55 protein-coding genes, 1 tRNA gene and 2 pseudogenes (2 of these 58 only partly in view) are annotated in these 55837 nt (G+C 72.5%); 28 read left to right on the plus strand and 30 right to left on the minus strand.

Features of this window, described 5'->3' with window-relative positions:
* The 5 genes from fabF to fasR all read right to left on the minus strand — a co-directional run.
* Positions 1-802, minus strand: the 5' portion of a protein-coding gene (gene fabF, locus ABEB07_RS16240) for a beta-ketoacyl-ACP synthase II (protein ID WP_176148808.1). Its footprint begins 470 nt before the window's first position; only the first 802 of its 1272 coding nucleotides appear in the window; its start codon is at positions 800-802; its stop codon lies beyond the left edge, outside the window.
* Between the two features lie 87 nt (positions 803-889).
* Positions 890-1138: an acyl carrier protein gene (locus ABEB07_RS16245; protein WP_164582519.1), complete on the minus strand. Its 249-nt coding sequence runs from the start codon at positions 1136-1138 to the stop codon at positions 890-892.
* Positions 1139-1215: 77 nt separating this feature from the next.
* Positions 1216-2247, minus strand: coding sequence for a ketoacyl-ACP synthase III (locus tag ABEB07_RS16250; RefSeq protein ID WP_176148807.1), 1032 nt, complete (start codon positions 2245-2247; stop codon positions 1216-1218).
* 22 nt (positions 2248-2269) lie between these two features.
* Positions 2270-3187: an ACP S-malonyltransferase gene (locus ABEB07_RS16255; RefSeq protein ID WP_164582515.1), complete on the minus strand. Its 918-nt coding sequence runs from the start codon at positions 3185-3187 to the stop codon at positions 2270-2272.
* A gap of 89 nt (positions 3188-3276) precedes the next feature.
* A complete protein-coding gene (gene fasR, locus ABEB07_RS16260) occupies positions 3277-4482 on the minus strand; it encodes a fatty acid biosynthesis transcriptional regulator FasR (protein WP_164582513.1) in 1206 nt (401 codons plus the stop codon).
* A gap of 244 nt (positions 4483-4726) precedes the next feature.
* On the opposite strand from fasR, the gene ABEB07_RS16265 reads away from it, so the two are divergent.
* On the plus strand, positions 4727-5386 hold the full coding sequence (locus ABEB07_RS16265) for a pirin family protein (RefSeq protein ID WP_345669032.1): 660 nt from the start codon (positions 4727-4729) through the stop codon (positions 5384-5386).
* Positions 5387-5390: 4 nt separating this feature from the next.
* Here the strand turns inward: ABEB07_RS16265 and ABEB07_RS16270 are convergent, their stop codons facing one another.
* A complete protein-coding gene (locus ABEB07_RS16270) occupies positions 5391-6218 on the minus strand; it encodes a serine hydrolase domain-containing protein (protein WP_345668990.1) in 828 nt (275 codons plus the stop codon).
* 18 nt (positions 6219-6236) lie between these two features.
* Positions 6237-6707 (minus strand): GNAT family N-acetyltransferase, encoded by a 471-nt coding sequence (locus ABEB07_RS16275; RefSeq protein WP_345668991.1) that lies wholly within the window; start codon positions 6705-6707, stop codon positions 6237-6239.
* 103 nt (positions 6708-6810) lie between these two features.
* On the opposite strand from ABEB07_RS16275, the gene ABEB07_RS16280 reads away from it, so the two are divergent.
* Positions 6811-7287, plus strand: coding sequence for a MerR family transcriptional regulator (locus ABEB07_RS16280; RefSeq protein WP_345668993.1), 477 nt, complete (start codon positions 6811-6813; stop codon positions 7285-7287).
* A gap of 47 nt (positions 7288-7334) precedes the next feature.
* Here ABEB07_RS16280 and ABEB07_RS16285 read toward each other — a convergent pair whose 3' ends face one another.
* From ABEB07_RS16285 to ABEB07_RS16295, 3 genes are all read right to left on the minus strand, one after another.
* The gene (locus ABEB07_RS16285) at positions 7335-8192 is read right to left on the minus strand and encodes a DUF4429 domain-containing protein (RefSeq protein ID WP_345668994.1); all 858 of its coding nucleotides are present in this window, start codon (positions 8190-8192) and stop codon (positions 7335-7337) included.
* 66 nt (positions 8193-8258) lie between these two features.
* A complete protein-coding gene (locus tag ABEB07_RS16290) occupies positions 8259-9476 on the minus strand; it encodes an alpha/beta hydrolase (RefSeq protein WP_176148802.1) in 1218 nt (405 codons plus the stop codon).
* A 138-nt stretch (positions 9477-9614) separates the two neighbouring features.
* On the minus strand, positions 9615-10325 hold the full coding sequence (locus tag ABEB07_RS16295) for a TetR family transcriptional regulator (protein ID WP_345668995.1): 711 nt from the start codon (positions 10323-10325) through the stop codon (positions 9615-9617).
* A gap of 133 nt (positions 10326-10458) precedes the next feature.
* Between ABEB07_RS16295 and ABEB07_RS16300 the strand changes: the two genes are divergently transcribed.
* Both ABEB07_RS16300 and ABEB07_RS16305 read left to right on the plus strand, forming a co-directional pair.
* Positions 10459-12078: an MFS transporter gene (locus ABEB07_RS16300; protein ID WP_345668996.1), complete on the plus strand. Its 1620-nt coding sequence runs from the start codon at positions 10459-10461 to the stop codon at positions 12076-12078.
* Positions 12079-12238: 160 nt separating this feature from the next.
* Positions 12239-12550: a small hydrophobic protein gene (locus ABEB07_RS16305; RefSeq protein ID WP_176148799.1), complete on the plus strand. Its 312-nt coding sequence runs from the start codon at positions 12239-12241 to the stop codon at positions 12548-12550.
* A 96-nt stretch (positions 12551-12646) separates the two neighbouring features.
* Here the strand turns inward: ABEB07_RS16305 and aceE are convergent, their stop codons facing one another.
* Positions 12647-15394 carry a pyruvate dehydrogenase (acetyl-transferring), homodimeric type gene (gene aceE, locus ABEB07_RS16310; protein WP_345668997.1) on the minus strand — a complete coding sequence of 916 codons (2748 nt, stop codon included), beginning with the start codon at positions 15392-15394 and terminating at the stop codon, positions 12647-12649.
* Between the two features lie 404 nt (positions 15395-15798).
* Here aceE and ABEB07_RS16315 point away from each other — a divergent pair, with 404 nt between their 5' ends.
* The 6 genes from ABEB07_RS16315 (at position 15799) to ABEB07_RS16340 (ending at position 20317) form a co-directional block, all read left to right on the plus strand.
* Entirely contained in the window at positions 15799-16236 is a 438-nt protein-coding gene (locus ABEB07_RS16315) for a DUF3052 domain-containing protein (RefSeq protein WP_217711070.1), read from the plus strand.
* Positions 16237-16362: 126 nt separating this feature from the next.
* Positions 16363-16821, plus strand: coding sequence for a peroxiredoxin (locus ABEB07_RS16320; protein WP_345668998.1), 459 nt, complete (start codon positions 16363-16365; stop codon positions 16819-16821).
* 127 nt (positions 16822-16948) lie between these two features.
* Positions 16949-17524, plus strand: coding sequence for a TerD family protein (locus tag ABEB07_RS16325; RefSeq protein WP_176148797.1), 576 nt, complete (start codon positions 16949-16951; stop codon positions 17522-17524).
* Positions 17525-17653: 129 nt separating this feature from the next.
* A complete protein-coding gene (locus tag ABEB07_RS16330; RefSeq protein ID WP_164588472.1) occupies positions 17654-18232 on the plus strand; it encodes a TerD family protein in 579 nt (192 codons plus the stop codon).
* A 76-nt stretch (positions 18233-18308) separates the two neighbouring features.
* Complete coding sequence (locus tag ABEB07_RS16335; RefSeq protein WP_345668999.1) at positions 18309-19448, plus strand: DUF475 domain-containing protein; 1140 nt, start codon at positions 18309-18311, stop codon at positions 19446-19448.
* Positions 19449-19582: 134 nt separating this feature from the next.
* Complete coding sequence (locus tag ABEB07_RS16340) at positions 19583-20317, plus strand: TerD family protein (protein ID WP_345669001.1); 735 nt, start codon at positions 19583-19585, stop codon at positions 20315-20317.
* A 97-nt stretch (positions 20318-20414) separates the two neighbouring features.
* On the opposite strand, the gene ABEB07_RS16345 is transcribed toward ABEB07_RS16340, so the two are convergent.
* Entirely contained in the window at positions 20415-21188 is a 774-nt protein-coding gene (locus ABEB07_RS16345; RefSeq protein WP_345669002.1) for a TerD family protein, read from the minus strand.
* A gap of 172 nt (positions 21189-21360) precedes the next feature.
* Between ABEB07_RS16345 and ABEB07_RS16350 the strand changes: the two genes are divergently transcribed.
* The 3 genes from ABEB07_RS16350 (at position 21361) to ABEB07_RS16360 (ending at position 25842) form a co-directional block, all read left to right on the plus strand.
* Complete coding sequence (locus tag ABEB07_RS16350; RefSeq protein WP_345669003.1) at positions 21361-22527, plus strand: HpcH/HpaI aldolase/citrate lyase family protein; 1167 nt, start codon at positions 21361-21363, stop codon at positions 22525-22527.
* Positions 22528-22588: 61 nt separating this feature from the next.
* Positions 22589-25030: a phosphoribosyltransferase gene (locus ABEB07_RS16355; RefSeq protein WP_345669004.1), complete on the plus strand. Its 2442-nt coding sequence runs from the start codon at positions 22589-22591 to the stop codon at positions 25028-25030.
* Positions 25030-25842, plus strand: a complete 813-nt coding sequence (locus ABEB07_RS16360) for an HAD family hydrolase (RefSeq protein WP_176148791.1) — start codon at positions 25030-25032, stop codon at positions 25840-25842. The genes ABEB07_RS16355 and ABEB07_RS16360 overlap by 1 nt, the downstream gene beginning before the upstream one ends.
* Before the next feature lie 15 nt (positions 25843-25857).
* Here ABEB07_RS16360 and ABEB07_RS16365 read toward each other — a convergent pair whose 3' ends face one another.
* Positions 25858-26079 (minus strand): FmdB family zinc ribbon protein, encoded by a 222-nt coding sequence (locus ABEB07_RS16365; protein WP_164589459.1) that lies wholly within the window; start codon positions 26077-26079, stop codon positions 25858-25860.
* A gap of 333 nt (positions 26080-26412) precedes the next feature.
* Between ABEB07_RS16365 and ABEB07_RS16370 the strand changes: the two genes are divergently transcribed.
* The 3 genes from ABEB07_RS16370 to ABEB07_RS16380 all read left to right on the plus strand — a co-directional run bounded on the left by ABEB07_RS16370 (position 26413) and on the right by ABEB07_RS16380 (position 31523).
* Positions 26413-28875 carry a transglycosylase domain-containing protein gene (locus tag ABEB07_RS16370; RefSeq protein WP_425589014.1) on the plus strand — a complete coding sequence of 821 codons (2463 nt, stop codon included), beginning with the start codon at positions 26413-26415 and terminating at the stop codon, positions 28873-28875.
* 58 nt (positions 28876-28933) lie between these two features.
* Positions 28934-30220, plus strand: a complete 1287-nt coding sequence (locus ABEB07_RS16375) for a polysaccharide deacetylase family protein (protein ID WP_176148790.1) — start codon at positions 28934-28936, stop codon at positions 30218-30220.
* Between the two features lie 175 nt (positions 30221-30395).
* Positions 30396-31523, plus strand: a complete 1128-nt coding sequence (locus ABEB07_RS16380) for an amidase domain-containing protein (protein ID WP_345669033.1) — start codon at positions 30396-30398, stop codon at positions 31521-31523.
* Positions 31524-31555: 32 nt separating this feature from the next.
* Here the strand turns inward: ABEB07_RS16380 and ABEB07_RS16385 are convergent, their stop codons facing one another.
* The 4 genes from ABEB07_RS16385 to ABEB07_RS16400 all read right to left on the minus strand — a co-directional run bounded on the left by ABEB07_RS16385 (position 31556) and on the right by ABEB07_RS16400 (position 34100).
* Positions 31556-33031, minus strand: a complete 1476-nt coding sequence (locus tag ABEB07_RS16385; protein ID WP_345669006.1) for a hypothetical protein — start codon at positions 33029-33031, stop codon at positions 31556-31558.
* A gap of 240 nt (positions 33032-33271) precedes the next feature.
* Positions 33272-33343: transfer RNA gene (locus ABEB07_RS16390), tRNA-Val, on the minus strand.
* Positions 33334-33732: a DUF952 domain-containing protein gene (locus tag ABEB07_RS16395; RefSeq protein ID WP_176148789.1), complete on the minus strand. Its 399-nt coding sequence runs from the start codon at positions 33730-33732 to the stop codon at positions 33334-33336. Before ABEB07_RS16395 ends, ABEB07_RS16390 begins: the two co-directional genes overlap by 10 nt.
* Complete coding sequence (locus ABEB07_RS16400) at positions 33729-34100, minus strand: hypothetical protein (protein WP_345669007.1); 372 nt, start codon at positions 34098-34100, stop codon at positions 33729-33731. Before ABEB07_RS16400 ends, ABEB07_RS16395 begins: the two co-directional genes overlap by 4 nt.
* 182 nt (positions 34101-34282) lie before the next feature.
* On the opposite strand from ABEB07_RS16400, the gene ABEB07_RS16405 reads away from it, so the two are divergent.
* Positions 34283-34504 (plus strand): DUF2277 domain-containing protein, encoded by a 222-nt coding sequence (locus ABEB07_RS16405; protein ID WP_164588285.1) that lies wholly within the window; start codon positions 34283-34285, stop codon positions 34502-34504.
* 35 nt (positions 34505-34539) lie between these two features.
* Here ABEB07_RS16405 and ABEB07_RS16410 read toward each other — a convergent pair whose 3' ends face one another.
* The 3 genes from ABEB07_RS16410 to ABEB07_RS16420 all read right to left on the minus strand — a co-directional run bounded on the left by ABEB07_RS16410 (position 34540) and on the right by ABEB07_RS16420 (position 36950).
* The gene (locus tag ABEB07_RS16410; protein WP_176148787.1) at positions 34540-35175 is read right to left on the minus strand and encodes a DedA family protein; all 636 of its coding nucleotides are present in this window, start codon (positions 35173-35175) and stop codon (positions 34540-34542) included.
* A gap of 148 nt (positions 35176-35323) precedes the next feature.
* Complete coding sequence (locus tag ABEB07_RS16415) at positions 35324-35779, minus strand: DoxX family protein (protein ID WP_176151934.1); 456 nt, start codon at positions 35777-35779, stop codon at positions 35324-35326.
* A 517-nt stretch (positions 35780-36296) separates the two neighbouring features.
* Positions 36297-36950, minus strand: coding sequence for an HNH endonuclease family protein (locus tag ABEB07_RS16420; protein ID WP_345669008.1), 654 nt, complete (start codon positions 36948-36950; stop codon positions 36297-36299).
* A 382-nt stretch (positions 36951-37332) separates the two neighbouring features.
* Between ABEB07_RS16420 and ABEB07_RS16425 the strand changes: the two genes are divergently transcribed.
* Both ABEB07_RS16425 and ABEB07_RS16430 read left to right on the plus strand, forming a co-directional pair.
* Entirely contained in the window at positions 37333-37911 is a 579-nt protein-coding gene (locus tag ABEB07_RS16425) for a TMEM165/GDT1 family protein (protein WP_164588867.1), read from the plus strand.
* Between the two features lie 286 nt (positions 37912-38197).
* Positions 38198-38857, plus strand: coding sequence for an HAD-IA family hydrolase (locus ABEB07_RS16430; RefSeq protein ID WP_345669009.1), 660 nt, complete (start codon positions 38198-38200; stop codon positions 38855-38857).
* A gap of 29 nt (positions 38858-38886) precedes the next feature.
* Here the strand turns inward: ABEB07_RS16430 and ABEB07_RS16435 are convergent, their stop codons facing one another.
* Positions 38887-39915 (minus strand): peptidoglycan-binding domain-containing protein, encoded by a 1029-nt coding sequence (locus ABEB07_RS16435; RefSeq protein ID WP_345669010.1) that lies wholly within the window; start codon positions 39913-39915, stop codon positions 38887-38889.
* Positions 39916-40095: 180 nt separating this feature from the next.
* Between ABEB07_RS16435 and ABEB07_RS16440 the strand changes: the two genes are divergently transcribed.
* A complete protein-coding gene (locus ABEB07_RS16440; RefSeq protein ID WP_345669011.1) occupies positions 40096-42267 on the plus strand; it encodes an MDR family MFS transporter in 2172 nt (723 codons plus the stop codon).
* 6 nt (positions 42268-42273) lie between these two features.
* Here ABEB07_RS16440 and ABEB07_RS16445 read toward each other — a convergent pair whose 3' ends face one another.
* The gene (locus ABEB07_RS16445) at positions 42274-42810 is read right to left on the minus strand and encodes a GNAT family N-acetyltransferase (RefSeq protein ID WP_345669012.1); all 537 of its coding nucleotides are present in this window, start codon (positions 42808-42810) and stop codon (positions 42274-42276) included.
* Positions 42811-43013: 203 nt separating this feature from the next.
* On the opposite strand from ABEB07_RS16445, the gene ABEB07_RS16450 reads away from it, so the two are divergent.
* Positions 43014-43688: a hypothetical protein gene (locus tag ABEB07_RS16450; RefSeq protein ID WP_164582092.1), complete on the plus strand. Its 675-nt coding sequence runs from the start codon at positions 43014-43016 to the stop codon at positions 43686-43688.
* Positions 43689-43733: 45 nt separating this feature from the next.
* Here ABEB07_RS16450 and ABEB07_RS16455 read toward each other — a convergent pair whose 3' ends face one another.
* Positions 43734-44150 (minus strand): DnaJ family domain-containing protein, encoded by a 417-nt coding sequence (locus ABEB07_RS16455; RefSeq protein ID WP_345669013.1) that lies wholly within the window; start codon positions 44148-44150, stop codon positions 43734-43736.
* Between the two features lie 149 nt (positions 44151-44299).
* Between ABEB07_RS16455 and ABEB07_RS16460 the strand changes: the two genes are divergently transcribed.
* Together ABEB07_RS16460 and ABEB07_RS16465 are read left to right on the plus strand one after the other, a co-directional pair.
* Positions 44300-44698, plus strand: a complete 399-nt coding sequence (locus tag ABEB07_RS16460; RefSeq protein ID WP_345669014.1) for an FHA domain-containing protein — start codon at positions 44300-44302, stop codon at positions 44696-44698.
* Positions 44699-44785: 87 nt separating this feature from the next.
* Positions 44786-45514, plus strand: coding sequence for an SDR family oxidoreductase (locus tag ABEB07_RS16465; protein WP_345669015.1), 729 nt, complete (start codon positions 44786-44788; stop codon positions 45512-45514).
* Positions 45515-45521: 7 nt separating this feature from the next.
* Here ABEB07_RS16465 and ABEB07_RS16470 read toward each other — a convergent pair whose 3' ends face one another.
* Both ABEB07_RS16470 and proP read right to left on the minus strand, forming a co-directional pair.
* A complete protein-coding gene (locus ABEB07_RS16470) occupies positions 45522-46193 on the minus strand; it encodes an O-methyltransferase (protein WP_164587268.1) in 672 nt (223 codons plus the stop codon).
* 186 nt (positions 46194-46379) lie between these two features.
* Positions 46380-47747 carry a glycine betaine/L-proline transporter ProP gene (gene proP / locus ABEB07_RS16475; RefSeq protein WP_425589011.1) on the minus strand — a complete coding sequence of 456 codons (1368 nt, stop codon included), beginning with the start codon at positions 47745-47747 and terminating at the stop codon, positions 46380-46382.
* A 482-nt stretch (positions 47748-48229) separates the two neighbouring features.
* Between proP and ABEB07_RS16480 the strand changes: the two genes are divergently transcribed.
* A complete protein-coding gene (locus tag ABEB07_RS16480; RefSeq protein ID WP_345669018.1) occupies positions 48230-50251 on the plus strand; it encodes a bifunctional glycosyltransferase 87/phosphatase PAP2 family protein in 2022 nt (673 codons plus the stop codon).
* Between the two features lie 52 nt (positions 50252-50303).
* On the opposite strand, the gene ABEB07_RS16485 is transcribed toward ABEB07_RS16480, so the two are convergent.
* The 4 genes from ABEB07_RS16485 to ABEB07_RS16500 form a co-directional block, all read right to left on the minus strand.
* Entirely contained in the window at positions 50304-51833 is a 1530-nt protein-coding gene (locus ABEB07_RS16485) for a hypothetical protein (protein ID WP_345669019.1), read from the minus strand.
* A 141-nt stretch (positions 51834-51974) separates the two neighbouring features.
* Complete coding sequence (locus ABEB07_RS16490; protein ID WP_345669020.1) at positions 51975-52370, minus strand: hypothetical protein; 396 nt, start codon at positions 52368-52370, stop codon at positions 51975-51977.
* Between the two features lie 61 nt (positions 52371-52431).
* Positions 52432-52890 (minus strand): hypothetical protein, encoded by a 459-nt coding sequence (locus ABEB07_RS16495; RefSeq protein ID WP_345669021.1) that lies wholly within the window; start codon positions 52888-52890, stop codon positions 52432-52434.
* Positions 52887-53318, minus strand: coding sequence for an ATP-binding protein (locus ABEB07_RS16500; RefSeq protein ID WP_345669022.1), 432 nt, complete (start codon positions 53316-53318; stop codon positions 52887-52889). Before ABEB07_RS16500 ends, ABEB07_RS16495 begins: the two co-directional genes overlap by 4 nt.
* Positions 53319-53409: 91 nt before the next feature.
* Between ABEB07_RS16500 and ABEB07_RS16505 the strand changes: the two genes are divergently transcribed.
* From ABEB07_RS16505 to ABEB07_RS16515, 4 genes and pseudogenes are all read left to right on the plus strand, one after another.
* The gene (locus ABEB07_RS16505; RefSeq protein WP_345669023.1) at positions 53410-54258 is read left to right on the plus strand and encodes a helix-turn-helix domain-containing protein; all 849 of its coding nucleotides are present in this window, start codon (positions 53410-53412) and stop codon (positions 54256-54258) included.
* Positions 54218-54454, plus strand: a pseudogene (locus ABEB07_RS39200) (DUF397 domain-containing protein); the annotation flags it as partial. The gene ABEB07_RS16505 and the pseudogene ABEB07_RS39200, both read left to right, overlap by 41 nt.
* A gap of 15 nt (positions 54455-54469) precedes the next feature.
* Positions 54470-54706: pseudogene (locus ABEB07_RS39205) on the plus strand (DUF397 domain-containing protein); the annotation flags it as partial.
* Between the two features lie 39 nt (positions 54707-54745).
* Positions 54746-55312 (plus strand): isochorismatase family protein, encoded by a 567-nt coding sequence (locus ABEB07_RS16515; RefSeq protein ID WP_345669025.1) that lies wholly within the window; start codon positions 54746-54748, stop codon positions 55310-55312.
* Positions 55313-55319: 7 nt separating this feature from the next.
* Here ABEB07_RS16515 and ABEB07_RS16520 read toward each other — a convergent pair whose 3' ends face one another.
* On the minus strand, positions 55320-55837 hold the 3' portion of the coding sequence (locus ABEB07_RS16520; protein WP_345669026.1) for a YoaK family protein. 208 nt of this gene lie beyond the right edge of the window; the window shows 518 of its 726 coding nt (coding positions 209-726); its start codon lies off the right edge, out of view — the gene reads right to left on this strand; its stop codon occupies positions 55320-55322.

Genomic DNA, 55837 nt, shown 5'->3' on the forward strand with positions numbered 1-55837 from the left:
CCTGGCCGACCGCCTCCGCGTAGACGCGGGCGCCGCGCGCGGCGGCGTGCTCGGCGGACTCCAGCACGAGGACGCCGGCGCCCTCGCCGAGGACGAAGCCGTCCCGGGCGACGTCGTAGGGGCGGGAGGCGCCCTCGGGGTCCTCGTTGTTCTTGGACATCGCCATCATGTTGCCGAACGCGGCGATCGGCAGCGGGTGGATCGCCGCCTCCGTGCCGCCGGCGACGACCACGTCGGCGCGGCCGGTGCGGATCATCTCGATGGCGTAGCCGATGGCCTCGGCGCCCGACGCGCAGGCGGAGACCGGGGTGTGCACGCCCGCGCGGGCGCCCACGAGGAGGCCCACGTTGGCCGAGGGGCCGTTCGGCATCAGCATGGGCACGGTGTGCGGGGAGACACGGCGTACGCCCTTCTCCTTCAGCACGTCGTACTGGTCGAGGAGGGTGGTCACGCCGCCGATGCCGGAGGCGATGACCGCGCCGAGCCGGTCGGGGTCGACGGCGCCGTCCTCGCCGGCCTTGCCGGTGAAGCCGGCGTCCTGCCACGCCTCCTGGGCGGCGATCAGCGCGAACTGCGCCGAGCGGTCCAGACGGCGGGCCTGCGGCCGGGGGATGGTCTCGGTCGGCTCAACGGCGACCGGGGCCGCGATACGGACGGCCTGCTCGGCCGCCCACTCCTGGGTCAGCGGCTTGACGCCGGACCTGCCGGCGACCAGACCCTCCCAGGTGGAGGCCACGTCGCCACCCAGCGGTGTGGTTGCGCCGATACCGGTGACGACCACGGTGCGATTGGTCGAGCTCACGGGAATTCTTTCTCCAACGGATGCGAGGATTCAAACGGCGCCACCGCCGGGTGGCGGGGCAGTCAGCCCATGGCGATGATCGGTTGATCAGGCCTGGTGCTTGAGGATGTAGTCGGTCGCGTCGCCGACCGTCTTGAGGTTCTTGACGTCCTCGTCGGGGATCTTCACGTCGAAGCGCTCCTCGGCGGCGACGACGACCTCGACCATGGACAGCGAGTCGACGTCCAGGTCGTCGGTGAAGGACTTGTCCAGCTTGACGTCCTCGACCGGGATCCCGGCGATCTCGTTCACGATGTCGGCGAGACCGGCGACGATCTCTTCCTGAGTGGCGGCCATGTCGGCGCTCCTTCGTAGTGTTTCAGAGGGTGGTGGCAGTGCTGCCCGCACCGGACGCATGATCCGGCACGGAGTGCCTAGGGGAGGGTAACGACCGTCGCGGCGTAGACGAGACCCGCCCCGAAGCCGATGACGAGCGCGGTGTCGCCGCTCTTCGCCTCGCCGGTCGCCAGGAGCCGCTCCATCGCGAGCGGGATCGAGGCGGCCGAGGTGTTGCCGGTGGTGCGGATGTCACGGGCGACCGTGACGTGCTCCGGCAGTTTCAGCGTCTTCACCATCGAGTCGATGATCCGCACGTTGGCCTGGTGCGGGATGAAGACGTCCAGGTCGTCCGCGGTGATCCCGGCCGCGTCCAGCGCCTGCTGGGCGACCTTCGCCATCTCGAACACGGCCCAGCGGAACACCGCCTGGCCCTCCTGCGTGATCGCAGGGAACTTGATGGTGCCGTCGGCGGCCACCGGCAGCCCGGAGACGTCGCCGCTCCGGAAGCGGTCCCAGGAGACGGTCTGCTTGATCGTCTGGGACTTGTCGCCCTCCGAGCCCCACACCGTCGGGCCGATCGCCGGCTCCTTGGCGGGGCCGACCACGACCGCGCCGGCGCCGTCGCCGAACAGGAAGGCCGTCGCCCGGTCCTCCAGGTCGGTCAGGTCGCTCAGCCGCTCCACGCCGATGACCAGCACGTACTCGGCGCTGCCCTCGACCACCATGCCCTTGGCGAGGGTCAGTCCGTAGCCGAAGCCGGCGCAGCCCGCCGAGATGTCGAAGGCGGCGGCCTTGTCCGTGCCGAGCCGGTCGGCGATCTCGGTGGCGATGGCGGGGGTCTGGCTGAAGTGCGAGACGGTCGAGACGACCACCGCGCCGATCTGCGCGGCCTCGATGCCGGCGTCCGCGATCGCCTTGCCGGACGCCTCGACGGACATGGCCGCGACGGTCTCCTCCGGCGACGCCCAGTGCCGGGTCTCGATGCCGGAGCGCGAACGGATCCACTCGTCGGACGAGTCGATCGTCTCGAGGATCACCTCGTTCGGCACCACCCGGGTGGGCCGGTAGCCGCCGACCCCGAGGATGCGGGCGTACGGGGCGCCCTTGCTGGGCTTGATCTTCGCCATGTTCGATCGGCTCCTTAGGGCGTCAGGCGTTCGCGTGCTCGGCGATGAGCTCGCGGGCCGCGCCGAGGTCGTCGGGGGTCTTCAGGGCCAGCGTCCTGACGCCGGGCAGGGCGCGCTTGGCCAGCCCGGTGAGCGTGCCGCCGGGGCACACCTCGACCAGGGCGGTGACGCCGAGTTCCTTGAACGTCTCCATGCACAGGTCCCAGCGGACCGGGTTGGCGACCTGGCCGACCAGCCGCTCGACGACCTCGGCGCCGCTGGTGACCGACCGGCCGTCCTTGTTGGAGACGTAGGCGACCTTCGGATCGGCCGGCGAGAGCGCCTTGGCGGCCTCGGCCAGCTTCTCGACGGCGGGCGCCATGTGGAGAGTGTGGAAGGCGCCGGCCACCTTCAGCGCCACGACCTTGCGCACGCCCTCGGGCTTGTCCTCGGCGAGCGCCGCCAGCTGCTCCATGGTGCCGGCGGCCACGATCTGGCCCGCGCCGTTGACGTTGGCCGGGGTCAGGCCCAGCTTCTCCAGGTGCGCGATCGAGACCTCCGGGTCGCCGCCGAGCAGCGCCGACATGCCCGTCTCGGTGACGGCGGCGGCCTCGGCCATCGCCAGACCGCGCTTGCGCACCAGGGTGAGGGCGGCGGTGTCGTTGAGCACGCCGGCGAAGGCGGCGGCGGTGATCTCGCCGACGCTGTGACCCGCGACCGCGTCGGGGGCGATGTCACCGAGTGCCGCGGCCGACAGCAGCCCGGCGGCCACCAGCAGCGGCTGGGCCACCGCGGTGTCGCGGATCGCGTCCGCGTCGGCCTGCGTCCCGTAGTGGACGAGGTCGAGTCCGATGGCGTCCGACCAGGCGGCCACACGGTCGGCGGCGCCGGGCAGTTCGAGCCAGGGGGTCAGGAAGCCGGGCGTCTGGGCGCCCTGGCCGGGAGCGACGAGTACGAGCACTCTCACACTCTCTCTTGGGGACGGCCACGGCCGCCCGTGGGGACAGGGACGAAGAACACGGAGGGGTTTTGTGGACCCCCGACAAAACATCAGGGCTGGGGATCTCCATCGGCCAGCCGCCCCAGGATCAGCGCGATCCTCAGCGTGAACGCGGATCGTACATCGGACGGCGACCATCCGGTGACGTCAGTCACACGTCGAAGCCGGTAGCGCACGGTGTTCGGGTGAACGAAGAGCATCCGGGCCGCGCCCTCCAGACTGCTCGCCTGCTCCAGATAAACACTCAGCGTCTCCAGCAGCGCGGAACCGGCCTCCTCCAGCGGTCTGTAGATCTCCTCTACCAACTGCTCGCGGGCGCCCGGATCGCCCGCGATGGCGCGCTCCGGCAGCAGATCGTCCGCCAGCACCGGGCGCGGGGCGTCCTGCCAGGCGAAACACGCCTTCAGCCCGGCCGCGGCGGCCTGCGCGGAGCGGGTCGCGGCGAGCAGGTCCGGCACGATCGGGCCGGCCACCACCGGCCCGGCCGCGTACGGCCCGATCAGCGACTTCGCCACCGCGAGCGGGTTGTCATTGCCGCCGGCGATCACCACCAGCCGGTTGCCGAGCACCCCGGTGAGCACCTGGAGCTTGGCGTGCCGGGCGGCCCGCCGGATGGCCTCCACGGTCAGCTCCGAGTCCCCGTCGGGCGCGGTGCCGAGCACCACGCACACGTGCTCGGGCGAGTTCCAGCCGAGCGCGGCCGCCCGCGACACGGCGCCCTCGTCCGCCTCGCCGGACAGGACGGCGTTGACGACCAGCGACTCCAGCCGGGCGTCCCAGGCGCCGCGTGCCTCGGCGGCCTGGGCGTACACCTGGGCGGTGGCGAAGGCGATCTCCCGCGCGTACACGAGCAGCGCCTCGCGCAGCACGGACTCGTCGCCCGGGGCCGCCACCTCGTCGATGGCGGACTCCATGACCTCGATGGTGGTGCGCACCATCTCCACGGTCTGGCGCAGGGTGATCGCCCGGGTCAGCTCGCGGGGCGCGGTGCCGAACACGTCGGTGGAGATGGCCTGCGGCGCGTCGGGGCGGCGGAACCACTCGGTGAAGGCCGCGATGCCGGCCTGGGCCACCAGCCCGATCCAGGAACGGTTCTCCGGGGGCATGGCCCGGTACCACGGCAGCGTCTCGTCCATCCGCGCGATGGCCTGCGCGGCCAGCGAGCCGGAGGACTTCTCCAGCCGTCTCAGGGTCGCGGTGTGCGGATGGGCGGGGCGCGCTGCGGCTTCTGCGGGACGGGATTCGGGTTCGGGCACGGGGACAAGACTGCCTTATCCGGACGCACGTACGTGCCGCCGGGTCCTGACCGGCCGGTACGGGACCCCGCGGACCCGCTCTCCGAGGCCCCGCGGACGCGCTCCCGAGGCCCCGCGGACCTGTGCCCGAGGCCCCGCGGACCCGTGCCCGAGGCCCCGCGGACCCGTGCCCGAGGGCTCCGCCGGGCCGCCCCCGCCGGGGGCCGGGACGCGTGCCGGGCGGGGCTACGGTGTCCTGGTGACCATGGACGTGCGCCGCGCGGCAGAGCGCTACCAGGGCGGTGAGCAGGCGGCCGGCATCACCACCCGGCACGCCTTCTCCTTCGGCCCGCACTACGACCCCGACAACCTCCGCTTCGGCGCGCTGATCGCCTGCAACGAGGAGCGGCTGGCCCCCGGCGCGGGCTTCGCCGAGCACCCGCACAGCCACACCGAGATCGTCACCTGGGTCGTCGAGGGCGAGCTGACGCACCGCGACTCGGCGGGCCACGAGACCGTGATCCGCCCCGGCGGCGTGCAGCACCTGAGCGCGGCCGCGGGCGTGCGCCACGTGGAGCGCAACGACGCCGCCGTCCCCCTCGTCTTCGTCCAGATGTGGCTGGCCCCGGTGCGCACCGGCGGCGAGCCCCGCTACACGGCCGTACCCGCCCTGCCCGACACGACGCCGTACGCCGTCCCCGAGGCCGCCGCCGCCCTCCACGTACGGCGCCCGGCGGCGGGGGAGCGGACCCGGCTGCCGTCCGCCGCGCACTGCTACGTCCACGTCGTACGCGGCGAAGTCCGCCTGAACGGCGAGCGGTTGGGCCCCGGCGACGCGGCGCGGATCACCGGCGCCGAGGATCTGACGGCGCAGGCCGTGACGGACGCGGAGCTGCTGGTGTGGGAGATGGCCGACAGGGCCTAACCGGCTAGGCGGCGCCGCGCAGCTCCGCCAGCACCCCGTCCGTGAAGGGCGGCCACGCCTCGACGGCCCAGGGGCCGAAGGCGCGGTCGGTCAGGGCGACGCAGGCCGCGCCCGCGTCGGGATCGGTCCACAGGAACGTGCCGGACTGGCCGAAGTGGCCGAACGTGCGGGGCGAGGACGACGTGCCCGTCCAGTGCGGGGACTTGCCGTCGCGGATCTCGAAGCCGAGGCCCCAGTCGTTGGGGTTCTGGTGGCCGTAGCCCGGCAGGACGCCCTTCGTGCCCGGGTACTGCACCGTCATCGCCTCGGCGACGGTGCGCGGGTCCAGCAGGCGCGGGGCCTGGAGCTCGGCGGCGAAGCGGAGCAGGTCGTCCACGGTGGAGACGCCGTCCTTGGCGGGGGAGCCGGCCAGCGTCGTCGCGGTCATGCCCAGCGGCTCCAGGACCGCCTGGCGCAGGTACTCCGGGAACGGGATGTCCGTCGCCTTCGCCACGTGGTCGCCGAGCTGCTCGAAACCGGCGTTGGAGTACAGCCGCCGCTCGCCGGGCGGGGCCGTCACCCGGTGCTCGTCGAAGGCCAGGCCCGAGGTGTGGGCCAGCAGGTGGCGCACGGTCGCGCCGGGCGGTCCGGCCGGCTCGTCCAGCTCGACCGCGCCCTCCTCGTAGGCCACCAGCACCGCGTAGGCCGCCAGCGGCTTGGTGACCGAGGCCAGCGGGAAGCGGTGCCCGGTCGGGCCGTGCACGCCGGCGACCGTGCCGTCGGCGCGGACCACGCCCGCCGCGGCGGTGGAAACCGGCCAGTTCTCGATCGACGCCAGGCTCTTCAACGACATGGCGCCGAGCCTATGCGCTCACAGCCACAGCTCCAGCAACGGGTCGGGCTTGGGCCGGAAGCCCAGGTCGGCGTAGAGCGGGGCGGCCTCGGCGGAGGCGGTGAGCTGCACCCGGTCCGCGCCCCGCTCGCGGAACCACTCCAGCAGCGCGTCCATGCCGGCGCGCGCGTACCCGCGCCGACGGGCGCCGGGGTCGGTGGCGACGCTGAAGACGTAGCCGACCGTGCCGAGCGGGTTGCCGGCCCGGCCGATGCGGTACTCCAGCGTCCCGGCCACCAGCGCGGCCAGCGTTCCCGGCCGCTCCGGCCAGTCCACGACGAACGCGGCGAAGCCGCCGTCCGGCTCGGCGAGCCGCGCCGCCAGCACCGGCAGGCAGCCGTCGTGCCAGTCGGTCGACCGGTCCGCCCCGGCCATCGAGTCGATCATCACCTGGCGCAGCCGCAGCACTTCCCCCGCGTCGGCGGCCCCGGCACGTCGTACAAGACTCATGCCCGCACGCTAGCCAGCGCGCTCCGCCCGCGTCCTCCCGTTTTCCGTCCGCCCCCGGCCCCCGCTTGCTTCGAGTGCGCTCCAAGGTCCTAGCGTGGGGACCATGACGGTGACGCAGAACACGGCCGTGGCCATCGAGGCCGAGGAAGACCCCGCCCGCTCCGACTTCTGCTCCGCCGAGCCCCCGCGGCCCCCGCGCCCCGACGGGCGGGACGCCTACACGATCAGCGAGGTGGTCGCCTTCACCGGGCTGACGGCGCACACGCTGCGCTGGTACGAGCGGATCGGCCTGATGCCGCACGTGGACCGTTCGCACACCGGCCAGCGCCGCTACACCAACCGCGACCTGGAGTGGCTCGATCTCGTCGGCAAGCTGCGCCTGACCGGCATGCCGGTCGCCGACATGGTGCGCTACGCCGAGCTGGTGCGCGGCGGCGAGGAGACCTACGGCGAGCGCTACGAGCTGCTGGCGGCCACCCGCCGGGACGTGCTGGAGCGGATGGCCCAGCTCAGGGACACGCTCGCGGTGCTGGACCGCAAGATCGGCTTCTACGCGGACGCCGGACACCGCCCGGCCTGATCCGAGCCTGATCCGAACGAGAGGCCCCGGCGCCGGGCGGCGGCGCGCTACAGCTCCGCCAGCAGCTCGGCCTTCTTCACCGAAAACTCGTCGTCCGTCACCAGCCCCGCCCGGTGCAGCTCGCCCAGGTGCCGGATGCGCTCGGCGATGTCGGCCGGATCGCGGCGGCCGGCCGCGACCGCGGCCACCGGCGCGGGCGCGGCGGCCCGCACCGCGGCCAGCACCGCCGCCGCGAACGGCAGCGACTCGTGCACCGGCCCGTAGCCGCGCCCGAACACCACCGCCGCCGGGTCCTGGTCCGGCCGCGCGGACGGGTCCGGCGCGGCGCCCGCCTCCCGCGGCAGCAGCCGCAGATGCCCCTCGAAGACCTCCGGCGAGCGCCACTCCACCCCGCCCAGATCGCCGACCGCGAAGCTCTGGTCGCCGGCCTTCCACTTCTCCGTCGACGCCCCCGTCCACGACCAGCGGAACCGCACCGCCGTGCCGTCGAAGGCCGCCCTGCCGTCGTACGCCTTGAACCCGAGCGGCGCCTCGGGCGCGGCCACCAGATGGCGGTCGGCCGGACCGGTCTCGGTCAGCCGGTCGCGCAGCTCCTCGGCGCGGCGCTCGGCGAGGCCGGCCCGCTCGGCGGGCAGCACCAGCCGGTAGGGGTCGCTGCCCTCCTTCAACTGCCCGTCGGCCGCGTCCATCAGCGGATCGGCGCCGGGCCGCGGCTCGGCGCGCAGGACCACGCTCCCGCGCCGGCCGCCGGTCACCGTCACGTCCGCGAGCGCGGCCAGCGGCACACGGCGCTCGCCGAGCGCCTGGAACAGCCTCGGTGTCCGTATCCCCCGTTCGTAGCGGATGAGCACGGAATCGGACGCGAACTCCCAGGCAGCATGAAATCCGGTCAGTACGTCACCCATGCGGCTCATCGTAGGGGGGCGCGGGCCGCTTCGTCCCTCCCGCGCGGACCGCACTTCCTGCTGTCTCTACGCGCGTCCCGCGGTCGTGCCGCCGGGCAGACCCGCCCGGCACGCGTCGTCGTCCCGGGCGCAGCGCACCGATCCGTACGCGCCCACGCCGATCTCGGCGAAGTTGGTGAGGCTGTCGGTGCCCGGGTCGAAGTAGCCGGCGTGCCCCTTGGCGCCGTGCGCGGACAGCACCCGCGCCCCGAACGCCCGGGAGACCGGATCGGCGCCGTGGCCGAAACCGCCCAGCTCCATATAGGGGACGTCGCGGATCCAGTCGGTGGCGTTGCGCATCGCCCACACCCGGGCGGAGGTGCCCAGCCGGGCGGCGGTCTGGGCGTGCATGCCGGGGCTGGCCGCGACCGCGATGTCGGCGACCCGCCCGGGCAGCGCGCGCGCCGCCAGGCCGCACACCACCGAGCCGTAGCTGTGGCAGAACAGGGCGACGGGCGCGGCGCCGGGCAGGGCGCGCAGCAGTGCGTTCAGCCGGACGGCGCCGTCCTCGGCGCGCATCGAGGTGGCCGCGTCGACGCCGATGCCGCTGGGCGCGGTGTAGTCGGCCCAGGCGATCACGGCGGTGCGGGCGCCGGGGCGCGCGGTGCGCTCGGCGGTGTAGAGCGACTTCGCCATGCCGTACGCCGCCGTGTAGGGGCGGTAGGTCTTGCGGAAGGTGAACAGGTCGGTGTCGACGCCGGGGACGACGACGGAGACGCGTTCGGCGCGGTCCAGGTCGCCGAAGACCTCGGCGACGCGGCCGGAGCCCTCGGGGTCGAAGGCGAGGATCTGCCGGCCGGGGTCGGTGAGCGCGGCGAAGTGGTGCTCGCGGCGCCCGGCGTCCTGCTGGCCGGCCGGGGTGAGCCGGCTGTCGTGGGTGCGCTTCAGCTCCGCCGCCCGGGCCTGGCCGAGGGCGACGCGGTTGGCTTCGTAGCGCAGCCGGACCGGGGCGCCGTTCATGTTGCCGACGGCCAGCGGGTAGCGGTGGGCGAGCCGGTCGCGGTCGTGCGCGGTGAGCGCGGCGAAGAAGCGGGCGACCGGGCCGGAGCCCGCGGCCGGGTCCGGCAGCCGGTGGCCGTGCAGGCTGCCGTGCTGCCAGGCGGAGAGGGAGGACTCGAGGGCGGTGGACCCGCGGTGGCCGCGCGCGGCGGTCCAGCCGGAGGTCGTCAGCATCACGAAGACGACGGCCAGCGCGAGCAGGGCGCGCCAGACACTGAGCGGTGGGGAGGCGTCGAAGGAAGTCACTGGGAGGACACACTAGGAGAACGGGACGGTCTCGCGTTAACCGAGTGACGGGGATCACGTTTCGCGTCGCGTGACGGGAATCTCAGTCCGTACGCCTGTTCAAGATCGCCCCTCTGTACGGCAGTTCGAGCGCCTCGCTCAGGCGTTCGCGTCCGCCGTGCCGCCGGTGCGCCAGTCGCCGGTCAGGGCCGGGCCGATCTGGTCCAGATGGGCGGCGGTGAGCGCGCGCATCGCGGCCAGGCTGAAGTCGTCGCCGGTGCACCACTGACGGCCCGTCACCCGCATCACGCCGGTGAAGACGGCGACGGCGAGGCGCGGCCGCGGGTCCGCGTCCACGTCCAGCCCCTCGCGCGCGGCGAGCACCCGGGCGATCTCCTCCTCGGTCGCCACCGAACGGCGCAGATACGCGGCGAGCAGCGCGGGAGTGGACTCGGTCACCCAGAACATCCGCAGGTACAGCTCCACCGGCACGACGCTCTCGACGGCGTCATTGATCGTGTCCCAGCTGTCCAGCACCGCCCGGCGCAGCGCCTCCAGCGGGGTCTCCTCGGGCGGGCGGGCGCGCAGCGCCTGGACGAAGTGCGCCTCCGCGATGTCCTGCACGGCGAAGGCGGCCTCCTCCTTGCCGGGGAAGTAGCGGAAGAAGGTGCGCTGCGAGACGCCGACGGCCTCGGCGACGTCGTCGACCGTCGTCCGCTCGTAGCCCTGGGTGGTGAACAGCTCCAGCGCGGCCCGCAGCAGTGCGTCGCGGGTGCGCTGCTTCTTGCGCTCGCGCAGTCCCGGCCCCGGCCCCGGCTGCGGCGCCGCCTCGGCGGTCCCCGCCGTCTCCGCCGTCTCCGCCGTCTCCATGGTCTTCTCCGTGCTTCCCGTGACCCTCTGGTCTCCCTGTTTCCCCTGTTCAGCGTAAAGGAGGGTGATGTGTCAGTTACCGACTTGTGAATCGGTTTGTCAGTTGTCAGTGACTGACACTAGCCTCCAATGTATGACTAGTCAGACCACCATCGACGCAACGGGGCAGGGGGGCGACGCGTCCGGGGACCCGTCGCAGCCCGCGGCGGCCGAGGGGATGCGCGGGCACCCCTGGCTCACCCTGATCACCGTCGCCGTAGGGGTCATGATGGTGGCCCTGGACGGCACCATCGTGGCCATCGCCAACCCGGCCATCGGCAAGGACCTCCACGCCAGCTGGGCGCAGCTCCAGTGGATCACCAACGCCTACTTCCTGGCGCTCGCCGTCTCCCTGATCACCGCGGGCAAGCTCGGCGACCGCTTCGGTCACCGGCAGACCTTCCTGATCGGCGTGACCGGCTTCGCCGCCGCCTCCGGCGCCATCGGCCTGTCCGACACCATCGGCATGGTCGTCACCTTCCGCGTCTTCCAGGGCCTGTTCGGCGCGCTGCTGATGCCGGCCGCGCTCGGCCTGCTGCGGGCCACCTTCCCGGCCGAGAAGCTGAACATGGCCATCGGCATCTGGGGCATGGTCATCGGCGCCTCCACCGCCGGCGGCCCGATCCTCGGCGGCGTCCTCGTCGAGCACGTCAACTGGCAGTCGGTGTTCTTCATCAACGTGCCGGTCGGCGCCCTCGCCCTGATCCTGGGCGCGCTGATCCTGCTCGACCACCGCGCGCGGAACGCCCCGCGCTCCTTCGACATCCCCGGCATCGTGCTGCTGTCCGGCGCGATGTTCTGCCTGGTGTGGGCGCTCATCAAGGCGCCGGCCTGGGGCTGGGGCGACGGCAAGACCTGGGCCTTCCTCGGCGCGGCCGTCCTCGCCTTCGCCGCCTTCGCCTTCTGGGAGACGCGGGTCAAGGAGCCGCTGATCCCGCTCGGTCTTTTCCGCTCCATCCCGCTGTCGGCGGGCGTGGTGCTGATGGTGCTGATGGCCATCGCGTTCATGGGCGGCCTGTTCTTCGTCACCTTCTACCTCCAGAACGTGCACGGGATGAGCCCGATCGACGCGGGCCTGCACCTGCTGCCGCTCACCGGCATGATGATCGTCGGCTCGCCGCTGGCGGGCGCGATGATCACCAAGGTGGGGCCGCGCATCCCGCTGGCCGGCGGCATGGCCTGCACCGCGATCGCCATGTACGGCATGTCCACGCTCGACACGGGCACCGGCAGCGCCGTCATGTCGCTCTGGTTCGCCCTGCTCGGACTCGGCCTCGCCCCGGTCATGGTCGGCGCCACCGAGGTCATCGTCGGCAACGCGCCGATGGAGCTGTCCGGCGTGGCCGGCGGTCTCCAGCAGGCCGCCATGCAGATCGGCGGCAGCCTCGGCACCGCCGTGCTCGGCGCCGTGATGGCCTCCAAGGTCGACAACGACCTGGCCGGCAACTGGAAGGACGCCGGTCTGCCGCCGCTCACCGAGGCCCAGGCGGGCCAGGCGTCCCAGGCGGTGCAGCAGGGCATCGCGCCGGTGACCAAGGAGATGCCGGCGCAGATCGCCGCGAAGGTCACCGCCGTCGCCCACGACACGTTCATCTCCGGCATGAGCCTCGCCTCGCTGGTCGCCGCCGGCGTCGCGGCCGTGGCCATCCTGGTGGCGCTGCTCACCAAGCGCGGCGCGAACGCGGAGGCGGGCGCGGGCGTCGGCCACATCTGACGCCCCGTCCGCGGCGGAAAGCCCTGTCCCGCGGCGGATAAGCCCCGCCCCGCGGCGGAAAAGTCCCGTCCGCGGCGGGAAAAGGGATTGACAGACCGAACGGGGGTACCCGCACCCCGAACCCCAAGAACGCCAACTCGACCCGGGGTTCGAGGAGTTGATGATGGCGGGCTTCGGACAGGGAACGCGCGGACACCCCCGTTCACGCGGCCGTATGTGGTCGCGGACCGGGCCGGACAGCGCGACGCTCGGGATCATCGGAACCATCTGCGCGATCGCCGGATTCTTCGTGCTGCCCATCATCCTGGGCCCGGTGGCGGTCGTCTGCGGCTGGCTGGCGATGGGCCGCAGCTGGGCGGGCGCGAACCGCTCGCTGCCGGCGCTGATCGCCGTCGTACTGGGCGCCATCGACACCCTCCTGGCCGTCATCGCACTGGCCGGAGCGGCGACCTGGGGCAACGGACTGCTCTGACCCAGGCGCCCCCGCGGCGCACCGGAAACGGGACCGGGCCCCCGCCTCTCCACGAGGCGGGGGCCCGGCCCGTGCCCGGGTCGGGCGGTCAGGGCCCTACGCGTCGCCGCCCGCCGTGCCCGGGTCGGCCGCCGCCACGTCCAGCAGCCGGTAGCGGTCGATCGCCTGCTTCAGCACCGAGCGGTCCACCTTCCCCTCGCGCGCCAGCTCGGTCAGCACGCCCACCACGATCGACGGCGCGTCGATGTGGAAGAACCGCCGGGCCGCGCCGCGGGTGTCGGCGAAGCCGAAGCCGTCCGCGCCCAGCGACTGGTAGGTGCCCGGCACCCACCGCGCGATCTGGTCCGGCACCGCGCGCATCCAGTCCGAGACGGCCACGAACGGCCCCTGCGCCCCGCTCAGCTTCCGCGTCACCCACGGCACCCGCTGCTCCTCCTCCGGGTGCAGCAGGTTGTGCTCCTCGCAGGCCACGGCCTCGCGCCGCAGCTCGTTCCAGGACGTCGCCGACCACACGTCGGCCTTCACGTTCCAGTCCGCGGCCAGCATCCGCTGCGCCTCCAGGGCCCACGGCACCGCCACGCCGGAGGCGATGATCTGCGCCGGCAGCTCGCCGGCCGAGCCGGCCGAGATGCGGTGCACGCCCTTGAGGATGCCCTCCACGTCCACGTCCGCCGGCTCGGCCGGCTGCTGGATCGGCTCGTTGTAGACGGTGAGGTAGTAGAAGACGTCCTCGCCGTGCGGGTGCTCCGCGTCGGCGCCGTACATCCGGCGCAGGCCGTCCTGCACGATGTGCGCGATCTCGTAGCCGTAGGCCGGGTCGTAGGCCACGCACCCCGGGTTGGTCGAGGCCAGCAGCTGCGAGTGGCCGTCGGCGTGCTGGAGGCCCTCACCGGTCAGGGTGGTACGGCCGGCGGTCGCGCCCAGGACGAAACCGCGCGCCAGCTGGTCGGCCATCTGCCAGAACTGGTCGCCGGTGCGCTGGAAACCGAACATCGAGTAGAAGACGTAGACCGGGATCAGCGGCTCGCCGTGGGTGGCGTAGGCCGAGCCGGCCGCGATCGCGGAGGCCGTGCAGCCCGCCTCCGAGATGCCGTCGTGCAGCAGCTGCCCGGTCGGCGACTCCTTGTACGCGAGCAGCAGATCGCGGTCCACGGACTCGTACTGCTGACCGAGCGGGTTGTAGATCTTCGCGCTCGGGAAGAACGAGTCCATGCCGAAGGTGCGGTACTCGTCCGGCGCGATCAGCACGAACCGCCGGCCCAGCTCCTTGTCCCGCATGAGGTCCTTCAGCAGCCGCACGAACGCCATGGTGGTGGCGATGGCCTGCTGACCGGAGCCCTTCTTCACGGACGCGTACGTCTTGTCCGCCGGCAGCGGCAGCGGCTTCGCCCGCACGACCCGGGTCGGGACGTAGCCGCCGAGCTGCCGGCGCATGTCGTGCATGTACTGGATCTCGTCGCTGTCGCGGCCCGGGTGGTAGTACGGCGGCGCGCCGGACTCCAGCTCCTGGTCGGAGATCGGCAGGTGCAGCCGGTCCCGGAAGCGCTTGAGGTCGTCGACCGTCAGCTTCTTCATCTGGTGCGTGGCGTTGCGGCCCTCGAAGTTGGGACCCAGCGTCCAGCCCTTGACCGTCTTGGCCAGGATGACGGTCGGCTGGCCCTTGTGCTCCTTGGCCGCCTTGAACGCCGCGTAGATCTTGCGGTGGTCGTGGCCGCCGCGGCCCAGGTGCAGGATCTGGTCGTCGCTCATGTTCTCGACCATCGCGCGCAGCCGCTGGTCGTCGCCGAAGAAGTGGTCGCGGATGTAGCCGCCCGACTCCGTGGCGTAGGTCTGGAACTGGCCGTCCGGGGTGGTGTTCATCCGGTTGACCAGCAGGCCGTCGCGGTCCTGTGCCAGCAGCGGGTCCCAGGTGCGGTCCCAGATGAGCTTGATCACGTTCCAGCCGGCGCCCCGGAAGACCGACTCCAGCTCCTGGATGATCTTGCCGTTGCCGCGCACCGGGCCGTCCAGGCGCTGGAGGTTGCAGTTGACCACGAAGGTCAGGTTGTCCAGGCCCTCGCGGGCGGCGATGGACAGCTGGCCGAGCGACTCGGGCTCGTCCATCTCGCCGTCGCCGAGGAACGCCCACACGTGCGAGCCGGAGGTGTCGGCCAGCTCGCGCGCCTGCATGTAGCGGTTCATCCGGGCCTGGTAGATCGCCCCGATCGGGCCGAGGCCCATGGAGACGGTGGGGAACTCCCAGAAGTCCGGCATCGACCGCGGGTGCGGGTAGCTGGACAGGCCGTAGGGCGCCTTGGACTTCTCCTGGCGGAAGCCGTCCAGGTGCCGCTCGGTGAGCCGGTCCAGCAGGTACGCGCGGGCGTAGATGCCCGGCGAGGCGTGCCCCTGGAAGAAGACCTGGTCACCGCCCCTGCCGTCGTCCTTGCCGCGGAAGAAGTGGTTGAAGCCGACGTCGTAGAGCGAGGCGGAGGAGGCGAAGGTGGCGATGTGGCCGCCGACGCCGATGCCGGGGCGCTGGGCGCGGGAGACCATCACCGCGGCGTTCCAGCGGGTGGCGTTGAGGATCTTGCGCTCGATCTCCTCGTTGCCCGGGAAGAACGGCTCGCTCTTGGTGGGGATGGTGTTGACGTAGTCCGTGGAGCGCATCTCCGGGACGGCCACGCGCCGCTCCCGGGCGCGCTCGATCAGCCGGAGCATGAGGTAGCGGGCCCGCTCCCGGCCGCGCTCGTCCACGGCGGCGTCGAGCGAGTCGAGCCACTCCCGGGTCTCCTCGGGATCGAAGTCAGGAACCTGACTCGGAAGGCCGCCAATGATGATCGGGTTTCGATCGGATCCGGAAGCCACGCTGTTCCTTACCTGTCAGAGGGCGACATTTCTGATTTTTGTGCGGGTCGGGGACGGTGTCAGGTCGTGATCCTGCGCCTGGACCATTCCCCATCGTGTACCTCGCGACAGGCAAAGTCATCTCTGCCGGAAGGAAGACGACGGGGAGAACGCGCGCCGGGGACCATCGGCCCTCGCGTCCTGGGTTGCCGACCGGGCGAAACGGACACAATGGTGTGGTGTACGTCACCGCGGGCCGGGATACGGTGTCAGGAGTTGCGGCGAGACAGTCGGGAACGTCACCGTTTCGGCGGTCCGAACCGCCGGGTACTTGCGCGATCCGGTCCGCCCGTGTGGACTACGGCCAACGCTTCGCGCACGCGCGAGGCCGAAGACCCAATCGCAACATGATCAGGAGGCACCCCGTGAGCGCGACCGCGGACCACGCGGAGGAGCGGACCAACCCGGCCGGCAGGCTGGGTTTCCAGCCCGGGCAGGTGGTCCAGGAGATCGGCTACGACGACGACGTCGACCAGGAGCTCCGCGAGTCCATCGAGGAAGTCACCGGCACCGAGCTCGTCGACGAGGACTACGACGACGTTGCCGACGCCGTGGTGCTGTGGTTCCGCGACGAGGACGGCGACCTGACGGACGCGCTGGTCGACACGCTGAGCTTCCTCGACGAGGGCGGAGTGATCCTGCTCCTGACGCCGAAGACCGGCCGGGACGGATACGTCGAGCCCAGTGACATCGGAGACGCGGCGACGACCGCCGGCCTCTCGCAGACCAAGAGCGTCAGCGTGGGCAAGGACTGGAACGGCACGCGGCTGCTGACCCCCAAGGCGGCCAAGTCCAAGAAGTAGTCCCGGGCGTCCGGCACGCCCGGAGTCCCGGCGGACGGGCCGCGCTGTCGGCCCGTCCGCCGGCCCGTGGTGATCGCTGCGTAGGGTGGTCCCACCCGAACAGCCTCACCGAAGGGGAGCAGGACGATGGCGATCCAGGCCGGCGACAAGGCGCCCGATTTCGAGCTCAAGGACAACCACGGCCGCACCGTACGGCTGTCCGACTTCCGCGGCGAGAAGAACGTCGTGCTGCTCTTCTACCCGTTCGCCTTCACCGGCGTGTGCACCGGCGAGCTGTGCGCCCTGCGCGACAACCTGCCGGCGTTCGTCAACGACGACACCCAGCTGCTCGCCGTCTCCAACGACTCCATCCACACCCTGCGCGTCTTCGCCGAGCAGGAGAGCCTGGAGTACCCGCTGCTGAGCGACTTCTGGCCGCACGGCGCGGTTTCGCGCGCCTACGGCGTCTTCGACGAGGACAAGGGCTGCGCGGTGCGCGGCACCTTCATCGTCGACAAGGAGGGCGTGGTGCGCTGGACGGTCGTCAACGACCTGCCCGACGCCCGCGACCTGAACGAGTACGTGAAGGCCCTCGACACCCTCTGAGCGGCGCTCTCCACGCGTTCGGCCGCACGGCCTGCCGGGTGCGGGAACCCGTCACTAGGATCGAGACGTTGATCCCCTATCCGACGCACGACGGGGCTCCCCGCCCCCGGACACCAATGGAGGACTCGTGGGAGTCAGCCTCAGCAAGGGCGGCAACGTATCACTGACGAAGGAGGCGCCGGGCCTGACCGCGGTCCTCGTCGGCCTGGGCTGGGACGCCCGCACGACCACCGGCACCGACTTCGACCTGGACGCCAGCGCCCTGCTGCTGAACACGGCGGGCAAGGTCGGCAGCGACCAGAACTTCGTCTTCTTCAACAACCTCAAGAGCCCCGACGGCTCGGTCGAGCACACCGGCGACAACCTCACCGGTGAGGGCGAGGGCGACGACGAGGTGGTCAAGGTGAACCTCGCCGGCGTCCCGGCCGACGTGGAGAAGATCGTCTTCCCGGTCTCGATCTACGACGCCGAGAACCGCCAGCAGTCCTTCGGCCAGGTGCGCAACGCCTACATCCGCGTGGTCAACCAGGACGGCGGCGCCGAGATCGCCCGCTACGACCTCTCGGAGGACGCCTCCACCGAGACGGCGATGGTCTTCGGCGAGCTGTACCGCAACGGCGCGGAGTGGAAGTTCCGCGCCATCGGCCAGGGCTACGCCTCGGGCCTGCGCGGCATCGCCCAGGACTTCGGCGTCAACGTCTGAGCCGTCCGTCCGCCGCTCGGCGACCACCTGAGCGGCCGTACGCCCGACCGTCCGGCGCCGCGCGTTTCGTGCGGCGCCGGACGCGCGGGAACACCAAGAGAAGCACCATCCCCGGGGAGGACCAGCATCATGGGCGTCACACTCGCCAAGGGGGGCAACGTCTCCCTGTCCAAGGCCGCACCCAACCTGACCAACGTCCTGGTCGGTCTGGGCTGGGACGCGCGCTCCACCACCGGAGCCCCCTTCGACCTCGACGCCAGCGCGCTGCTGTGCTCCGCCGGCAACCGGGTCATGGGCGACGAGTGGTTCGTCTTCTACAACCAGCTCACCAGCCCGGACGGCTCGGTCGAGCACACCGGCGACAACCTCACCGGTGAGGGCGAGGGCGACGACGAGTCGATCCTGGTGGACCTCGGCAAGGTGCCGCCGCAGTGCGAGAAGATCGTCTTCCCGGTCTCGATCCACATGGCCGACGAGCGCGGCCAGACCTTCGGACAGGTCTCCAACGCCTTCATCCGCGTCGTCAACCAGGCCGACGGCCAGGAGCTGGCCCGCTACGACCTGAGCGAGGACGCCTCCACCGAGACGGCCATGATCTTCGGCGAGCTCTACCGCTACCAGGGCGAATGGAAGTTCCGCGCGGTCGGACAGGGGTACGCGTCCGGACTTCGCGGCATCGCTCTAGACTTCGGAGTCAACGTTTCGTAAAAAGCCGGGTACGGCGACGGGGGAGAGACCCGTGCGCAGGCGACGGGGAGACCCGTACATACGGATTGGGTAGCCAGTGCTTCTGAAAACCTTCGGCTGGTCGTTCGCGATCACCGTACTCGGCTTGATCGCCGCGGTGTTCTACGGGGGATGGACCGCGTTCGGCGTGGTGGCGATCCTCGCCGTCCTGGAGATCTCGCTGTCGTTCGACAACGCGGTGGTCAACGCCGGGGTCCTGAAGAAGATGAACGCCTTCTGGCAGAAGATCTTCCTCACCGTCGGCGTGCTCATCGCCGTCTTCGGCATGCGTCTGGTCTTCCCCGTCGTCATCGTCGCCATCACCGCGAAGATGGGTCCCGTCGAGGCCGTCAACCTGGCCTTCAACGACAAGGACCGCTACCAGCAGCTGGTCACCGACGCCCATCCGGCGATCGCCGCCTTCGGCGGCATGTTCCTGCTGATGATCTTCCTCGACTTCATCTTCGAGGACCGGGACATCCAGTGGCTGCGCTGGATCGAGCGGCCGCTGGCCAAGCTCGGCAAGGTCGACATGCTGTCGGTCTGCATCGCCCTGATCGTCCTGCTGATCACCTCCTTCACCTTCGCCACCCACGCCCACCAGCACGGCGGCGCGCACGTCGACAAGGCGCAGACGGTCCTGATCGCCGGCATCGCCGGTCTGATCACGTACCTGGTCGTCGGCGGTCTGTCCGGCTTCTTCGAGGACCGCCTGGAGGAGCAGGAGGAGCGCGAGCACGAGGAGGAGGAAGCCGCCGCCCGCAGCGGCAAGGACCGCTCGGCCGTCAAGCTGGCCGGCCAGGCCGCCTTCTTCATGTTCCTCTACCTGGAGGTCCTGGACGCCTCCTTCTCCTTCGACGGCGTGATCGGCGCCTTCGCCATCACCAACGACATCGTGATGATGGCCCTCGGCCTCGGCATCGGCGCCATGTACGTCCGGTCCCTCACCGTCTACCTGGTCCGCCAGGGCACCCTGGACGACTACGTCTACCTGGAGCACGGCGCGCACTACGCCATCGGCGCGCTGGCCGTGATCCTCATGGTCACCATCCAGTACCAGATCAACGAGGTGATCACCGGCCTGGTCGGCGTCGTCCTCATCGCCTGGTCCTTCTGGTCCTCGGTGCGCCGCAACCGCGCGCTGGCGGCCGCGGAGGGCGCGGCGGGCGAGCACACCGAGGCCCACAGCCGGGTGTGACAGCCCACCCCGCTGGGGAACGCTTCGAGCGGGGCGGCCGACGAGGACGACGGCGAGCGGTGCGAACCGTGTCCTCGGGGCCGCCCCGCAGGCGTGTGCGCGGAGCGGGAGCGTGGTGAAGGCAGGGGAGGACGATGGGTTTCCTGGACGGTCTGCTGGGCGGACGCGCGGCCGAGTTCGACTCGGGCAGCGCCGCGTCCAACGCGATAGAGCTGACCAAACGGCACCATCAGGTGTCGCTGACCAAGCAGGGCGCGGCCACCGGCAACCTGCGCGTCAACCTGACCTGGCGGATGCGCACCTCCGACTTCGGCGGCGCCACCCGGCAGAGCCTGCTGCGCCACCCGTTCCGGGCGCTCAAGCCGCCGGAGGTGATGGGGCACAGCCAGTCCATGGTCAACGTCGACCTCGACCTCGGCTGCATGTACGAGCTGGCCGACGGCACCAAGGGCGTGGTGCAGCCGCTGGGCGGCTTCCTGGGCGACGTGAACGCACCGCCGTACGTCAAGCTGAGCGGCGACGACCGGTTCGGCTCCGGCTCCGGTGAGACGATGTACGTCAACCTCGACCACCGCGACGACATCAGACGGCTGCTGGTCTTCGTCTACATCTACGACCAGACGCCGGCCTTCGACCGTACCCACGCCGTCGTCACGCTCTACCCGAGCAACGGCCCCCGCATCGAGATCGGCCTCGACGAGCGCCAGCCCCAGGCCCGCTCCTGCGCGGTCGTGATGATCGAGAACCTCAAGGGCGAACTGACGGTGCGCCGCGAGGTCAAGTTCGTCTACGGCTTCCAGTCCGAACTGGACCGCCTCTACGGCTGGGGCCTCCAATGGGGCAGAGGCTACAAGAACGCCGACCGGTGACATGTCGTAGCTGCGGGCAGTCGTGCCGCTGGGGCGGCACGGGTGGGCGCAGCGGCACCCGCACAGCGCGGCCGCGTCCCCCTGCCCCAGCCGCCCGTTACCGTCCGGCGAACTGCGGCCCCTGCGGCGGCAGCCGGAACTCGGGGTCGTACCCCGCCTGCGGATACCCGTACCCGGGCCCCGCCGTCGCCGGCACCGCCGCGGTCACCGCGGCGGCCGGAGCGACCCCCACCGCCTGCGGATACCCGTACGTGGGCGCCTCCGGCGGCAACGGCTGAGCGCCCCCCGCCCCGGCCCCCGCACCGGAGGAGTCCTCCTCGGCCTCCTCCGACTCGTCCACGGATATCCCGAAGTCGGTGGCCAGCCCCTTCAGCCCGTTGGAATAGCCCTCGCCCAGCGCCCGGAACTTCCACCCCTCCCCGCGCCGGTACAGCTCCCCGCAGATCAGCGCGGTCTCCCGCCCCGTCTCCGGCTTGATGTCGAAGCGGGCCAGCGGCTCCCCGTCCGGCGCGGCGGCGTCGTACAGCAGGATGCTCATCGCCCGCACCCGGTCGAAGGCGGCCCCGTCCGCCGAGGCGACCAGCAGGATGCGCCCGACCGCGGACTCGACCCCGGACAGCTCGGCCTGGACGGTGTCCGTCAGCCCGTCCGCGCCCCGCCGCTTGCCCAGCCGCCACACCTTCCCGGACGGATGCCGGGGCTGGTTGTAGAAGACGAAGTCCTCGTCGGAGCGCACGCGGCCGTCCGGCCCGAGGAGCAGCGCCGAGGCGTCGACGTCCGGCGTCCCCTGTCCCGCGGTCCACCGCACCACCGCCCGTACCGTGGTGGCGTCCAGCGGGATGTTCGACCCCTTCGACATGGCGTGCGTCATACCGTCATCCTGCCTTCTCGGTCCTGCGCACGACAACGCGGGTCGCGCGGCGGACATCTCGATGTGCGCCCCCGTTACCAGAAATTCACGCCCACCGGGAACTGAACTCCTGATTCGTACGTACTATTACCGGCCACCTTTTCTCACTTTGCCGGCACTACGGGGGAGCTATATGCGGCATTTCGGGCACCTCGCTCCTGAGGTGCGGCAGCGCCTCTTCCACCAGGAGCCCCGCGAGTTCACGGCCGACTCCCCGGCCCGGCTGCTCGCCGCGGCCCTGGGCGCCACCCTCTACAGCCCGGCCACCCGTCCGCGCCTGGCCGACGACATCCGCAAGCAGGCCGCCCAGGGCGTCGTCTCGATGGTGCTGTGCCTGGAGGACTCCATCGACGACGCCGACGTGGAGCACGGCGAGGAGAACCTCGTGCGCCACTTCGCCGACCTCGCCGCCCGGCCCGGCGCCCCCCTCCCGCTGCTGTTCATCCGGGTCCGCGCCCCCGGCCAGATCCCCGACCTGGTGCGCCGGCTCGGCCCGTCCGCGCGGCTGCTGTCCGGCTTCGTGCTGCCCAAGTTCACCGGCGACCGCGGCCTGCCGTTCCTGGAGGCCCTGGAGAGCGCCGAGAGCGCCGGCGGCCGCCGCCTGTTCGCCATGCCGGTGCTGGAGTCGCCCGAGCTGCTGTACCGGGAGTCGCGGGTGGAGACCCTGGAGGGGATCTTCCGCGCGGTCGACAAGCACCGCGACCGGGTGCTCGCGCTGCGCCTCGGCGTGACCGACTTCTGCTCCTCCTACGGCCTGCGCCGGGCCCCCGACATGACGGCCTACGACGTCCAGGTCGTCGCCTCCGTGATCGCCGACGTGGTGAACATGCTGGGCCGCGCCGACGGCACCGGATTCACGGTCACCGGCCCGGTATGGGAGTACTTCCGGGCACCGGAGCGCATGTTCAAGCCGCAGTTGCGGCAAAGCCCCTTCCTGGAAGTGCAGGCGGTCGAACTGCGCGAGAGACTGATCGAACACGCGATGGACGGGCTGCTGCGGGAGATCTCCCTGGACCAGGCGAACGGACTGCTGGGCAAGACCTGCATCCACCCCTCCCACGTCCTGCCGGTGCACGCGCTGTCCGTGGTCAGCCACGAGGAGTACAGCGACGCGGCGGACATCCTGCGCCCCGAGCGCGGCGGCGGGGGCGTCATGAGGTCGGCGTACACGAACAAGATGAACGAGGTGAAGCCGCACCGCGCCTGGGCCGAGCGCACCCTGCTGCGCGCCGAGGCGTTCGGCGTCGCCCGCGCGGACGTCGGCTTCGTGGACCTGCTCGCCGCCGGGATACCCGGCTGACCCGCACCGTGCCCACCGCACCGCGCACCGCGGCACCGTGCCCACCCACCACAAGGAACGCATGAACAAGGCAGTGAACGACGGGGTCTGGTCCGGCGCCTGGGTCGCCGAGCGGCTCGGCGTCGAACTCGTGGGCGGCCCGGAGCTGACCGGTCTGCTGGGGCTCGCGCTGCGCCGCAACCCCAAGCGGGCCCATCTGCTCGTCTCCCACGTGCTCGGCAAGCACGTGCCGCAGTCGCCCGCGGTGGTCCACGGCCACGGCCTGGAGCTGGGCCGCCGGGTGCGGGAGCTGCTGGGCGAGCGGGAGTCCGCCCGCGCGGTCGTCCTCGGCTACGCGGAGACCGCCACCGGCCTCGGCCACTCGGTCGCCGACGGCCTGGGCACGGCGCCCTGCCTGCACTCCACCCGCCGCCCGGTGGCCGGCGTCGCCCCGGCGGGCGGCTTCGAGGAGTCCCACTCGCACGCCACCTCCCACCTGCTGCTGCCCGAGGACCCGGCGCTGCTGGCCGGGGACGGCCCGCTGGTGCTGGTGGACGACGAGTTCTCCACCGGCAACACCGTCCTCAACACCATCCGCGACCTGCACGCCCGCCACCCGCGCGAGCGGTACGTCGTGGTCGCCCTGGTCGACACGCGCTCCCCGGCCGACACCGCCCGCCTGGACGCCTTCGCCGAGCGGATCGGCGCCCGCATCGACCTGATCGCCACCGCCTCCGGCGCCGTCCGCCTGCCCGACGACGTCCTGCGCAGGGGCCAGGAACTGGTCGCCCGGCACGAGCAGCCCCCCGCCCCCGAACCCGCCCCGTCCGGCACGGTCACCCGCGTCCCGCTCGACTGGCCCGCGGGCCTGCCCGACGGCGGCCGGCACGGCTTCACGCCCGCCCACCGGCAGCGGCTGGAGCGCGCGCTGCCCGCCCTGGCCGGCCGCCTGGCCGAGGCGCTGCCCGCCGGCGCCCGGCGGATCCTGGTGCTCGGCTCCGAGGAGCTGATGTACGCGCCGCTTCGGCTGGCCGAGGCGCTGGAGCGCACCACCGGCGCCGAGGTGCGCTTCTCCACCACCACCCGCTCGCCCGTGCTCGCCGTGGACGACCCCGGCTACGCCATCCGCACCCGGCTGGTCTTCCCCGCGCACGACGACCCGGCCGACGGCCCCGGCGAGCGCTACGCCTACAACGTGGCCGGCGCCGGCTTCGACGCGGTCGTCGCCGTCGTCGACTCGGTCGCCGACACCCCCGCGCTGCACGCGCCCGGGGGACTGCTCGCCCGGCTCGCCGCGCACACCCCGCACGTCCTGCTCGCGGTCGTGCCCTCCTACGCACCCGCCCGCACCCTGGAGAGACCTCCCATGCTGCCCGAGCCCCTGCGCGGCCCCGCCTTCTCCTCGTACGCGCCCGAGGAGGTCGGCTGGCTGCTCCAGGACCTCTCGGACGTCACGCTGGAGGCGCCCACGGAGGAGCGCGAGGAGGCGATCCAGAGCGGCGGCGCGCACTACGCCGAGTCGCTGCCGGTGGAGTACCAGCCCAGCGAGCAGTACCAGGAGCTGTTCCACGCCGCGCTGGAGACCTCCGCCGCCCGGCTCGCCCGCGCGGTCGGCACGGTCACCGAACTCGTCCTCGCCGAGCGCTCGCGGCGCCCCGTCCTGGTCTCGCTGGCCCGCGCCGGCACCCCCGTGGGCGTGCTGATGCGCCGCTGGGCCGCCTTCCGGCACGGCCTCGACCTGCCGCACTACGCCGTCTCCATCGTGCGCGGCCGGGGCATCGACGCCAACGCGCTGCGCTGGCTGGCCGCCCACCACGACCCCGCCGACGTCGTCTTCGTCGACGGCTGGACCGGCAAGGGCGCCATCACCCGCGAACTGGCCGAGGCCATCGAGAAGTTCGAGGCCGAGGGCGGCGCCCACGGGTTCGACCCGGAGATCGCGGTGCTGGCCGACCCGGGCGCGTGCGTGCGGACCTACGGCACCCGGGAGGACTTCCTCATACCCTCCGCCTGCCTCAACTCCACCGTCTCCGGGCTGATCTCGCGCACCGTGCTGCGCGCCGACCTGGTCGGCCCGGACGACTTCCACGGCGCGAAGTTCTACCGCGAACTGGCCGGCGCCGACGTATCGAACGCCTTCCTGGACGCCGTCTCGGCCCGCTTCCCGGAGAGCACCGACGCCGTGGGCGCCGCCGTCGAGGACCTGCTCGCGGGCGACCGCGCGCCCACCTGGGCGGGCTGGGCGGCCGTCGAGCGGATCAGCGAGGAGTACGGCATCCACGACGTGAACCTGGTCAAGCCCGGCGTCGGCGAGACCACACGGGTGCTGCTGCGCCGGGTGCCGTGGCGGATCCTCGCCCGCACCGGGGCCGGCGCCGACCTCGACCACGTGCGCCTGCTCGCCGAGCAGCGCGGGGTGCCCGTGACCGAGGTGGCCGACCTGCCGTACACCTGCGTGGGCCTGATCCACCCCCGCTACACGCGCGGGGCGACCGGCGCCGACGGCCGGGCGGTGAACGCGTGATGCCGGTGCTGGTGGCCAGTGATCTCGACCGTACGCTCATCTACTCGGCCGCGGCCCTCGCGCTGACCATGCCGGACGCCCGCGCGCCCCGGCTGCTGTGCGTGGAGGTGCACGAGAGCCGGCCGCTGTCCTACCTGACGGAGACCGCGGCCCGGCTGCTGTGCGACCTCGGCGACGAGGCGGTGTTCGTGCCCACCACGACCCGCACCCGCAAGCAGTACCTGCGCATCAACCTGCCGGGCCCGCAGCCGGCGTACGCGATCTGCGCCAACGGCGGCCACCTGCTGGTGGACGGGGTGTCGGACGCCGACTGGCACCGCAGGGTGACCGAACGGCTGGCGGGGGAGTGCGCGCCGCTGGCGGAGGTGCGCGAGCATCTGCTGCGCACCGCCGACCCGGTGTGGGTGCGCAAGCAGCGCGTCGCCGAGGACCTGTTCGCCTATCTCGTCGTGGAGCGCGAACTGCTGCCCGAGGAGTGGGTGAAGGAGCTGGCCGCGTGGGCGGAGGGGCGCGGCTGGACGGTCTCGCTCCAGGGCCGCAAGATCTACGCCGTGCCCAAGCCGCTCACCAAGAGCGCCGCCGTGCGCGAGGTGGCCCGCCGCACCGGCGCGGACCTCGTGCTGGGGGCGGGGGACTCGCTGCTGGACGCGGATCTGCTGCTCGCCGTGGACCGCGGCTGGCGCCCGGGCCACGGCGAACTGGCCGAGACGGACTGGTCGGCGCCCGGCATCACGGCGCTGCCCGAACGCGGGGTGCTGGCCGGGGAACGGATCGTGCGGGAGTTCCTGAGAACGGCCCGGGCGCCGCGCTAGGGTCCGTCGTCCGGATCAGCCGCAGCAGCCGCCACCGCAGCAGCCGCCCCCTCCGCCGCCGCCGGCGGGCCGGGGCGCGGAGGCGCTCGACGAGCCGCCCACCGCGACCGTGGACAGCAGTTTGACCGTGTCGTCGTGGCCGGCGGGGCAGCTCGCCGGAGCGGCGGACTCCGCCATCGGACGGCTCAGTTCGAAGGTGTCGCCGCAGCTCCGGCAGCGGTACTCGTAGCGAGGCATACGCCCAGATTAACGGGCCCGACCAGACCGACGGAGCTCTGCGTTTCCTGTGTGTTCGTTTCTGTCCCGTTCTCATGCGGAGAAATTGAAAAGACGGCTGATAATTTTGTATGGCCGCGAGAGCCGTGAGACGGCTGGGAGTGAGGGAGCGGGCGGCCGCGTTCGCGGTGGCTGTGTCGACCGACGCGAGCAACATGGAGTGCGGAGGGAGACGCAGTCGTGACCGAGGCAGGGCAGGGGGAGGACCTTCCGGAGGAAGGCGGCCGGCCCCGTGAGCGCCGCGCCGAGCCGAGGCGTTCGCCGGACGGGCGACCGCCGCGCGCCGACGAGACGATGCAGCTGAACGTGGACGCCCTGCGGGGACGGGACAAGCCGGGCGCGCCGCGCCCCGACGGCGTCCCGCCCCGGCCGGACGAGACCATGGCGCTGCGGGTCGACGCCCTGCGCGAGCAGCAGCGCGGCACACCGCCCCGCCCGAAGGCCGAACGCCCCGACGACGGACGCGGCGACGACGGACGCCCCGACGACGGACGCCCGCACCGTGAACCACCGGGCGGCGGACAACCCGAACCCGAACAACCCGAACAACCAGAACAACCCGAACGCGAACGGCCGGAACAGCCCGAACGCGAACAACGGGTCCCCAAGCAGCCGCAGCCGCACGAGACCATGCAGTTGCGCGTCTTCCGCCCCAAACCCGCCGCCGGCCCGCGGGGCCAGCGCGCCGACCGCCGCAAGGCGCAGAAGAAGCAGCGCCGCCGCGGCCTCACCCGGCCCGCGGCCCTCGCCGCCCCGCTCACCCGCCGCCTCGCCCCGCTCACCCGCCGCCTGGCACCCCTCCTCGCCGTGCTCGCGCCGTACGCGCGCAAGCTGAAACCCGTCTACCCCCGTCGCGGCCGTTCAGGCTGGCGACGCTGGATGCCGTCCTGGCGGCAGTGGGTGGGCCTGGTCTTCTCCGGCCTCGGCCTCACCAGCCTGCTGCTGGTGGTCGCCTACGCCGCCACCGACATACCGGACAACCTCAACAGCTACGCCACCCAGCAGGACAACGTCTACTTCTGGTCCGACGGCACCCCGATGGCCCGCACCGGCTGGGTGCAGCGCCAGGCGATGCCGCTGAAGGACATACCCGAGGACGTGCGCTGGGCGGTGCTCGCCGCCGAGAACGAGAGCTTCTACAGCGACCCCGGCATCTCCTTCAAGGGCATCAGCCGCGCCCTGTGGCGCACCGTCGGCGAGGGCGACACCGAGGGCGGCTCGACCATCACCCAGCAGTACGTCAAGAACGTCTACCTGAGCCAGAACCAGACGGTGAGCCGCAAGTTCACCGAGGCGATGATCGCCCTCAAGCTCGACAACAAAATGAGCAAGGACAAGATCCTGGAGGGCTATCTGAACACCAGCTGGTTCGGCCGCGGCACCTACGGCATCCAGCGCGCCGCCCAGGCCTACTACGGCAAGGACGTCAGCCAGCTCAACGTCAGCCAGGCCGCCTTCCTCGCCTCCCTGCTCAAGGGCGCCGGCCTGTACGACCCGACGCTGAACCCGAAGAACCACGCCCGCGCCGTGGAGCGCTGGAACTGGATCCTCGACCGCATGGTCAAGATCGGCAAACTGTCGCCGGACCAGCGCGCCCAGTACAAGACGTTCCCCGAGCCGCTCAAGAGCAACCCGCTCGCCGACACCGGCCGGCAGAGCGACTACCTGGTCGAACTGGCCACCCAGTACGCCAAGAAGTCCGCGCACATCTCCGACAAGGACTTCGACCTCGGCGGCTACCAGATCTACACGACCTTCGACCGCAAGCGGGAGGACGCGCTCACCGACGTCGTCACCAAGGCCCGCAAGAAGGCCAAGGAGAGCGACCCGGCGGCCGCGAAGACCGCCCACTACGGCGCCGCCTCGGTGGCCACCGACGGCCGGATCGTCGCCGTCTACGGCGGCCCCGACCACCGTACGCAGGGCTACAACGAGTCCAACTCCTCGACCGTCCCGGCCGGTTCGGCCTTCCAGCCGTTCGTGTACGCGGCCGGCCTCCAGAACGGCGCCGTCAAGCGGCGCGACGCGCCCCGCGAGCCGATCACCCCGGACAGCGTCTACGACGGCGACGACGCGGTGCCCGTCACCACCCCCGAGGGGCCCTACTGGGACCGCAGCGGGCGCAAGGTGGCCGCGCACAACGACGGCAAGAAGTCCTACGGGCGCATCACCCTGCGCGAGGCGCTCGCCCGGTCGGTCAACACCCCGTTCATGCAACTGGGCATGGACACCGGCCTCGACAAGGTGAAGCAGACCGCCGTGGCGGCCGGACTGCTGCCCTCCAGCATGGGCCCGCAGGTGCCCGACCTGTCGCTGGGCAGCTCCACCCCGAGCGCGATCCGGATGGCCGGCGGCTACGCGACCTTCGCCGACGCGGGGATGAGCACCGAGCCGTTCTCGGTGGCCCGGGTCACCCGCAACGGCGCCAAGGTGCCGCTGGACCGCCCGGCCGCCCGGCGCGCGGTCGGCGCCGCCGTCGCTCAGCAGGTCGACGACGCGCTCGGCGACGCCTTCCGCACCGCCCACCCCGCCGACGCGCCCGCGGGCGCCAAGGTGACGGGCAAGGCCGGGACCACCGACAAGGACACCGCGGCGTGGTACGTGGGCACCGCGCAGTCGGTGTCCACGGCGGTCGTCGTCTACCGCATGGATCTGGCCAAGAGTCTGGAACCCCTGCCCTTGAAGGGGCTCGCGGGAACATCCGCGGACAGTGTTCCGTACTCCATATGGGCCGGTGCGATGGCACCGCTCGGCTGACCCCGGCGGCCCGCCCGCACCGCACCCGCCCGAAGTCCCCTCGTGAATCGAGCCGCCCATGAAGTCCTCACCCGGCCGCCGCCGGAAGGCGCCCGCACGCCGCCGCCCCACCCGCACGCACTTCGTGACCCTGGCGGCCCTGCTGGTCGTGGCCTCCGTGGTGGCGGGCTACCTGGCGCTGACCCGGCCCGACTCGACCGCGCCGACCGCGTCGGCCGGCGACAAGGGCGGCGGCGCGACCCCTTCGGCCACGGGGACCAAGGAGCCGGCGTGGGACGGGAAGACGAAGGTGCTCGGCGACGGCTCCACCTCCTACACCGGGCCGCAGAAGGGCGAGTTGAAGCCCGTACCGCTCAAGCCGGGTGAGAAGCCCCCGCAGTTCGTGGTGTTCTCCTGGGACGGCGCCCTGGAGGGCAGCGACCACCTGTTCTCGCACTACCGGGAGCTGGCCAAGGAGTACAACGCCCACATGACCTTCTTCCTCACGGGCATCTACCTGCTGCCCAAAGACAAGAAGACCCAGTACCACCCGCCGATGCACAACCCGGGCGACGCCGCCATCGACTACGCCACCGACGAGCACATCCGCGACACCCTCGAACAGCTCCGCCTCGCCTACGACCAGGGCAACGAGATCGGCACCCACTTCAACGGCCACTTCTGCGGCGCCAAGGGCGGCGGCGACTGGAGCGTGGAGGAGTGGAAGAGCGAGATCGACCAGTTCTACTCGTTCGTGGAGAACTGGAAGACCAACACCGGCTTCAAGGACATCGCGCCGCTGCCCTTCGACTTCAAGAAGGAGGTCACCGGCGGCCGCGCGCCCTGCCTGGAGGGCCAGCCCAACCTGCTGAAGGCCATCAAGAGCTACGGCTGGCGCTACGACGCCTCCTCACCCGGCGACTTCCAGATCTGGCCCGCCAAGAAGAACGGCGTGTGGGACTTCCCGCTGGAGATGCTGCCGTACGAGAACGGCAAGTACCAGGGCCTGTCCATGGACTTCAACTTCCTCTACAACCAGTCCGACGGCGAGACCAAGGGCGACCCCGCGAAGTACCCGCTGTGGCAGCAGCAGACCGTCGACTCCTACATGTCCGGCTTCAACCGCGCCTACTACGGCAGCCGCGCCCCGCTGTTCATCGGCAACCACTTCGAGGACTGGAACGGCGGCATCTACATGAAGTCCATCGACCAGGTCATCAAGAACGTCTGCACCAAGAAGGGCGTCAAGTGCGTGTCCTTCAAGGAGCTGGCGGACTGGATGGACGTACAGAAACCGGAGACGCTGCGGGCCCTGCGAGGTCTGGACCCGGCGCAGTCCCCGGACTGGTCCTCGGTCGTCAAGTGACGCCTGTAACCGCTTGGTTCCACTTGTGTGCACCCTCTTCACAACCGCCTCCGCAGTCGTGCGAAGATGCGACTTCCCGGTAGCAGTACCGGCGTAGAGGGGAACATCATTGAAGTCGAGAAAACTGAGCCGTAAGCGGCGGCGCACCGCCATAGTCACGGCCGCCGCAGCCTCGGTGGTCGCCGGCGTGGCCCTGGTGCCCAACTGGAGCGCGGGCGCGGCGGTCACCGACGACCCGACGGTGGACGCGGCGACCAAGGCCACCTTCCAGAAGCTGGCCGACGCGGTCTTCACCGACCGCACCCAGGCCCTGGTGGACGACAAGAGCGGCAAGCAGGGGAAGAAGGGGCACCACGATCGGCTGTCCGCGCGCTTCTCCGGCAAGGTCCGCGTCTCCGGCACGCAGTCCCGCTACGAGGACTCCGCGCTGACCCAGCTGCGCGGCCGCAAGGACCGCCTGGAGCAGCTGGGCGAGAAGTACAGCGCGGGCGCCACCACCGTCACGCTGGACGCCACGCAGGTCAAGGGCCACGACGCCAAGGTCGCCGTCACCGAGAGCACGACGCTGACCTACGAGAAGGTCAAGGGCACCGAGCCCAAGACCACCGGCTTCCAGGCCCACCACGAGCTGACGTTCAAGGCCGACAAGCACGGCGACTGGCAGCTCACCGGCATCCGCGACACGGACGACGGCGTCGCCGTCAACCAGGTCGCCACGCCCGCGCCGGCCGTCGCGGCCACCGCCGACGACGACAACCCGCCGGACGCGCCCCGCGCGTCGACCGCGAAGAACGCGCCGGCCAACAAGAAGAACCTCACTTCGGGCACGTACGACTACAAGGCCATGGCCGCGTACGCGCAGAAGTACTGGAGCAAGTACAACCCCGACTACCCCGACTACAACGGGCAGGGGGCCGGCGGCGACTGCACCAACTTCGTCAGCCAGTCCCTGAAGGCCGGCGGCTGGAAGCACGTCCCGGGCTACACGTACGACTTCCACAAGTGGTTCGGCACCGCCGACATCCAGTCGGACTCGTTCGTCGGCGTCAACGAGTTCTCCTGGTTCGCGCTGTCCTCCAAGCGCGTCACCAGCCTGCCCTACGTCTACCAGCTGGACGTCGGCGACGTGCTCCAGATGGACTTCAACCGGGACGGGTCCAAGGACCACTCGATGATCGTCACCTACCGCAGCCCGCAGGGCGTGCCGTACGTGTCGTACCACTCCACCAACACCTACAACCGTTCGGTGGCGAGCCTCATCGCGTCCTACCCGACGGCGAACTACTACGCCTACCGCACCTGATCAGGCGTTCCCCCCGGGGCGGGGGCCGGGTCTCAGTGACCGGCTCCCCGCTCCTCGCGGATCCGCGCCACCACCCGGGCCACGGCCGAGCGGACCGCCTCGGTCTCGGTCAGGAAGTGCCAGTAGTCCGGGTGGCGGCCCGTGAGCCCCTCGACCGCCCGCTCCAGCCGGGCCACCGCCTCGTCCAGCGGGCGGGCGTGCCGCGGATCCGGCGTCGTACGGCCCGTCATGGCCAGCCGCTGGGCGTCCCGGATCGCGAACCGGGTCTTCTCGATCTCCCCCTGCGGGTCCTTCTGCACCGCGTTCAGCCGCGCCAGCCGGTCCCCGGCGGCCGACACCGCCTCGTCGGTGGTGTTCAGCAGCGCCCGCGCGGTCGCCAGCAGCGCCGTCGCGTCCGGCCAGCGCTGCGCGTCCCGCGCCGCCCGCGCGTCCTTCAGCTTCAGCTCGGCCTGGCGCACGGTGTCCGCGGCCTGCCGCGGCACCTCCTGGAGGTCCTGCCAGCAGGCGGCCGTGAAGCGGCGGCGCAGTTCGCTCAGCACCGGCTCCACCTGGCCGGCCCGGGTGGTCAGCGCCTGCGCCCGGGTGCGCAGCGACACCAGCCGGTGGTCGATCTCCGCGGCCCGCTCCGGCAGGCGCCCGGCCTCGGCGGCGATGGCCGCCGCCTCCCGCGCCACCCGCTCGGCCCGCTCCAGCGTCGGCTGCGCCCCGTGCTGTCCCGCGCCCTGGTTCAGCTTCGTCAGCTCCGGGGAGAGCGCGGCGAGCCGGGCGGCCAGGTCGTCGGCGGCCAGGCCCGAGGCGCGTACGGCGTCCAGGGCGTTGCTCGCGGCCAGCAGCGCCTGCCGGGCGCGCTCCACGGCCGGCGCGAGGCGGGCCAGCTGGGTCTCGGCCTTGCCGAGCAGCGGCTCCAGACCGGCGGCGAAACGATCCAGCTCCCGTTTGACATTGGCCAGTTCGTCCTTGGCGGCGACCAGGTCGGTGCGCGCCCGGGCGGCGGCGGACGCCTCCAGGTCGTCCCGGTCCAGGTCCTGCGCGTCCACGGCCGTGATGTAGCGCCCGCTCGCCTCGTCCACCCGCCGGCCCAGCGCCTCGAAGTCGGCGACCGCGCGCCGGGCGGCGGGCGAGTCGTCGACGGCCGTGATGGTCTCCACCGAGATCCGCAGATCGCGCTGGGCGGTGTCCAGTTCGTAGAAGGCGGCGGCCGCCGCGTCCTTCGCCGCCTGCGCCTCGGCCCGCTGGCTGTCGGCCCGGCCGCCGAACCAGCGGCGGGTGCCGCCTCCGGCGAAGGCGGCGGGCAGCGCGAGCGCGGCGAGCAGCGGCAGGGCGAGCAGGGTGAGCGCGTCACGCGCGGCGGCGGACGGCGCGGGGGCCGGGCGGGGCGGGCCGGGGCGCGCGGACGTCCGGGGCCGCCGATCCGGCGCGTGCGGCCGCCGAGGTGTCGCCGGTGTCGCCCGTGCCGCCGGTGTGGCCGTCACATCACTCTCCCGTGGTCCGCCCTGCGTGCTGTTCATTCTCCCACCTGTACCGGACGAACACACGGGCCGATCAGTTCGCCGTACGGCCGGGCGGCATGGCCTGGGGCACACCGGCCCATCGGGGGCCGCCCGGCGCGGAGTTGACCGGCGCGCGGTGGGCCGGCGATGCGCGGCGGCGCGGGGTACGACGGCCGGGTACGGCGAAGGCCCAGGTTCCCGGTTCGGTACCGGTGGCCTGGGCCTGTTCGCACGGTGCGGCGCGTGGGCCGCGGTCGGTGGGCGCGGACGGTTTCGAACCGCCGACATCCTGCTTGTAAGGCAGGCGCTCTACCCCTGAGCTACGCACCCGGGACGAGTGGACAGCCTACCTTGCCGGGGGGAGTGTCCCGCAAACCCGTGGCCCGCCCTTCCGCGTCGAAGACCACCTCGCGCACCGCGACCACGGCGGCCCGCTCGATCGGCCCGTGGACGTGCGGGAACAGCGTGCCGGCGGGCGCGCCGGGCGGCGGCACGGGGTCGGGCGCCGCCCACTCCAGCGGGGCGGTGAGCCGCCGTTCGTCGATCGCCAGCGCCAGCAGCGGCCGGGGCGCGCGGCGGTAGAAGGCGTTGACGACGGCGAGGGTGGTCGCCTCGTCGGGTGAACAGTGCACGAAACCCTCCTCGGCGAGCGAGGCTGGCGCGTACGGTCGGTCCTCGCCGGTCCGCCACTCGGTCAGCGGCACCACGTGGTGGATCACGCGTCTGTCTCCTCGCTGTCGTCGCCGCTGTCGTCGCCGGGGGCCCGGTCGCAGGCGTGCTTGAGCCGGCTGCGGGCGTCGACGCGGTCCGGGCCGGTGAACTGCGACCAGTACCGGTGGGTGGTCACGAACACCGCCAGTTCGTGCTCGCGGCGGCGGAGCTTCTCCACCTCGGCCTGCTCGTCGGCGCTCCAGCCGGGGGAGGCGGGGCGCTCCACCTTGCGCCAGCCGCCGTCGTCGCGACAGCCGTCCAACGGCTCGACCGACCAGGGCAGCCGTTTGAGCAGGGCCGACAGCTCGGCCCGGACCTGATGCAGCTCCTCCTGGCCGGCCAGGAGGTCACTCGGGAAGTCATAGGGCGTAGCCACCCGGCAATAGTACGCCTGTTCGATTTTGAGTCGCGAGTCGATGCGATGGGTTCGTGTGTTCGAACTGTGGGGAGCTGTGCGGAGCTGTGGGGAGCCGCGGGGAGAGGGAGGCGGGGCGAGGCCCGCTTCCGGAGGCCCGGCCGGGGCTGGTCCCGGGGCCGTCCGGTGGGGACACTGGGGGCATGTGCCGGAGCATCAAGACCCTGCGTCCGCCCGTGCTGCCCGAAGCGGCGACCGAGGACGAGATCAGGGCCGCCGCGTTGCAGTACGTGCGCAAGGTGTCGGGCTTCCGGGCCCCCGCCGCGCACAATCGCGAGGTCTTCGACCGCGCGGTCGACGCCGTCGCGGCGGCGACCCGGGATCTCCTCGCCGACCTGGAGGTACGGGGCCGGGCGGCGTCCTAGGACGCCCGGAGGCACGGAGCGGGCGGAACTGCGCCCTACGGCGCCTCGGACCGCCCCGGTGCGCGCCGCATCAGGTACGCCGCGCCCGCGCCCGCCACGAACAGCGCGGCCACCGACACGCCCGTCGCCAGCCAGGCCGCGCCCAGCCAGCGCGTGCCGAAGTAGCCGAGGGCCACGCTGTAGGTGGCCCAGGACAGGCCGGCCAGCGCCGACCAGGGAAGGAACTCGCGCACCCGGCGGCGGGCCGCGCCGGCGCTGAAGGAGACCACCGAGCGGCCGGCCGGCGCGAACCGGGCGACGACCACCAGCGCGCCGCCGCCCCGGGCGAGGGCCACGCCGAGTCGTTCCTGCGCGGTGCTGAGCCGGCGGGAGCGGGCGATCGCCCGGTCCAGCCGCGCGCCGCCGCGCCAGGCCACCCGGTAGGCGACGAGGTCGCCCAGCACCGACGCCGTGGCCGCGCACAGCGTCAGCGCCAGGATGTCGGGCACGTCGCGCGGGACGTGCCCGGTGGCGGCGCCCGAACCGGCCGCGGCGGCCGTGGCCGCCGTGACGATCAGCACCCCGCTGGGCAGCAGCGGCAGGAAGACGTCGAGGAGCACCGACAGGGCCACCACGGCATAGATCCATGGAGTGCCGGTGAGCGCCCCCACCCTCGCCACACTCTCCAGCACCAGAACTCCCTGTGACTCCCCCGTGGACCGGATCGTGCCGCGACGTCGCGGGGGAGCGGCAGGGGCGGCCTGTGAACAGCCATACAGCGTACGCCGCCGGTGTGACAGGAGGTGCACCGGGTGCACGGGTACCGCAACGGGACGGGGTTCAGGCGGCCACGGGCCGCTGCTCGGCGGCCGGCTCCTCGCGCCGCGCCGAGTGCCGGGTGAACAGCGCGTCCAGGCCGAAGGCGCCGGACCCGGTGAAGACCAGCAGCAGGAACGCCCAGCAGTACAGCGCCGACGGCTCCCCGCCGTTCTGGATCGGCCACAGCGCCGCCTTCTGGTGCACGTCGAAGTAGGCGTACGCCATCGAGCCGGAGGCGATGAGCGCCGCGCCCCGGGTGCCCAGGCCCAGCAGCACCAGCGCGCCGCCGACCAGCTGGATGAGGGCCGCGTACCAGCCCGGCCAGGTGCCGGCCGCGACGGTGCCGCCGTGCGTGCCGACCGCGCCGCCGAGCACGCCGAACAGGGCGGCCGCGCCATGGCAGGCGAACAGCAGTCCGACGACGATGCGGAACAGGCCGAGGGCGTAGGGCTGGGTGGAATGGAGACGTCCGGTCAGGCCGGTCATGGGGGTGCTCCTTCGGTCAAGCCGGCCAGAGGGGAGAGGTGGGACAGAAGAGGCCGGCGGGGGGACGGATCCGAATGGAGACCGAGGATAGGTGACCCTAACTTCTACTTGCAAGTTCAACATCGGCCAGGCTGAGGTTCCGTTTGTAGGGTCGTTTGCGCAGGTAGGACGCCTATGGGCGGAACTGTGCGGGGCACCCGCGAGCTGGACGAACGGTCGGAAACCGGGCCGCACCACCGGAGCCCCGAACCGCCCCGCCGCCGGGCGGACGCCGCCTCCGCCACGCCGCTCACCGGTCCGGCCACCCCGCACCGTCTGCGTCCGGGCGGCCGTGCGGGGCGAGCGGGCTGACCGGCCGTGCGGTGTGTGTGCCGTGCACCGGTTTCCGGACCAGTCGCCGCCCGCGGGGCGCGGGGCGGCCGGTGGCTCAACCCGGCCCGTCCGCCGGCCGCGCGGGGGCGGACGGCGGGCGGGGGCGGTGGGCGCGGAGCGGGCTCGCGGGGCGCGGTCAGCAGTTCGCGAGGTAGCCCTGGAGCGCGCTCTTCTCGGCCGAGTCGACCGACAGGTTGTAGTAGTACTTCACCTGCACCCAGGCGCGGACGTAGGTGCACCGGTACGAGGTGAGGGACGGCATCCAGGTGGCCGGGTCCTGGTCGCCCTTGGACTGGTTGACGTTGTCGGTGACCGCGATGAGCTGCGGGCGGGTCAGGTCGTTGGCGAAGGCCTGGCGCTGCGCGGTGGTCCACTTGCTCGCGCCGGAGTCCCATGCCTCCGCGAGCGGCACGAGGTGGTCGATGTCCAGGTCGGAGGCGGCGGTCCAGGTCGCGCCGTCGTAGGGGGAGTACCAGCTGCCGCCGGTGGCCGAGCAGGAGGAGTTGGTCGTGACGTTGGAGCCGTCCCGCTTCAGGACCGTCTCGCGGGTGTCGCAGGAGCCGCTGATGGTGATCCAGTGCGGGAAGAGGTCGCGGTCGTAGCCGGTGCGGTTCTCGGCGGCCACGGTCAGGGAGGCCAGATAGGTCCGGGCGGTGGCGGCGCTGACCGGGGTGGGCAGGGCGGCGGAGGCGGCGGGGGAGTCGAGCAGGGCTATGGAGGCGGTCAGTCCGAGGAGGGCCGCGAAGGTGGCCAGTCGTCGACGCGCGTAGAACATGGGCCTGCGGGACATGTGAACTCCCTTGTGGGGTGGGGGATATGGGGCGCGGGCAGGGGGAATGCTCGCGGCACCGTGTTGCGCCGCGGTGTGCGCTCGGTGAGAAGTTAGTGACGCGTGCATGACAGGACAAGGTGTACGGCTGAACTTTCGGTCCCGTACGATGGGTCGCGCAGAAGGGGAGTAGCCCCTCGCCGGACCGTCGACATACTGCTCAGCTCGTCTGAGCCGGCGCCCGGAGGCAGGCCCGGATCACTGACCGGGTCGGCCGGCGAGACCTTCGGCAAGCAGTGCACGCCCGTGCGTACGGCACGGGTGAAACGTGTGCTGCCTCGCCGAGGCGTCTTCGCGCAAGCCGCAGCACTCTCGGCCGGGCAGCCCGACCGATTGAGGAACAGTGATCAGTCTCAGCGTCCTGGCGCTCGTCTTCGGCGTCGTCTTCCTCGCGGAACTGCCGGACAAGACGGCCCTGGCCGGGCTCGTCCTCGGCACCCGCTACCGCGCCTCGTACGTCTTCGCGGGCGTCGCCGCCGCCTTCCTGCTGCACGTGGTGCTGGCCGTGGCGGCGGGCAGCGTGCTCACCCTGCTGCCGCAGCGGATCGTGCACGCCCTGACCGGTGTGCTCTTCCTGGGCGGCGCGGCGGTGCTGCTGTTCAAGAAGGACGACGGCGAGGAGGAGATCCCGCGGCCGGAGGACCAGTCCTTCTGGAAGGTCGCCGGGACCGGGTTCATGCTCATCCTGGTCGCCGAGTTCGGCGACCTCACCCAGATCATGACGGCCAACCTCGCCGCCCGCTACGACGACCCGGTCTCGGTCGGCGTCGGCGCGGTGCTGGCACTGTGGGCGGTCGCGGGGCTGGGCATCGTGGGCGGCAAGGCGCTGATGCGGAAGGTGCCGCTGGGGCTGATCACCAAGATCGCCGCGGCGCTGATGCTCGCCCTCGGCGTGTGGAGCCTGTGGGAGGCGGTGGCCTGAGCGGGGGGCCCGCCGGCCGGGGCGGCGTCCTTCGCGGCGGGCGTCGCGGGGTTCCTCGGGCCGGGGCGGAGCTGAACATCCGGTGAAGTGTGGCGGGGGTGGTGGCGGGATGCCCGACTTGTTTTGTACCGTGGAGAAACAAAGTGGCCTCCGCCCGTTTCCCCTGACCGGCGGGCGGAGCCACCTTGTCCCGGCGGGCCGCATCCGTACGCCGTACACCCGTTGTGCCCGTCGGCTCGCCCGCTCGTTCGCTCGTCCGCTCGTTCATCCGTCCTGGAGTCTGCCGATGACGGCCACCGCCGTGTTCACCGCCCGCGCCCTTCTGCTGGACATGGACGGCACCCTCGTCGATTCGAACGCCGTCGTCGAGCGGATCTGGCGGCGCTGGGCCGACCGGCACGGGCTCGACGGCGACGAGGTGATGAAGGTCGTCCACGGCCGCCAGGGCCACGCCTCGATGGCGCTGCTGCTCCCGGACCGGCCGGCGGAGCGGAACCACGCGGAGAACGCGCGGATGCTCGCCGAGGAGACCTCGGACATGGACGGCGTGGTGCCGGTGCCCGGCGCGCCGGAGTTCCTGGCCGCGCTGCGCGGGGTGCCGCACGCGCTGGTGACCTCGGCGGACGTGGCGCTGTCCACGGCGCGGATGGCCGCCGCGGGCCTCGGCCTGCCGGACGTGCGGGTCACCGCCGAGTCCGTCGGCGCGAGCAAGCCCGACCCCGAGGGGTTCCTCAAGGGAGCCGCCGAACTCGGCGTCGCCCCCGCCGACTGCGTGGTCTTCGAGGACTCCGGCGCGGGGATCGCGGCGGGGCGCGCCGCGGGGATGCGGGTGATCGGCATCGGTCCGCGCGCCGCCCAGCACGGTCCCGACGCGGTCGTCCCCGACCTCACCCGGGTGCGGGTCGAGCCGGTGACGGACGGCACGGTCCGCCTGCACGTGGGCTGAACCGCCCGCGCCGGACGACGGCCGGGGGCTCAGGTCTCCGATTCCAGGCTCGCCCGGGTGGCCGGGCCGTAGACGCCCAGGCCGTCCGAGGTGGTGCCCCGGGCCCACTGGTAGAGGCGTACGGAGTTCTCGACGTCCCCGTCGTAGTCGCCGTCCAGGGGGCCCGAGTAGAGGTACAGCTCCGCCAGGCGCGACTGGAGGTCGGCGACCTGGGGGCCGTGGTCGCCGGGCCGCAGCACGGGGCCGAGGTGCGCGGGGGCGGAGGACCGGGCGCTCGTCGCGCTCTGGGTGGGAGCCGTGGACGGCGCGCCCGGGGCGGTCCTCGACGCGGACGGCGACGCGGAGGCGCTCGCCGTCGCCGAGGGCGACCCGGACGGCGACGCGCTCGGGCTGCCGGACGGCGACGGACTCGGACGCGCCGAGGAGGACGCCGACGGCGCGGACGGCGCCGCGGGGGGCGCGGGCGCGGCGGAGGAGGCCGTACGGGCCGGCCCGTCCGGGATGCCCTCCCGCACCTCGTGGGCCGAGGCGTCGTCCCGGGCCGGGGACTCGTAGGAGAACAGCCCGCCGGCGTACCCGGCCGCCACGACGACGGCGACCGCGGCCGCGGCGAGGGCGAGCAGCACGACGGGACGGCGGCCGCGCCGCGGGGGCGCGTCCTGCGGCCCGTCACCGCCGGAGTCGAAGAGGCTCAGGTCGTCCGCCCTCGGCTCCGCCCCCGCACCGGCGGCCCCGACCGCCCGCAACGGCATCGTCGCCTCGACCGCGGGAATCGGCCGCGTCCCGTCCGCGTCCTGCGCACCGGACCCGCCGCCGCGATGATCCGCGCTGCCCGCACCGGTCGGGGTGGATTCCGTCCCGGCCCCCGAACCGCCCGCGTCGATGTCCACGTACGGGCGTATGCGGAGGGGGTCGAAGTCCTCCGCGGCGGCCGCCTCCGTCGTGCGGGTGGCGTGCAGGGCGGCGGCCGCGCGGCGGGCGCAGGCGCAGGAGGGCGAACTGTCCGCTGCCCGGGGCGCACCGCACTCCGGGCAGACGTGTCCGTTCGGCTCTTCCACGTGTCCGTCCCCTCCCGTCCCCTCCCGTCCGGACCCGTCCGAACTCCAAGGATTATGCAGATCCTCTCCACACCGTCTCCCCGAAGCCCCCGGAATGGCGGCTTCCGGAAGAACTCAACAGGCCATAACGGGACACACCGATCATGATGGAAGTCGTCACGAGAACGGCGGGAGGACTCCATGGCCGGGGATGAGGACGGCAGGACGGGGAGGACGGGGAGGATGGGGAGGACGGGCACGACGGGCGGCGGGGACGGTGATCCCATAGGCCCGCCGGAGGGCGACGCCGCGCCCGGCGCCGGCGGGGACTCGCCCGTGCCCGGATCGCCCCGCGGGCCCGGCGCCCCGGACTCCGAGCACGTGTCCGGCAACGTGCTCGTCTCCATCGGCGCCCTCCTCCTCGGCATGCTGCTCGCCGCGCTGGACCAGACGATCGTCTCCACCGCGCTGCCCACCATCGTCAGCGACCTCGGCGGCCTTGAGCACCTGTCCTGGGTGGTCACCGCCTATCTCCTGGCCTCCACCGCCGCCACCCCGCTGTGGGGCAAGCTCGGCGACCAGTACGGCCGCAAGAAGCTCTTCCAGACCGCGATCGTGATCTTCCTGATCGGCTCGGCGCTGTGCGGGATGGCACAGAACATGCCCCAGCTGATCGCCTTCCGCGCGCTCCAGGGCCTGGGCGGCGGCGGCCTGATGGTGCTGTCGATGGCGATCGTCGGCGACGTCGTCTCGCCCCGCGAACGCGGCCGCTACCAGGGCCTGTTCGGCGCGGTGTTCGGCGCGACCAGCGTCCTGGGCCCGCTGCTCGGCGGCCTGTTCACCGAACACCTCAGCTGGCGCTGGGTCTTCTACGTCAACCTGCCCGTCGGCGTGATCGCCCTCGCCGTGATCGCCGCCGCCCTGCACATCCCGCGCAAGGCGCAGCGCCACGTCATCGACTACCTCGGCACCCTGCTCATCGCCTCCGTCGCCACCTGCCTGGTGCTGGTCGCCTCGCTCGGCGGCACCACCTGGGGCTGGGGCTCCCCGCAGATCATCGGGCTCGCGGCGCTGGGCGTCGTCCTCGTCGTGGCGTTCGTGGCGGTGGAGCGCCGGGCGGCCGAACCGGTGCTGCCGCTCAAGCTGTTCCGCATCCGCACCTTCACCCTCTCCGCGATCATCAGCTTCATCGTCGGCTTCGCCATGTTCGGCGCGATGACCTACCTGCCGACCTTCCTCCAGGTCGTGCACGGCATCTCGCCCACCCTGTCCGGCGTCCACATGCTGCCGATGGTGGTCGGCATGCTGCTGGCGTCCACCGGCTCCGGGCAGATCGTCAGCCGCACCGGCCGCTGGAAGGTGTTCCCGGTCGCCGGCACCGCCGTCACCACGATCGGCCTGCTCCTGCTGCACCGCTTGGACGAGCACAGCTCCACCGCCGAGATGAGCGCCTACTTCTTCGTCTTCGGCCTCGGTCTCGGCCTGGTCATGCAGGTGCTGGTCCTGATCGTGCAGAACGCGGTCAGCTACGAGGACCTGGGCGTGGCCACCTCCGGCGCCACCTTCTTCCGCTCCATCGGCGCCTCCTTCGGCGTGGCGATCTTCGGCACGGTCTTCGCCAGCCGCCTCGCCGACAAGCTGACCGCCGCGTTCCGGGGCGCCGCGCTGCCGCCGGGCGCCTCGGCCGACGCCCTCAAGTCCGACCCGCGCGGCATCGCCGCCCTGCCGTCGGCGCTGCGCCCGGCCGCCCTGCACGCCTACGCCGCCGCCATCACCGACGTCTTCCTCTACGCCGCCCCGGTCGCCCTGCTCGCCTTCGTGCTGTCCTGGTTCCTCAAGGAGGACCGTCTGCGCGGCTCCGTCACCGCCCCGGACGTCACCGAGACCTACGTCACCAACCCGGTCCAGCGCTCCTCGCACGACGAGGTGGCCCGCGCCCTGTCGCTGCTGGGCACCCGCGAGGGGCGGCGCGAGGTCTACCGGCGGATCACCGCCAAGGCGGGCTACGACCTGCTGCCCGCGGCGAGCTGGCTGCTGCTGCGGATCAACAAGTACGGCTGGGTGGAGCCCGCCCTGCTGGCCGAGCGGGTGCCGGTGCCGCTCAACGTCATCCTGGAGGCCGCCCGCCAGGTCGAGGAACGGCGGCTGGCCGAGCGGCACGGACTCGACCTGATCCTCACCGACCAGGGCCGCGAGGTCGCCCGGCGGCTCTCGCAGGCCCGCGAGGAGTCGCTCGCCGAACTGCTCGGCGACTGGTGGGGCCGCGAGGGCACGACGGACCTGGTGCGGCTGGTGCACGAGCTGACCGGTGAGCTGTGCGGCTCGGCGGCGGAGCGGCCGCACGACGCGCGCTCGGTGACCCGCCTGCCCTGAGCGCGCTCACCCGAGGGACTTGGCGAACCAGTGCTCGGCGTACCGGTCGTCGTTGTGCGGCGCGGTCTCCGCGTAGCCGAGGCGGGCGTACAGGGCGCGGGCCTCGACCAGGTCGCCGCGGGTGTCCAGGACGATCCGCCGGGCGCCGAGCGCGCGGGCGGCGTCCTCGGCGGCCCCGACCAGCAGCGCCGCGCCGCCCCTGCCGCGCGCCCGCTCGCCCAGGTAGACCCGGGTCAGCTCGGCGGTGGCCGCGTCCAGCAGCCGTACGCCCGCGGTGCCGGCCGGTGCGCCGTCGTACCGGGCGAGCAGCAACTGCCCGGTGGGCGGGACGAGTTCGGCCCCGTCCGTCGCGGCGATGCCCCGCTCCAGCTCGGCGGGGTCGGTGCGGCGCCCCTCGTGCAGCAGGTACCAGCGGTCGCTGACCTCGGTGTAGTACGCCCGCCACAGCGCGAGGGCGGCGGGCGAGTCGTACGGCTCCGGGGCCACGGTCCAGGGCGTCGGGGCCGCGGTCCGGGGCGTCGTGGGCGTCGGGGGGAGGGCCATGCGCGCATTGTCGGCGTCGGCGGGGTGCCCGGCGCAACCCGATAAACGACCGCCGCGCCGCCGCCGCACCGCTGCCCCACCGCTGCCGCGCCCCCGCACCGCCCGGCCGCCGTCTCGCCGCCCTTCCGGCAGTTTGCCGTCCGGTTCGCGGGCAACACGAACGGAGAACCGGCCAGTTGGGCCGACCCATCCGGAAGGCAGCCATGTCCACAGGCCTGATCATTGCTCTGATCGTGATCGTCGCGGTCGTCGTCGTGGTGGCGGCCGTCCTCGCCGTACGGGCCCGCAACCGGCCCGGCGGGCAGAACCTGAAGCGGCGTTTCGGTCCGGAGTACGACCGGACCGTGGCCCGCCACGACGGCGACACCAAGGCCGCCGAACGCGAACTCGCCGACCGGGTGGAGCGCCACGGCGACCTGCGCGTACGGCCGCTGGAGCCGGCCGAGCGGGACCGCTTCGAGACGCGCTGGGCGGCCGTGCAGGAGCACTTCGTCGACTCGCCGCGCGAGGCGGTGACCGAGGCGGACGCGCTGCTCTCCGACGTGGCCGGCGCGCTCGGCTTCCCGGACGGCGGCCAGTACGAGGAGCAGCTCGCCGCGCTGTCCGTGCACCACGGCCATCACGTCCACGGCTACCGCCGCATCCACCGGGCCGCGCAGGGCGCGCCGGAGGCCGGCCGGGACGCGACCGCGACCGGCGGCGACACCGAGGACCTGCGCGCCGCCCTGCTGGAGGCCCGCGAGCTGTTCGACGAGCTGCTGAACGCGGGCCACGGCGACCCGAACCGCCAGCGCGCCGCGGTCGGCTCCGCCCCGTCCCGCGCCGACGCCGCCGCCCACGCGGACGACGGCCGCACCACCCCCCGCACCGATCACTGACCCGGGCGGGCAGCACGACCCGGCATCACCCGGCCATGTCCGGTACTACTCAGCCGCCGCCCGGCCCCCGCGCCGCTGGCGCCACTCGCGGACGACCTCTTCGACGTCGTACCGCTTGAGGCCCAGCGGGGGGCCGGGCGGCGGCTTGAGCATCATGTCGAGGATCTTGGTGTTGATCTCCGCGATGATCCGGCGGACGGCCGGTTCGGAGGGCGCCGCGTAGGCCGCCGTGAGGGCGTCCTCGGCCTCCTTGCGCAGCGCGAGCGTCGGCGGCAGCAGCGCGGACAGGCCCTCGCGGGCCATCTTCCGCTTCACCCACCACAGTTCGTCGTACGTCGTGTCGTCCGGCAGTGGCCTGCCCGCGCCCGGCAGCCGGTCGAAGTCGCCCCGTCCCTGCGCGTCGCGGATCTCCTTCTCGACCCAGGACTCGAACGGAACACCGGGTGGCTTTCGCTCGGTCATGAGTCCATTGTGCCGGACAGGCCGTCGCCGGGCGATTTATCATGCCGCGCGGTGCGCCAATCAGGCGCGCCGTCAACGGCGTTGACGCGGCCGGGCGGCTGAGCACGAGGCGGCGGCGGTCCGGGCGCCCCGAACCACGAGGAGCACACGTGCTCGAACTCACCATGGCCGCCGTCTCCGGGACGGAGGCGGGCGCGACGGCCGGGATGCTGATGGCCGACGCGCCCAGCGAGCCGGGCGCCGTGCTGCGGGTGGGGCGGGACGGGGTCGCGTGCCGTCTGGTGACGCCCGAGGACTGGCTGTTCGTCTCGCGGGTGCACCTGGAGTTCCGGTGCGCGGCGGACGGGACGTGGCAGGTGACCTGGCTGCGCGGCTCCCAGCCCGACCCGTCCGCCGAGGTCCGGCTCGCGGCGGCCGGCGGCGGACCCGGCCGCGCGCTGCCCTACGGCGGCACGGCGCCGCTGCCCAGGGGCGGCGCCGGCGAGATCGTCGTCCAGGACCGCACCGGCCCGCGCAGCGTCAACGTGGGCTTCTACCACGAGGTCTAGGCGCCGTGTGCGCGCGACGTGCAGCGGCGGGGCCGCCGCCCTAGGGTGAGGTGCGGGGCCGACCCGGGCCGAGGAGAGGACCGTGCCGTGAGGATCGCTGTCGTCGGTGGGACCGGTTTCATCGGGTCGCGGCTCGTGGAGCGGCTGCGCAAGGCCGGCCACGAGGTGTCCGCGCACGCCAGGAACACCGGCCTGGACCTGCTGACGGGCGAGGGGCTGCCCGGGGCGGTGGAGGGGGCCGAGGTGGTGGTGGACACGATCGACGCGCCGTCCTTCGACGCCGCGGCGACGCCGTTCTTCCGCACCACGACGCGCAACCTGCTGGACGCCGCCGGGCAGGCGGGCGTCGGGCACGTCGTCCTGCTGTCGATCGTCGGGATCGACCGGGTCCCCCAGGTGGACTACTACCGGGCGAAGGTCGCGCAGGAGGACGAGGTCAAGGCCGGACCGGTGCCGTACTCGATCGTCCGCGCGACGCAGTTCATGGAGTTCGTGCCGAAGATCATGGAGTGGACCGCCGACGGCGACACCGTGCGGCTGCCCACCACCCCGCTCCAGCCGGTGGCCGCCGACGAGGTGGTGGAGGCGCTCGCCGACGTGGCGGCCGGGGCGCCCCTGAGCGGCACGCTGGACGTCGCGGGACCCGATGTGCTGCCGCTGGACGAGCTGGGCCGCCTCACCCTCGACGCCCGACCGGACGGCCGCCGGGTCGTGGTCGACGAGTCCGCCGGCCTCTTCGCCGCCGTCGTCGGCGACACGGTCACCGCCCCGCCCGGCGCCCGCCTCGGCCGCGTCCACTACACCGATCTGCTCTAGGGCCCCTCTAGTCCAGCACCCGGGCCAGCGCGAAGCCGTCGTAGCCCTTGCTGTCCACGGTCTGCACAGCGGTGCCGTCCAGGCGCGGGTGCTCGGCGATCAGTTCCAGCGCCGCCCGGGTGCCGCGCACGCTGGGGTCGGTGCTGGTCGCGTCGGTCACCTTGCCGCCGCGTACGACGTTGTCCACGACGATCAGGCTGCCGGTGCGGGTCAGACGCAGCGCCCACTCCACGTAGTGCGGGTTGTTGACCTTGTCGGCGTCGATGAAGACCAGGTCGAAGGGGGGCGGGTTCTCGTCGGCGAGCTTGGGCAGCGTCTCCAGCGCGGGGCCCACCCGTACCTGGGTGACGTGTTCGAGGCCGGCGTGCGCGAGGTTGCGGCGGGCCACGTCGGCGTGGTGGGCGTCGTACTCCAGGGTGACCAGGCGGCCGTCCTCGGGCAGGGCGCGGGCCAGCCAGATGGTGCTGTAACCGCCGAGGGTGCCGATCTCCAGGATGTTGCGCGCGCCCTGGAGGCGGGCGAGGAGCTGGAGCAGCTTGCCCTGGGCGGCGGTGACGCTGATGGGCGGCAGCCCCTCCGCCTCGCTGTCGCGCAGGGCGGCCTCCAGGGCCTCGTCCTGCGGAGCCAGCAGGCCGGAGAAGTAGGCGTCGACGTCGTTCCAGAGCTGCGGGTCGCTCATGCATCAAGCCTTTCGTATGCCTAGTTAGAGGTGCTAACTAGCTGCGCTAACGAATACTAGCCCGACATGCGAGCGTGAGCGATCAATTCCCGCCACCCGGCCCCCGCACGACAGCGCGCCCCGACCGTCACCAGGACGGCCGGGGCGCGCGGACCCGGCGGACGCCGGACGTGGTACCCCGCTCGGCTACCGCTCCACGGCCGGGGCCGAGCCCGGCAGCGGACGGCCCGCCGACTCCTTCATGAACCACACCGCCGCACCGCCGATCAGCGAGGCGGCCATCATGTAGTAGGCGGGCATCATCAGGTTGCCGGTCGCGCCGATCAGCGCCGTGACCACCAGCGGGGTGGTGCCGCCGAACAGCGAGACGGAGACGTTGAAGCCGATCGACAGGGAGCCGTAGCGCACCCGGGTCGGGAACAGCGCCGGCAGAGCGGCCGGCATCGCCGCCGTGAAGCAGACCAGCAGCAGGCCCAGCGCCGCCATGCCCAGGCCGACCGCCGCCAGGCTGCCCTGGCGGATCAGCAGCAGCGCCGGGATCGACAGGAGCAGGAAGCCGGCGCAGCCGGCCGCGATCACCGGACGGCGGCCCACCCGGTCGGTCAGCGCGCCCGCGAACGGCTGGACGATCATCATCAGGGCCATCACGCCCAGCACGACCAGCAGCCCGTGCGTCTCGTCGTACTTCAGCTCGCTCGTCAGATAGCTCGGCATGTACGACAGCAGCATGTAGTCGGTGACGTTGAAGACCAGCACCAGGCCGACGCAGAGCAGCAGCGCCCGCCACTGGCCGGAGATCATCTCGCGCAGCGGCACCTTCGGGCGGCTGGATTCCGCCTTCTCCATCTCGGCCGCGAACGCCGGGGTCTCCTCCAGGCGCATCCGCAGATACAGGCCGATGATGCCCATCGGACCCGCGATCAGGAACGGGATCCGCCAGCCCCACGACGTCAGGTCGTCCGAGGACAGCAGCGCCGTCATCAGCGTCACCAGGCCGGCGCCGCCGATGTAACCGGCCAGCGTGCCGAACTCCAGCCAGCTGCCGAGGAAGCCGCGCCGCTTGTCGGGGGCGTACTCGGCGATGAAGGTGGAGGCGCCCGCGTACTCGCCGCCGGTGGAGAAGCCCTGCACCAGCCGCGCGGCCAGCAGCAGGATCGGCGCGCCGACGCCGATGGTGCTGTAGGACGGGATCAGGCCGATCGCGAAGGTGCCCGCGGCCATCATGATCATCGTGACGGCCAGCACCTTCTGCCGGCCCACCCGGTCGCCGAGCGGGCCGAAGACCATGCCGCCCAGGGGGCGCACCAGGAAGGCCGCGGCGAAGGCGCCGAAGGTGGACAGCAGCTGCGCCGTCGGGTTGCCGGAGGGGAAGAAGACCTTGCCCAGGGTCACCGCGATGTAGCTGTAGACACCGAAGTCGAACCATTCCATCGCGTTGCCCAGCGCGGCGGCCTTCACGGCGCGCCTGACCAGCGCCGGGTCGGTGACGGTGGGGGCGGGACGGCTCTTGGTGAGGGACACGGACCGGGGAGCGGTGACTGTGGCAACCGACAAGGCTTCGCTCGCCTGCCTTTCGACGGGGACAGGGACACGGCCCACGCGGCGACGCTGTCGGCGGACCAGAACGGCCCGCACCGGGCAGGCCGAAAATCGACCATACGACCGGTTGTGGCCGTAACGTACCGTGCGCGGGTCGGTGCGCAGCGCACCTAAAGGCGGGATACGCAGGGACATCTGCCCGAATCCGGCCACCTCCCGCGGCCCCCGGCTGTGACGCTTGTCGCCCCCCGCGTCGGGAACCGGACAGCCGACGCACTATCGTCGTCCGGACAAAAGGTGACTTGCCGCCCGGCCGGAAGGCGACGCCGCCGCCGTGAGCACGGGCGGCGCCGTCACGTCCGGCCGGACTCCGGGCAGACGAGACGGGTGGACCCGGGGTTCCCGCGTCTTTCCGGGGGATCGGGGAGCTTCACGAAGTACAGCGGAGTCCGGCGCGCGGGCGCTCAGGACGTACTGGGGCGGGAGGCCGACGGGGCGTGGCGGACGCGGAGCGCAGCTCGGGACCGGTGGGAGCGTTCTCAGGCACGGCGGTCACCGCCTCGCCCAGACCCGGCCTGCACGCGGCCCGCCTGGGCCTGTGGCTGATCGCGGGCGTCCTCGCGATACGGCAGGTCACCGCCCTGCTGGCCACCCCGCCCGCCGAACGGCTCACCGTCCTGGAGACCTGGGTCGGACCGAACGGCGTCCTGCACGTCAAGGGCTCGCTCTACGACTCCACCCGCTTCACCGGCACCCCCTTCGGCGGCCTCGTCCTCAAACCGCTCACCAAGGCCGCCGAGGACGCCCTCGGCTGGGGCTGGATCTTCGGCACCCTGCTGCTGGTGGCCGCCCTCGGCCTGATCGCGGCCCGCGCCCTGCCCCAGCCGGTCGGCCGACGCACCGCGCTGCTCGCCGCGCCCGTCGCCGTCAGCCTGCTGATGCTGTCGCTGCCGGTGCGCAACGCGCTCTATCTCGGCCAGACCAGCATCATCCCGGTGCTGCTCGTCCTGCTCGGCTGCTTCGCCGTGCGCGGGCAGCGCGCCGGCGGCGCCCTCATCGGCCTCGCCGCCGCCCTCCAGCCCACGATGCTGCTGTTCGCTCCGCTGCTGTGGCGCACCGAACGCCGACGCGCCGCCGCCTCGACCGGCCTGACGTTCGCCGCCTGCACCGCGCTCGCCTGGGCCGCGCTGCCGCACGACTCCCACACCTACTGGGTCCACCACATGGCGGGCGTCGGCCTCGGCGGCCGCGCCGACGCCCTCGGCAACCAGTCCCTGCACGGCGCGCTGCTGCGCTCCGGACTGACCGGCCCGCTGGAGATCGCCCTCTTCCTCGCCCTCGGCGCCGCCGTCGTCGCCCTCGCCCTGCGCCGGGCCGTGGCCTACGCCCGCGACGGGCAACTGCTGCTCGCCGTCGCCGTCACCGGCTGCGCGGCGATCGCCGTGTCGCCCACCGCCTGGCAGCACCAGCTGCTGTGGGTGCTGATCACGGTCGTCGGCCGGGTCGGCCGCCGCGCCGCCGACCGCCCGCTGTGGCCGGTCGCCGTGATCGCGGTGATGACCCTGCCGACCAAGGCGCTGCTGCCGCCCACGGCGCTGCTGGACCCGCTGCGCGACAACGTGGTCCTGCTGGCCGCGCTCGCCGCCGCGACCTGCGTGCCCTTCCTGTCCCGCACCGCCGAGCACTACCGGCACCCGGTGCCGACCCGGTACGCCGACCCCGTCCCCGACCGCCGATGGCGCGTCCCCCTGGTTCCGGCCCTGCGCCGCGTCCTGACCCGCCCCAGCCTGCTGCTGGAACTGCTGCTGATCCGCGTGACCTACGCCGCCTACTCCCAGGTCCGCCTGGTCGCGGCCGGCGACCGCGCCACCGCCGAACGGCACGGCCACCAGATCCACTCCCTCGAACGCGCCCTGCACCTCGACGTCGAGCACTGGGTCAACCACACGGTGGCCGCCACCCCCTGGCTGAACCACTTCCTCAGCTTCTACTACGAGACGTTCCACTTCATCGTCCCGCTCGCGGTCCTCGGCGTCCTCTACGTCCGCCGCCCGGCCGACTACCGCTGGGCGCGCACCGCCCTCGGCTTCGCCACCCTGATCGGCCTGCTCGGCTTCTGGCTCTACCCGCTGGCCCCGCCGCGCCTGATGCCCGGCCTCGGCTTCGTCGACACCGTGCACGGCGTCCAGGACTTCGCCCGGCCCGACTACGGCGCGATGACCGCCGTCACCAACCAGTACGCGGCGATGCCCTCGCTGCACTTCGGCTGGGCCCTGTTCTGCGGCGTCGTCATCGCCGTCGTCGCCCCCAGGCGGTGGATGAAGGCACTGGGCCTGCTGCACCCCCTCTTCACGGTCACCGCGATCGTCGGCACCGCCAACCACTGGGTGCTGGACGCGGTGGGCGGCGCGACGGTGGTGGGGCTGGGCTTCGCGCTGACGTATCTGCTGCAGGGGCCGCGGGCGGTGGAGGCGGGGCGGGTCACGCGGAAGGCGGTGCCGGAACCGGCAGTCCGCTGAGCCGTAGGTGACGGGGCGCGGGGCGCGAGGGCGCGGCGGGCGCGGGCGCCGCTCAACAGCGCTGCCGCGGGGGCAGGTAGGAGCTGCTGATCCGGTACGTGCCGGCGGCGGGCGCGGTCAGCCGCGTCCACGCGCCGGCGCGCGCCAGGCACCCGGCGTCGGAGCGCAGCCATGGGGAGGGGGCGACGCGCACGGTGACCGTGCCGGGCCGGCGGGTCCGTACGACGAGATGCGCGGCGTCCGCGCGGACGACGGACGCCCCGGCGCCCGACACCAGGGGCACGGCGTCGGCGACCCGGTAGACGCGCCAGTGGGCGTCGCGCCACACGGGTACCAGCCAGCCGGGCCCGGAACGCACCAGCGCCGCCTCGTCCTTCGCGGCCCAGTCGGGCTCGCCGTCCGGCAGCACGACGTACCCGACGGCCCAACGGCCGAGCCAGGCACGGTAGGCGGTCGCGGAGAAGGAGCCGTCGTAGAAGAGGGGCCCGCGCGCCACGTCGAGCTGCCGGTTCCAGCCGCGCGCGAGGAGCAGATCCGGACCGAGTACGGTCGTCTCGCGGTGGTCGACGGCGGGCACCACCTCGATACGCGTGCGATCGGCTCCGAGCCGGCCGAGCGCGGCCCGCACCCCGTCCGTCTCGGCCGCCCAGGCCGGTACGGGCGTGGACATCCGCAGCACGTGGACGGCGTGCTGCCCCACCCACTGCGCGGACAGCGCGAGCGCGAGCCCGAAGGCGACCTTCCGCACGGCCCGCACCTCCCTCTCCAGCAGCGCGGCGAGCAGCACCGGCGGCCCGAACAGCTCGGCGAGCCGGACGACGTTGGAGCCGACGGGGGAGGCGACGAGCGCGGTGAGCAGCACGCCGGCCGCGTAGACGCCCGCCGCGCGGCGGGCCGCCCGCCACCGCCGCGGGGCGAGCAGCGCGACCGTCACCGCGAAGAGAACGGGCCGCCACACGTCGCCGTCCGACATGGGCATGGTGCCGCTGAACGGAAAGAGCAGGGCGGTGAGCCCGACCACCAGGGCGGGCGGCCCGCACAGCACGGCACCCTTCGCGAACCGCCGGTCGAGCAGCCACCCGGCGCCCGCGACACCGAGGAACAGGCCGGCCACGGGACTGGCGAGCGTCGCCAGCGCGGCGAAGCCCCCGGCGACGACGAGCCGCCGCGAGGGTCCGATGAGGGCGAGACACGCCACCAGCCCGAACGCCACCCCCAGGGCGAAGGTGGACCGCCCGGAGGCGACGTCGCACCAGAGGGCCAGCACCGCGAGGAGCGCGGGCGGCAGCGGCCTGCGCACCCCGCACCGCACGAACACCTCCGCCACGGCCCAGGCGGACCCCACCCCCGCGACGACACTCACCCCCCGCACCCCACCGAGCGCCATCAACTGCGGCGCGAGCAGGCTGTAGTTGCCCACATGCACCCCGCCGTACCAGGCGAAGCTGTACGGCGCCGAGGGATACGTCCCGACGAACCGCGCCCACGCCACCTGCGCGGCGAGATCCCCGCCCCCGGTGGCCAGCCACACGGCCCACACCGCGTACAGCGGCACGGCGAACGCGGTAGCCAGGAGAGGCACGCGGCGGCCCGCCGGCGACTTCCGCGCTTCTGCGGTGGCAGCGGTGTGCTGCGTGCTGCCCGTGGCTAATTCGACGGGCTGGTAGGGGGGTTGCACGGGCGGGTTCCGTTCGGTGATTGAGCGGAGTGACGAGGTCGCGCTTCAGGAGGCCCGGATCGCCTCCGTGATCTCTCCGCCAGTCGGCGCGACGACGACGGACCACTCGGACTTCAGCTTCTGTGCCAGATGCTCCAGTTCGGCATGGTCGTTGAGGACGACCGTCCCGCCCGGCAGGAGGAGGACGGCCCGCAATCCGCGGAGCAGTTCGGAGAGGACGTTCATGATCCCGTCACCTCCGAAATGGCTGATCATGATGCTGTCCGCCGAGGTGAGGTGCAGATCGGCCCGTCCTCCGTCTGTTCCCGCTGCGAGCTGGAGGAAGCGGCGGTCGGGTGCGGATGATGTCACGTACGGATCGACGATCGCGTGCACGACATCGAAGTCGAGTTCCCTCTGTTCGCCGCCCTCGAAGCGGCACAAGAAGATGTCATAACTCATCTGGTCCTCAGGGCTACCTCGCGTTGGCGTCCAGTGGGTCTGAATGACAGCAGGATGTCACTCACGCCGCTCCTCGCTTGCCGGGTCTGGAGGGTTCCTTACGTCGTGGGTGCGGCCCGGTGAGGGCGTACTCCAGCGCCCCGCCCGTCATTTCGATGACGAGCGCGTCCTCGCGCAGCTCGGGCGGGAGGTGCGGATGTTCCTCCGCCCGGCACACGGCGACGGAGTCGCTGGGCCTGAGGACGACCGCGCCGAGCCGGGAGAGCAACTCCGCGACGATGTCGAACACGCCGCCGACAGTGGGGCGTTCCACCAGGATTCCGTACTCGTCCACGAGCATCGCGGCCTCACCGCCCGCCGGCGCCCGCACCCAGAACTCCATGGTGCCGTCCGGACGTTCCGTGCGCTGCGGGTCACCGATGTCGTACGGCTCCAGTACCGCCCGCACCGTCGCCGGGTCCATCGGCACCGGTATGTCGCCGCCGTCCACGAACTTGTAGATCGCCGGACTCCAGCTCACGTCGCCCCCCCATGCTCCACGCACTCGAACCACACCGTCTTGCCCTCCGCTCCATGAGGCTGGACGCCCCACTTGTCCACCACCGCGTCGAGCAGCAGCAGGCCGCGGCCGCCCTCCGCGTCCACGGACAAGTCCGCCGGAGTCTCGGGCAGTTGCGGCGAGCTGTCCGTGACCTCCACGCGGACTCCCGTCGCCCGGCTCAGCAGCAGCACCGTGCACCGGCGGTCGGGGACGTGGCGCACGACGTTCGCCACCAACTCGGTCACGGCGAGTTCCACCGTGTCCGTCAGTTCCGCCATCTCCCACTCGGTCAGGTACGAGCGCACGATACGACGGATGTGCCGCGCCGAGTGCTCGCTCACCGTGAGACTCAGGCGGTACTGGGCGGGCCGGGCGCCCGCGAGTACGGAGGGAAAGTAGTCGTTCACAGGACAAGCCTGACCTGCTGTCACTACGGTGGGCCATTACCTGAATACAACGTGTCCGCGTGTGGACAGTCACGTGTAAAGGGGACCGTGCGTGACCAACATCAACGTCCTCGACCCGGGGGCCTCACCGCTCGACTACTACGGCTTCGAACTGCGCCGCCTGCGCGAAGCCGCCGGCCTCACCCAACGGCAACTGGGTGACATCGTCAACTACACCGGCTCACTGGTGGGTCAGATCGAGACAGCCCGCAAGCTGCCCACGCCCTCGTTCAGTGAGCACGTGGACGCCGCGCTGGGCACGGGCGGAGTCCTGTCCCGCCTCGTCATCCTCGTGATGCGCAGTCAGTTGCCCGCGTGGTTCCAGCAAGTTGCCGAGCTGGAAGTGCGGGCGGTTGAGATCTGTACGTTCCAGATGGGCATCGTCCACGGACTGTTGCAGACACCAGAGTACGTGCGCGCTGTCCTCGGCGCGTTGGACGACACCGACCTCGACGACCGCACCGCCGTACGGCTGGCTCGGCAGCGCATCTTCGAGAAGGAGGAGCCGCCGCTCTTCTGGATGGTGCTCAGCGAGGCGGCGTTGCACCAGGAGATCGGCAGCCCCGAGGTCATGCGGCAGCAACTGACCCACCTGTTGTCGTTCGAGAACAATCCTCGGATCAACGTGCAGGTGCTGCCGTTCTCGTCCGGGGCGCACGCCGGGCTCACGGGCTCATTCACTGTCTTCCGCTTTTCGAGCGATCCGACCATCGTCTACACCGAGGGGTACGGCAGCGGGCATCCCACGGCCAACCCGGACACCGTCAAGGACTGCTCGCTCCGTTACGATCACCTCCGGGCCGCCGCCCTGTCCCTCAAGGAATCGGCGGACTTGATCCGGCTCGTGATGGAGGAACGCTATGGAGAACAAGGCGAAGCCGACGGGGATCCAGTGGCGTAAGTCCAGCTACAGCAGCGACCAAGGCGGCGAATGCGTCGAGTGCGCCACCCTCGGTGACCTGGCCTGGCACACGTCCAGCTACAGCAGCGACCAGGGCGGTGACTGCGTGGAGTGCGCGCCGCTCGGTCCGCTGGCCTGGCACAAGGCCAGCTACAGCGGCGATCAAGGCGGCGAATGCGTCGAGTGCGCCACCCTCGGTGACCTGGCCTGGCACAAGGCCAGCTACAGCGGGGATCAGAACGGCGACTGCGTCGAGTGCGCCACCCTCGGTGACCTGGCCTGGCACAAGGCCAGCTACAGCGGCGACCAGGGCGGCAGCTGCCTGGAGGTCGCCGAAGCGCCCTGCGCGGCTGTCGCGCTGCGGGACTCGAAGAACCCCTCCGGGCCGATCCTCACCGTCCGGCCCGGAGCTTTCGGCGTCTTCGTCAGCTGGGCCTCTGCCTTCTAAGGTGGGCGCAGACAGTTCAGGCAGGCGTTTGGGGGAACGATGACCACACTTCAGGAGCGGCCCAACACCGCCCTTCTCGTCGTGGACGTGCAGAACGACGTGGTCGGCACGGCGTACGACCGTGACGCTGTCGTCGCGAACATCGCGGCGCTGGTGGAGCGGGCCCGGCGGGAGGAGGTCCCCGTCGTCTGGGTGCAGCACGCCGACGAGGACATGCCGAAGGGCAGCGACCTCTGGCGGATCGTGCCCGAGTTGACGCCGCACGAGGCGGAGCCGCTGATCCACAAGAACTACGGCGACTCCTTCGAGGACACCACCCTGGAAAAGGTGCTGTCGGGTCTCGGGGTCGGCCGGCTCGTCGTGGCCGGCGCCTCCACCGACATCTGCATCCGCTCCACCCTGCACGGCGCGCTCGTGCGCGGCTACGACACGCTCCTGGTCGCCGACGCCCACACCACGACGGACACCTCCGCCTACGGCTCCCCGCCCCCGGAGCAGGTCATAGCCCACACCAACCTGTACTGGAGCCACCAGAAGGCGCCGGGCCGCACGGCCGGGACCGTGGCGGCCGCGGACGTGGAGCTGGGCGGCGGCGCGGACCGGTGAGCTGACCTCACTCCCGGCCCGACGTCACCGCCGCCAGCACCCCGGCGGCCGCCGCCGAGATCAGCAGCGGTGTGCCCAGGTCGCGGTGGAGCACCAGCCACCCGCCCAGCGCGGCCCCCAGCAGCATCGCGACGACCGCCGCGACCCGGCGCGGGGAGCGGTGGCCGGGGCCGCCGGCGGCGCGGGAGTCGGAGGCGAGGCCGGTGAGGGTCATCGTCAGGACGGTGGTGGTCAGGTCGGCGACGCCCAGCTTGCGGACCGTGGCGTTGCGCAGGCCCATCGCGAAGGCGGTGAGCGCGATCAGCGCGTACACCGTCGCGGCGGCGCCCGGCGCGGCGTAGGCGACCGCCGCCGACGCGCCGACCAGCACCGCCTCGGCGGCCAGCGTCACCCGGGCCCAGGCGCGGCGCGACACACCGCCGTAGCGGCCCGCGACCCTGCCTCCGGCCAACGCGCCGACCAGGAAGCAGGCCAGCGAGGTGGCGGTGTGCGGGATGGAGAAGCCGGGCGCGCCCGCGGCGGCGA

Source organism: Streptomyces similanensis (genome assembly GCF_039543625.1).
Taxonomy (GTDB): Bacteria; Actinomycetota; Actinomycetes; order Streptomycetales; family Streptomycetaceae; genus Streptomyces; species Streptomyces similanensis.

Bases quoted from the DNA above. Each gene is read 5' to 3' on its own strand.
- ABEB07_RS16515 (WP_345669025.1), top strand. From the start codon at position 54,746: ATGACCACACTTCAGGAGCGGCCCAACACCGCCCTTCTCGTCGTGGAC.
- ABEB07_RS16340 (WP_345669001.1), top strand. From the start codon at position 19,583: ATGGGTTTCCTGGACGGTCTGCTGGGCGGACGCGCGGCCGAGTTCGAC.
- ABEB07_RS16365 (WP_164589459.1), bottom strand. From the start codon at position 26,079: ATGCCTCGCTACGAGTACCGCTGCCGGAGCTGCGGCGACACCTTCGAA.
- ABEB07_RS16280 (WP_345668993.1), top strand. From the start codon at position 6,811: ATGACGGTGACGCAGAACACGGCCGTGGCCATCGAGGCCGAGGAAGAC.
- ABEB07_RS16445 (WP_345669012.1), bottom strand. From the start codon at position 42,810: ATGGCCCTCCCCCCGACGCCCACGACGCCCCGGACCGCGGCCCCGACG.
- ABEB07_RS16455 (WP_345669013.1), bottom strand. From the start codon at position 44,150: ATGACCGAGCGAAAGCCACCCGGTGTTCCGTTCGAGTCCTGGGTCGAG.
- ABEB07_RS16385 (WP_345669006.1), bottom strand. From the start codon at position 33,031: ATGAACAGCACGCAGGGCGGACCACGGGAGAGTGATGTGACGGCCACA.
- ABEB07_RS16470 (WP_164587268.1), bottom strand. From the start codon at position 46,193: ATGAGCGACCCGCAGCTCTGGAACGACGTCGACGCCTACTTCTCCGGC.
- ABEB07_RS16345 (WP_345669002.1), bottom strand. From the start codon at position 21,188: ATGACGCACGCCATGTCGAAGGGGTCGAACATCCCGCTGGACGCCACC.
- ABEB07_RS16370 (WP_425589014.1), top strand. From the start codon at position 26,413: ATGCAGCTGAACGTGGACGCCCTGCGGGGACGGGACAAGCCGGGCGCG.
- ABEB07_RS16375 (WP_176148790.1), top strand. From the start codon at position 28,934: ATGAAGTCCTCACCCGGCCGCCGCCGGAAGGCGCCCGCACGCCGCCGC.
- ABEB07_RS16250 (WP_176148807.1), bottom strand. From the start codon at position 2,247: ATGGCGAAGATCAAGCCCAGCAAGGGCGCCCCGTACGCCCGCATCCTC.
- ABEB07_RS16405 (WP_164588285.1), top strand. From the start codon at position 34,283: ATGTGCCGGAGCATCAAGACCCTGCGTCCGCCCGTGCTGCCCGAAGCG.
- ABEB07_RS16440 (WP_345669011.1), top strand. From the start codon at position 40,096: ATGGCCGGGGATGAGGACGGCAGGACGGGGAGGACGGGGAGGATGGGG.
- ABEB07_RS16295 (WP_345668995.1), bottom strand. From the start codon at position 10,325: ATGGAGACGGCGGAGACGGCGGAGACGGCGGGGACCGCCGAGGCGGCG.
- ABEB07_RS16305 (WP_176148799.1), top strand. From the start codon at position 12,239: ATGATGGCGGGCTTCGGACAGGGAACGCGCGGACACCCCCGTTCACGC.
- ABEB07_RS16270 (WP_345668990.1), bottom strand. From the start codon at position 6,218: ATGTCGTTGAAGAGCCTGGCGTCGATCGAGAACTGGCCGGTTTCCACC.
- ABEB07_RS16330 (WP_164588472.1), top strand. From the start codon at position 17,654: ATGGGCGTCACACTCGCCAAGGGGGGCAACGTCTCCCTGTCCAAGGCC.
- ABEB07_RS16430 (WP_345669009.1), top strand. From the start codon at position 38,198: ATGACGGCCACCGCCGTGTTCACCGCCCGCGCCCTTCTGCTGGACATG.
- ABEB07_RS16450 (WP_164582092.1), top strand. From the start codon at position 43,014: ATGTCCACAGGCCTGATCATTGCTCTGATCGTGATCGTCGCGGTCGTC.
- ABEB07_RS16350 (WP_345669003.1), top strand. From the start codon at position 21,361: ATGCGGCATTTCGGGCACCTCGCTCCTGAGGTGCGGCAGCGCCTCTTC.
- ABEB07_RS16320 (WP_345668998.1), top strand. From the start codon at position 16,363: ATGGCGATCCAGGCCGGCGACAAGGCGCCCGATTTCGAGCTCAAGGAC.
- ABEB07_RS16285 (WP_345668994.1), bottom strand. From the start codon at position 8,192: ATGGGTGACGTACTGACCGGATTTCATGCTGCCTGGGAGTTCGCGTCC.
- ABEB07_RS16245 (WP_164582519.1), bottom strand. From the start codon at position 1,138: ATGGCCGCCACTCAGGAAGAGATCGTCGCCGGTCTCGCCGACATCGTG.
- ABEB07_RS16265 (WP_345669032.1), top strand. From the start codon at position 4,727: ATGGACGTGCGCCGCGCGGCAGAGCGCTACCAGGGCGGTGAGCAGGCG.
- ABEB07_RS16300 (WP_345668996.1), top strand. From the start codon at position 10,459: ATGACTAGTCAGACCACCATCGACGCAACGGGGCAGGGGGGCGACGCG.
- ABEB07_RS16490 (WP_345669020.1), bottom strand. From the start codon at position 52,370: ATGAGTTATGACATCTTCTTGTGCCGCTTCGAGGGCGGCGAACAGAGG.
- ABEB07_RS16355 (WP_345669004.1), top strand. From the start codon at position 22,589: ATGAACAAGGCAGTGAACGACGGGGTCTGGTCCGGCGCCTGGGTCGCC.
- ABEB07_RS16275 (WP_345668991.1), bottom strand. From the start codon at position 6,707: ATGAGTCTTGTACGACGTGCCGGGGCCGCCGACGCGGGGGAAGTGCTG.
- ABEB07_RS16420 (WP_345669008.1), bottom strand. From the start codon at position 36,950: ATGTCCCGCAGGCCCATGTTCTACGCGCGTCGACGACTGGCCACCTTC.
- ABEB07_RS16360 (WP_176148791.1), top strand. From the start codon at position 25,030: ATGCCGGTGCTGGTGGCCAGTGATCTCGACCGTACGCTCATCTACTCG.